Genomic DNA, 57428 nt, shown 5'->3' with positions numbered 1-57428 from the left:
CCATAGACGCAGGGCTCCGTTTCCTCCTCTTCGGCATAGGTGCCGAACAAGCGGTCGAAGATGATGAGCACGCCGCCATAGTTCTTGTCGAGATAAGGCAGGTTGGAGGCATGGTGAACGCGGTGCGCCGATGGCGTGTTGAACACGTATTCAAACCAGCCGAGCTTGGGAATCCATGTCGTGTGCAGCCAGAACTGGTAAAGCAGGTTCAGCGTGAGGGCGGCCAGCACGACGGTCGGCTTGAAGCCGAGCCAGGCAAGCGGCACGAAGAACAGTCCGGTCCCGGTCAGCTTGCCGGTCCAGCCGAGGCGGAAGGAAGTCGAGAGCGTAAGCTGGTTCGGGCTGTGGTGCACGCGATGCGTGGCCCAGAAAAAGCGCACGCGGTGCGCGGCGCGGTGATACCAGTAATAGCAGAATTCCTGGCCGATGAAGAGCGCCACGAAGGCGGCGACGCCATCGAGAGGCACGGTATAGATCCGGTGTTCCCATGCAAACCCGAAGACCGGCGCGGCAAGGCTGAACGGCAGCAGCGCAACGATGCGGCGGCCGATCAGGTCGAGGATGGACAGCCGCGCTTCGTTCCAGTCGAAATCAGGGCGGCGGCGTTGCAGCACCACGGCCTCGATCATGGAAATCAGTACGACGGCGATGGACGCCAGCAGCTCGAACTTGTGCAGGGAAGTCATTGTGAATTCATCCTTGGAAGTGCAGGTGGAAGGTATGATATGAGCAATGCTCATGTTTTGGTACTCGCCTTTCACACCTGGAAAGACTTCGTCGGAAATGCAGAAAAATCAGTCACTTAAGCGCCGCGCGCCGCAGCAGGACCGGGCGCGCGCCAAGGTCGAGCTCATGTTGGAGGCGGCCACCCGCCTGATCGACCGCGATGGTCTCGATGCGCTGACGACGAACCGCATCGCCGAGCTGGCCGGCGTCAGCATCGGCTCTCTCTACCAGTACTTTCCGGACAAGCAGTCGCTGCTGGCGGCGCTCGCCAGGCGCGAATTGAACGGGGTCATGCAGCAGATCCTGGCGGCACTGACCAGCCCGCCGCCCGACACGCCTGGCGGCCGCGTAAGGCAGATCGTACGGGCCGTGTTCGGTGCCTTCGGCGGCCGGACCGGAGTGCAGAAGCAATTGCTCGAGCGCGCGCTCACGCCCGGGCGCCAGCTGCCGGCAGACCTCGCGCATGGCATCGTGGCCGGTTTGCTGACCGATATCGGCGTGACGACGCATGGCGGCCAGCATCGCCAGCTCACGCCCACCGAAGCATTCGTGCTGACGCATGCGTTCGCGGGCGTGGTGCGGGCCGCATTGACGCAGGCCTCCGGTCCCGCGGAACGGCAGGCCATTGAAGACGCTCTGGTACGGCTCGTTGCCGGCTTCATTTTCCAGGCAGGAACGACCATTGGAGAGACAAGCCCATAGCTATGCCTTCTCTCAATGCCTATAAGGTGATGCGCTGCCTGAAGGGCAAAGCGGTGCATGAACTTTCTATGCGGCAAAGCAGGCAACAACGCTATTCACCACCGAAATACCCAATATAGGTAATGGCAATTGGCATTATGCTGCGACGCAGCATAGGATGACCTGTCGACGGCAAACGCTTTACGGACTCAGTTCCTGCCGGCAATCCGGCGGAGCTGTTCCTGAAGCTGCCTTTATCAGGAAGAGTTCAACATGCATATCGTCTATATTCACGGCAACCGGGCAACGCCCAATTGCTTCAACTTCATCCGTTCCCAACTGTCCCGCCAGCACGAAATCGTCCTGGAATATGACAGCGAGCAAGGGTTTTACAACAACCACGAAAGGATGCTTCAGCAACTGCAGGGAATCGATGAGATCTTCTTCATCGCCCACTCCCTCGGCGGCATCCACGCCCTGCACCTGGCGAATGCGCTCGCCGACAAAACACGCGGCGGAGTCACGGTAAGCACGCCCTACGGCGGCAGCGAGGCTGCCGTGCTCGCCAGGCTCGTGCTGCCTTTCACCCAGGTCCTCAAGGACATTCATCCGCTGAGCGCGCCGGTTCTGCAAAGCAAGGAATTCAAGATCGAGCGTCCCTGGACGAACGTCGTGAGCATTCATGGAGGATCGCCTTTCATGGCCAAGCCGAACGACGGAGTGGTGACCCGGGACTCGATGCGTGACCGAAGCGACATCGATCTGGTGGATGTGGAAAGCAACCACTATGAGGTGCTCCAGAGTCCGGAGACGGTAAAGATCATCAAGGACATGCTGGCGGCACTCGACGCCGAGCCCGCGCAGACGGTTCCGTATGGATCGCTGGACGGGCGACGGTTTGCGTCTTGACATCGCCACGATGTGAATTCCCTACTTCGTCACGCGCTTTACCTGCTCCGCATTCATGGCGACGTTGCAGTTGCCACGCACATCAGGCACGAGCCCGCAGGCAGTTTTTGCGGGATTTCGTGCCTGATACCGTTCACCCGACCGCTAGAATTGCCTCCCGTCATGGAATCCGGATCGTCAACCTAACGAAGCTTGTGCCGTTTTCCAAAGGCAGGCCGACGGGCCGTTTGCGCGACCGACACTCAACGACGAGATCCAACGCCATGCCGGCAGAAATGAATTTCTCACAAGATTCCACCGCCTTCGGTCGGTACATGAAGACCTTGCATCGACGAATGAAAACGGGACTCCACGTCCAGCGAATGCCGTGGCTCTCGCTGCCGATCGCACTGGCCGCGCTCGCCGGCTGTGCATCGCAGCCCTCCCGCCCCGCTGGCGGCACGCCGCCGGATTTCGCCATTCCCGCCGCCTCGCTGCTGCCTGCCCTCAACCGCGTGACCTGGGGAGCCAGCACGTCCACCTACAAGGAAGCGCAGGCCGTCTCTTTCAACCGCTACCTGCAGCAACAGCTGCATCCCGCCAACGCCAGGCTACCCGCGGCGATCGATGCCCAGATCCGGAGCATGACCATCACGCAGCGCCCGATGGACCAGCTGGTGATGGAGCTGGAGCAGCGGCGCAAACAGGTCGATGCGATCGCCAACGACGACGACAAGAAGGCCGCCCAGCAGGCCTACCAGGACGAGCTCAACCGCCTGGCCCGGGAAGCCGCCGCGCGCTCGTTGCTGCGCGACGCCTATTCGTCCAACCAGCTGCAGGAGCAGCTGACCTGGTTCTGGATGAACCATTTCAATATCCATCAGGGCAAGCACAACCTGCGCGCCATGGTGGGCGACTACGAAGAGCACGCGATCCGTCCCCATGCGCTCGGCAAGTTCCGCGACCTGCTGCGGGCCACCGTGTACCACCCGGCGATGCTGCGCTACCTCGACAACGAGCAGAACGCCGCCGGGCACCTCAACGAGAATTACGCGCGCGAGCTGATGGAACTGCATACGCTCGGCGTCAACAGCGGGTACACGCAGAACGACGTGCAGGAGCTCGCCCGCATCCTCACCGGCCTCGGTGTCAACCTTGGCAACCAGGCGCCGAATGTCAGGGCTGGCTTGCAGGGCCAATACGTGCGCCGCGGTTTGTTCGAATTCAATCCCAACCGGCACGACTATGGCGACAAGGTGTTCCTCGGCCAGCCGCTGAAAGGCCGGGGCCTGGGCGAGGTGGACGAGGCCCTGGACCGGCTATGCCGCAGTCCGGCCACGGCCCTCTACCTCAGCCGCAAGCTTGCCGTGTATTTCACCGGAAACGAACCGCCGCAACCGCTCACCCGGCGCATGGCCGACACGTTCCTGCGGGCGGACGGCGACATTGCCGCGACACTGGCGGTCTTGTTCGCATCCGCCGAGTTCAGGCAGTCGCTTGGCCGCGCATTCAAGGATCCGGTCCACTACGTCGTCTCAGCGGTGCGCATGGCCTACGACGACAAACCCATCCTGAATGCCAACCCGATGGCGGGCTGGCTATATCGCATGGGCGAACCGCTGTATGGCCGCCAGACGCCGGACGGTTACCCGCTCTCGTCCGCCGACTGGCAGAGCTCGGGGCAGATGACGACGCGCTTCGAGATCGCCAAGTCCATCGGCTCCGGCAGCGCCGGCCTGTTCAAGAGCGAAGGCCCGCAAGGGCAGGACCATCCAGCCTTCCCGCAGCTCGCAACGCCGTTGTATTACGACGCTTTCCAGAAGGTGATCGGCCCGGCGACGCGCCATGCGCTCGAGCAGGCGGTCTCGCCGCAGGAATGGAACAGCTTCCTGCTGGCCTCGCCCGAATTCATGTTCCGTTGATGTGGAGCCGCCATGCAAAGACGCGCATTGTTGAAATGGCTGGGCACCCTGCCCCTGACCGGTACGGCAGTCGGATATGCGAGCCGCGTGCTGGCGGCACCCGCCGCGCCGGCGAAGCTGCTGGTGGTATTCCTGCGCGGCGGCTACGACGCCGCCAGCCTGCTGGTACCGTTTGGGAGCGATTTCTATTACCAGTCGCGTCCGAACATCGCCATCCCCAAACCCTCGGACGCGCCCGGCGCCAGCCTGCCGCTCTCCTCCGACTGGGCGCTGCATCCCGCGCTCAAGGACAGCATCTATCCGCTGTTCCAGGCGCGGCAGGCCATCTTCGTTCCCTTCGCCGGCACGGATGATCTCACGCGCAGCCATTTCGAAACCCAGGACACGATCGAGCTGGGCCAGGCCCAAGGCCGCCGCGACTACCGCTCCGGTTTCATGAATCGCCTTGCCGCCGTGCTCGGCGGCACGCAGCGTTCCATGCCCATCTCCTTCACGGACCAGCTGCCGCGGATTTTCCAGGGCAGTGTCGATGTACCGAACGTTGCGCTGCGCACGATCGGCAAGCCCGGCCTCGACGAACGCCAGAGCAAGATCATCGCCGCCATGTATGCCAACCAGCCGCTTGGCAGGCAGGTCGAGGAAGGCTTTGCCACCCGCGGCGAAGTGATGCGGGAAATGGCCGGCGAAATGGAAGCGGCCAACCGCAACGCAATCAATACCAAGGGCTTCGAAATGGAAGCCCGCCGCGTTGCTTCGCTGATGAAGGACAAGTACCAGATCGGCTTCATCGACGTTGGCGGCTGGGACACGCACGTCGGGCAGGGCGCCTCCAGCGGCTATCTTGCCGGACGCCTCGATGAACTCGGGCGCGGGCTCTCGACGTTTGCCCATGCAATGGGGCCGGACTGGCGCAAGACCGTGGTAGTGGTGGTCAGTGAATTCGGCCGCACCTTCCGCGAAAACGGCAATCGCGGCACCGACCACGGCCACGGCACCGTGTTCTGGATCCTGGGCGGCGCGGTCAGCGGAGGCAGGATCGCCGGAGAGCAAATCGACCTGCGCGCGGAAACCCTGTTCCAGAACCGCGATTACCCGGTCCTCAACGAGTATCGCGCGATACTGGCCGGCTTGTTCGCAAGAATGTATGGCCTGAGTGGCCAGCAACTCGAGAGCGTGTTTCCCGGCGTGACGCCCAAGGCGCTCGGGCTGGTGTAGACACTGCGTGCTTGCAGTGCTTGCAGTGCTTGCAGCCGCAGGGGCATGGCGCACGCCGGGTCCATGTCTGGCGAGAGGAGACGCATCAGCGATGGGACAATGCCTGCGCGGCACGGCTTGCCCCCTGAAAATTCCTGTTACAGCGCTTACAGAAAGTCCGTCGTCGTCACCGCAGCCCGGTCGTTATGGGCAGTAACGGCGCCGCCTTCCCGCGCCGAACCACTGAAAGGACACCCTCATGAACGCTCGCTCCATCGCCCTCACCGCCCTGCTGTCTTCCATTGGCATGACCGCCTTCGCCCAGGCACCGGCCTCCAATCCCGTAGGCCAGGTGAAGGCCGACAACGCTGCCATCCGCCAGGACAACCGCACTCTGCGCGCCGAGACGCGCGACATCCGCTACGACCGGCAGGATATTCGCCAGGACAAGCGCGACATCGCCCGCGACGGCAAGGAACTGCGGGCCGACGTGGTTGCCGCGCGCGCCGACCAGCGCCGCGAGGATGCCGACGTGGCCAGGGGCGATTTCAAGGATGCGCGCAAGATGGAAAGGGCACGCGAGAATGCACTGCGGGAAGCCGGCGCCGAACGCCGCGACCTGAAGAAGGACCGGGCAGACCTCTCCAGGGACCGCGGCGACATGCGGAAAGACCTGGTCGCCCGCAACGGTGAATACCACAAGCGCGGCGCCGACATCGCCCGCCGCAACAACGACGCCGGCAAGATCAACTAAGCCGGCCAGTCGAGACGGATGCATCGGCGCATGACGCCGATGCGCTCGCATCCCCGCGGCGTCCCTGTCATACTCTCCCCATCGCAACGGACGCAGATCAGTCAACCACATGGCAATCACAGACGCCGAGTTCGGGACTGCCCTTGGCGCCGCACTCCAGCATTTCAACCATGGCCACCTGGCGGACGCGGAAGCCATCTGCGTCCGCTTGGTGCACCAGGCGCCGGCCCATCCCGCCGCACGTCAGCTTGCAGCGGTCATTGCCCTGGCCAGGAACGATCTGCAGTCTGCAAGCAATCACGTCATCGAAAGCCTGAGAGGGCGTCCGCAGCATGCGCCTACGCTCGTTCTGGCCGGGAAAATCGCCCGGGCGGAAGCGCAGTCCCAGCTGGCGATCGCGTATTTCGAGCAGGCGGCGAAATTCGATCCCGCATCCGTTGAAGCGGTTTATCAACTCGGCCTGACACTCTACGCCGTGCGGCGCATACAGGACGCCGCCACGGCGCTGGACCGTACCGTCGCATTGGCGCCGTCCTACGCTCCAGCCTGGTTCTCGCTCGGACTCGCGCGGCAGGACCTGCAGGATCTGGACGGCGCGGCGGCCGCCTTCCGGTCGGCCTTGCAGCACCAGCCGGACTACGTCGAAGCGGCCGTCAATCTTGGCCTGGTGCTGCAGGAGGCGCGCCGGCTCGAGGAGGCCATCCAGGCTTACCGCCTCGCCGTGCGACTGCGCCCGGAAACCTACGCTCGCGTCGCACATGCGCTGACCGCAGGCAGCGCGGGCCGCCTGTGGCTCAATCCCGAGCACCTGCGGGCAGCCCTCGTTTGCTGAGATGCCTACTTGCGCTGCCGGAATCGCTTTCGATACACATTCGGCGCCGCCAGGATTTCCGCAACCGTCGCGGAATAAGCGATCGCATTCTCGCCTTCCAATGTTTCGAACACGAGTTCCGGGCGAGCGCGCGGGACGGCAAAGCATTGGGCGACCGGCATTCCCTTGGGGAGGACTCCCTGGAACTCCGGATCCAGCCATGTCGCCGGGAAGTTGATGCCGCCATCATGAAAGTGATCGGCATCCACCAACCCTGACAACAGCCGAAACGGCAGATCAGGCCGGTTTACAGGATGGGTGGCGAACAGGGACCAGCCCGTTTCGAGCTCGATGGTCCAGAAACTGTTGAACTTGATGAGTACCGCATCCGGTCGATGCAACGGCGTGCCCAGGACTTGCGCCGGCGGATGGAAGCTGAGTGGCGAAGCCGGGTGCTGGTCTACCGTAATGGGCGGCGCCGGCCAATCCCATTCAAACACGCCGCCTTCCACGCGGACATCGCAGGGCAGCGAAATCATGAACCCGTGTGCCATGGCGTCGACGAATGGCGGACACTGCTTGACGGTCCGGACATCCCGCCCATGCAGGTCTGAAAACGCTTTCGCAGGCATGCTCTTTAACCAGTCGGGGATCGCTTCCCTCGCCAGCTTCGGGCGGGGCAGGATATCGATCAGCGCGGGATCGCAGCGGAAGGTAACTCGCATGGCAGTCAGATGAATTGGTTGATGCAAATATAACCGTTTTGAAGAGTTCCGGGTCGTGCGCTGAAGAAGGACAGTTTTCGGGATCCTGTTCTCGTATCGACGCTCATGCAAAGGGCTGCCGCCTCCGATACCAACGCCGCACCTGCGAACCCGCACGACGGCCTGTCATTCCTGTCGCTCGATCACGCGGCCGATCATGCTGCCGATGCGCTCGGCGAGCGGCCGCTTTTCCCACTCGGCCAGCTTCACCTCGGGACTGCGCGAGAGATCCAGCTGGAAGTCGTCGCCCAGCCGGGCGGCAAGGGCGGGATCGCGGACCGCCAGGTTCACTTCGTCATTGAGCTCGAATGAACGGCTGTCGAAGTTGGTCGATCCGACGACTGACCATATGCGGTCGACTACCATGATCTTTGCGTGAATCATCCCGGGCTGGTATTCGAAAAGACGAATCCCTCCCCGCAGCAGCTCGCCGTACAGCCGCCGGCTGGCCAGCCGAGCAAACAGGTGATTGTTGTGCGTCCCCGGCATGATGACCCGGATTTCGACGCCGCGCGCGGCGGCTGCCAGCAGGCACCGGCGCAATGCACGGTCAGGCAGGAAGTAAGGCGAATTGATGAGGACCTCTTGACCTGCCGCCGCGATCAGCAACTGGAAAAGAGTGCGCGAACGGGTGCTCCGCCCGGCTGTAGGATTGCTCCCCAGCGCGAGCGCAATGCCATGATGATCGCGTGGATGCGGCACCCTATTGTCTTGCGGAAAAACTTCTTCGGCAGCCAGGATCTCGCCGCTGCCTTCCAGCCAGTTATCGATGAACACCGTCTGCAATGCGACGACCGCCGGACCTTCCACCTTGACTACCGTATCGCGCCAGGGAGGCAAGCCATCCTGCGTTTCGTTCCAGTGCCCGGCAATGCCTGCCCCGCCGATGAAACCGGTCGTACCGTCGACGATCAGCAACTCACGATGAGTACGATTGTTATAGCGCTTCAAGGTGTACCAGCGCAGCGGCTGGTACCACACCACCTGGCCGCCAGCCTCGCGCAGCGGGGCAAAAAACCGGGACGGGGTAAGGATGCTGCCGAAGGCATCGACGATGATACGCACCGTCACGCCGGCCGCTGCGCGCTCGCTGAGCGCATTGATGAATCGTTTTCCGATCGGGCCTTCGTGGAAGATGAAGGCCTCGATGTGAATGGAGGTCCTTGCCGCCGCGATCGCCCGTAGTTCGGCTTCATAGAAATCCGCACCCCGGGTATGCACCTCCCAGTGCGTCACGACGGTCGGCGACTCATCGATGACCGCGCACAGCAGCGATTCGAACTCGTCCGAAGCGCTCGCCGGCAACGGCGTGCCGATCCGGTAGTCCAGGCCAGGCTCAAACAGAACGAGGAAAATCAGCGCGCTGACAATGCCAATCGAAACGACCGATATCACGGCAAAGTAGTCAATCGTCATAGGCGCGTTTGTTGAGGGTGTTGAACGTCCATTGAGGCCGGAGGCAAAAGACGGGCGCTTCGCATCATTCGATCGTTCATCATACCTACCGCCGAATACGGCTTCTTGCGATCGCTGAAGATCGCATCACGCTGCACTGAATGAAAGGATCCGGCGCCAGATGCCTGCCAGGAAGCGTTCCACGAGGTAACAAGACACCTGCCAAGCAGTGATGGAAGGATATGCATTGGGGAAGCGTATGATGATAATGACTTGTCCACAGCATAATGAGCCCATGACGCCATGAATTACCAGGAAATCCTTTTTCGTCTCCTGTCGGCGGTCCTTATCGGCTGCATCATCGGCCTCGACCGCAACCTCCACGGCAAACCCACCGGCATGAAGACGATGGGATTGGTGGCGCTTGGCGCGTCCTTGCTGACGATGGCCAGCATGGATTTCACGATGCGGCAGGATGCGGCCGACATGGCCGCCGTCAGCCGCGTGATTCAAGGAATCATTACCGGAATCGGATTCCTCGGGGCCGGCGTCATCATCCACGAATCGACCGGATCGCGCGTGCACGGCTTGACCACGGCGGCTTCCATCTGGATCACGGCGGCGCTAGGTATCGTCTGCGGGATGGGATCGTGGCAGATTTCCGGCATCGCGTTGCTGCTCGTGATGCTGCTTTTCTTCATTGGCCGCCCGCTTGAGCGCCAGCTGCATCAGCGTTGGCTGCAAAAACCGGCTGCCGAGAAGGATGCGATTGCGCAGCACGAAGAATGAGCCCGGCTGTCTGCGCCTCCGGCCTCGCATCCATCATTTCCTTTGCCCGGACGACTTCCGCCACCGCCTCCGCCTTCAGCGTCAGCGGTATGTGGCCGACGCCGGGAACCAGGGTGACCGGTACCGGACGCCCGGCGGATTTGAACAAGCCGTCGAATTGATCAGCAAAGAACAGTTCATCCTCCTGACCGGCCACAATTCGCATCGGCTGCGCCGCAGCGCGAATGTTTTTCCGATAGTCCCTCAAGGGTTCGAAATTTTCAATTAACGCATACGAATACGTTGGGGTCAGAAGGCGTTCGGCCGCATCGTCGATGGCGAAGCGAATCACGGGAAGATCGTCGAACGAATGAAGATGGATTCGATTCAGGAGCGAAATCGCGACATAGCGGGGAACCCCTACGCTGACCCATCCGCCGCTGGCCTTTCGCCGTGTCGGCGCATCGTAGCCGATATAGGGCGACAGCAGCAGATAGCTCGCAAAAAGCTTCTGCCGCCTGTCGCCGGCGAATCTGAGGGCAAAGCCTCCTCCCGACGAAAAACCTCCAAGCGTCGCCGGGCTGGCCGGCTTGACCGCATGTACGAAGTCTTCGAGGTCGTCCTCAAGCTGGCCGACATAGCCGATTTCGCCTCGTATGCCTGAGTCGCCATGTCCCCGGATGTCGAGGGCGTACACGGCAAAGCCGGCCTTTGACAGCGCCTTCGCCAGCACATGCATGCTGGTGCTGGAGCCGGCTGAACCGTGGACGAGCACGACGCTGCCTCTCGGATTGCTTGCAGGCAGATAGGCACGATAAGCCAGCCGTGTGTTGTCCCTCGCGACAAAGCCCCTGGCAGCTGGCAGGTCGGAAAAGTCGACCGTGCGAAATGGATCGCTGACGCTATGAAGCGTAGGAGGAATGACAGGTCCCCCGAAGGCAATTGCTGCCGCCAGCGCAACCAGCAAGACAACAAGCGGAATGGATACCCTGACGATCGTTTTCATGGCGGAACCCCGTGGGAATTGAATGGCGCCACTGTAAGCGACCGGGGACCAACAGGAAAAAGGAAATGCGACGAAACGCAGGTGTTGCGGAGCAAACGGTGCCGGATGCCGATAAGCGGTTTGGATTCCCGCACTGCTGCGCGAACGAGGGCACGGGATTTTCTGATCGGCGTTTCCGTTACCCGGCGTCAAGCGATCTATAATTGAAAATTCGATAACGCTTTTCCTAGGTCATGAGTACCCTTCAAAGTCCCATGCTGGTCCTGGCCGGCACATTCTCGTTCGCAGCGGCCGCAGCACATCTGGCTTGCATCGTCGGCGGGCCTGGCTGGTACCGCGCCATGGGGGCCGGCGAACGGATGGCACTCGCTGCCGCGCGCGGCCAATGGCGCCCCACCATCGTCACTCTGCTGATCTCCGCAATCCTTGTGACCTGGGGCCTGTACGCCTTGTCCGGAGCCGGTGTGCTCGCGGAATTGCCTTTACAGCGCTGGATCCTGCCGGTCATTACGGCGGTCTACCTGCTTCGGGGCTTATTCTTCATGCCGCTGCGGGCTCATTTCCCCGGCAATAGCGCTGCGTTCTGGTACTGGAGTTCCGGCATTTGCGCAGCAATCGGCGTCGTTCATCTCGTCGGACTCTGGCAGGCCTGGGGTTAGCCGAACGCCTGCCTGACGGCTGGGCAAATTTGCTCGCGGTACGGCAATGCCGCTGCACCGGCCTGAAGTCATTCAGGAATGCGGCAAAAAATAGGCAAATCAACAGCGCCTGTGGCGATGGCGACACCGTTGCCCGAATACCGGTGTCGCCGACCTACCTCAACTTCAGCGGAAGCCAGCACTCAGCCGGTCAACCATGGCCTTGATGGCCGAAAGCTGGACGCCACTTTTCTGCGCGTAGTTGAATCCATAGAAGCCGACCGTGTCCCAGCATGCGTTGGAATTGGATTGCGTTCCGCTCGCGACGGTGGCATAGGAATTCGCGTCTGCGAGGGCCTGCGGGAACAGAACGATCATGTTGTTGGTGTCCGCCCACCGGGTATAGCCTGTGTTCTTGATGAACTTGTCGCCGATGGTCGCATAGTTCTGGGTACAGCCATGCATCGCCACGTGCAGCTTGCATTGGGCGCCGGCGGCACAGGTTGCGGGTACGTACACCCATCCTGTATCCGCCATTCCCAGGTTGGCAGTAAATTCACGCTGGTTGAATTCGCGGTAGTTTGCCGCTGCAGGCGCATTGTTGCGAGCTTGCAGCGTGCCGTAGAACTGGGTGAGCACCGCTTTTGCGCCGTCATAGGAACAATTGGAGATATAAGGCGTGAACGAGGTGCTGCAGGGATTGTTTCCGGCGGATGTGAAATCCGTCGGGAACACATGGCCTGTATTCGCCGCCTGGATCAGGTTGACCGAGGGAACGCCATTGTTGGCATACTGCTGCTGCACGGCCAGCATCGGGTTGACGCCAACCGTGTTGTCCTTGGTTCCGGTAAAGAGATAGATCTTCTGTTTCGCGACATTGGCCTTGTCGTCGATTGCTCCGCCGCTCCAGTTATCGATCGTGTTCTGCATCGTCGCCAGCATGGAGGATGTGATGACATTATTGTTCTGGCAGGACCCATAAGGAAAGCTGTACTGGCAGGTGTAAGGCGTCGCCGCGAAGATGCCGACGCCCTTGAACGTCGCGGAATACGCATAGCCGAGGTTGATCGCCATCACGCCGCCGGACGAGAGGCCTGACACCGTGATATTGGTCGTGTCGACGTTCAGGCTCGGCAGCGAGACGACAGCCGAAGCCGAGAACGCGGCCATGCTGAGGGTCGCGGCCATGAGATGTGATGCGATTCGCTTCATTATTGTCTCCGGTAACTTGTTGAAATTGTGGTGCAGGCAGCTTACAAGCCCGCATATTTCATTTTAGGAGCCGGAAATTCATGCACCAATATCGCCGGAGCACATGTATCGACATCTGCGCATGTCATTGTCTGCCATTGACGGCGCATTGATGGCGGCACGGCTCGACGCCGCATCGCATTCAAGTCACGGTAGAATTTCCGGAAATGCTCCCGGCGTCGCGGGCATGAACAAGGAAAGGCGGACATGGACATTGACCCTCTGGACGCGGCTGAGCGTGCGAGCGCACAAGCCGAGCAAGACCGGAAAACATCGCGTCTCAACACTCTTGTGGCCATCACGGTTGCTGTTCTTGCGACCTTCATGGGCATCTGCAAGGTCAAGGATGACAACATCGTCCAGGCGATGCAACAGGCGCAAGCGAACAAGATAGATCATTGGGCGTTCTATCAGGCCCGTAATATCCGCGAGGAACTAGCCAAGGCAACCGTCGTTCAGCTGGAGCTGGCCGCTGCAGGAGTGGCACCGCAGGAACGCGAGCGTTACGCCGAAAGCATAGCCCGCTACAAGAAGCTGGCCGAAGAACAAAACCGGAAGAAAGACGAGCTCAGGGTGCAGTCCGACCAGGACCAGAAAGACTATGACGCGGCAAATTTCCGTGACGATCAGTTCGACCTGTCCGACGCCCTGCTGGCCATTGCAATATCCTTGCTCGCGGTAACTTCTCTCACCCGCAAGCCCTGGTTATATGCCATTGCGATGGTGCCGACGACATTTGGTTTGTTGATGGGTTTGTCCGGGCTCCTGGGCTGGTCGATTCATCCAACCGGGTTGATTCGCCTGCTCTCCTAGCGCAGCGGCGAACCATCTCTGCTGGAGATTGGCTTGGCTCCAGCGACAAGGTGTGGCGGCGTTCGGTTTCCATTAATGTTTCCTACTACGTAAGGGCCCCATTCCATGCGCACATGCCTGTTTTTCCTTGGTCGCTTCGCCGCAGCCTGCCTGGCCCTTTCCCTGGCCACCGGTGCGGCTGCCGACGCCATCCCCGCCGAAGCCTTCTTCAACCATCCGGCGATCGACAATGCCGCCCTGTCGCCGAACGGCCGCTACCTTGCGATCCAGATGGCGCGCAAGGACGGGCGGGTGATGCTGGCGACCATGGAGATCGCCACGCGCAAGCTGCAGCCGGTGGCGAACTACAAGGACGTCGATGTCGCCGAATTCCATTGGATCAACGACGACCAGCTCGTCTATAGCGGCACCGATTTCCAGAGCGCCCAGGGAGAGTACCGCTTCACCAATGGCAATCTGATGACGGTCCAGCGTGACGGCTCGGGTTTCAAGGCGCTGAAAGGCGGGAGGTTCTACCGTGCCAGCGCCCTGCAGGACTCTAGCGACATCTACGTCAACTGGGCCGAATTCACTACCAAGTGGGACGTGGACAGGATCAACCTGGCCAGGCTGAATACGGCGAATGGAGAATTGAAGACCTTCACGCGTCCGGGCAAGACCATCGGCTGGTGGATGGATGGGCAGAACGTTCCGCGCGTCAGCCGGACCCTAGATCAGGCGCGAATTTCCTTGTACTACAAGGACGACGCCGCGGCCGATTCTGCCTGGCGCAAGATCAGCGAGGGCGAACAATACTCGGGCGAAGTGGTACTTCCCCAGTTCATCGGACCCGATGGCACCCTGTACGTCACCGCGCGCAAGGGCAAGGACAAGTCGTCGCTTTATACCTTCGACGTCAAGACATCGCGCCTGGGCAGCGAGCCGGTCATTACCCTGGCGGATTATGACTTTCATGGACAGTTCGTCGCCGACGGCAAGACGCTGCTCGGCGTGCATGTCGAGACCGACGCGCCTGCAACGGTCTGGTTCGACGAACGCATGAAACGGGTGCAAAAGGAAGTGGACGAGCGCCTGCCCGGGACGGTAAACCGGCTTTCGTCCAGCGTGCGCAACGAGACTTCCTGGATCCTGGTCAGGGCTTTTTCCGACGTACAACCCGCCAGCTTCTACCTCTACGATACGGAAGCACGCAAGCTCGACCTGATCGGGAAAGCCCATCCAGCGATCGACCCGGCAAGGATGTCCACCATGGACATGATTCGCTATCCGGCGCGGGATGGCTTGCCCATTCCAGCCTATCTGACGCTGCCAGCGTCGAAGGACGCGAAGAACCTGCCGCTCGTGGTGCTGGTGCATGGCGGCCCCTGGGTTCGTGGCGGGCACTGGCAATGGAATCCGGAAGTCCAGTTCCTCGCGTCCCGGGGCTATGCGGTGATCCAACCGGAGTTCCGCGGCAGCACCGGCTATGGCTTCCGGCATTTCCAGGCAGGCTGGAAACAATGGGGGCAAGCCATGCAGGACGACCTTGCCGATGCCGCGAAGTGGGCAATCGAAAAAGGAATTGCAGATCCGAAGCGCATTTGCATCGCCGGAGCCAGTTACGGCGGTTATGCAACGCTCATGGGCTTGATCAAGGACCCAGAGTTGTTCCGCTGCGGCGTGAACTGGGTCGGGGTAACCGATATCGACCTGATGTATTCGGCGACATGGAGCGACTCTTCCGAAGATTGGCGGCGCTACGGCATTCCCTTCCTGATTGGCGACCGGGAGAAGGACGCCGAGATGCTCAAGAATTTTTCCCCGGTACGGCAGGCAAGCCGGCTGAAACGCCCCTTGCTGATGGCCTATGGCGTCAATGACCGCCGGGTGCCGATCGAACATGGCGTGGCCATGCGCGATGCCCTGAAGGCAAGCAACCCGGACCTCGAATGGATCGAGTTCCAAGGAGAGGGGCACGGATGGAAGCTGGAAAAGAACCAGGTCGAGTTCTGGACCCGGGTGGAAACTTTCTTGGATAAGCATATCGGCCACTGACTCGTTTGGGCGGCATTGATATTAGCGACTGTTGAACTTAACCTGGCAACATCAACGCTTGTCCGATTCATTTGGACGATCAACAGGAGGCGTGATGGGCAAGGTATTGATTGCGGGGGCGGGGCCGACAGGGCTGACGCTGGCGTTGTGGCTGACCGCTCAGGGCATTCCGGTGCGCATCATTGACGAGCACGGCGGGCCGGGCACGGAATCGCGCGCCATGGTCGTCCATGCGCGCACGCTGGAACTGTATCGGCAACTGGGATTGGCGGAAGGTGTCGTCGCGGCCGGACACGCCGCCACCCGGATGCAGTTCTGGGCCGAGGGCAAGCCGCGGGCGGCGTTGTCGTTCGGGGATGCCGGCGCGGCGTCGACGCCCTATCCGTTCGTGCTCGTCTTCCCGCAAGACCGCCACGAACGGCTGCTGGTCCAGCGCCTGGACGAACTCGGCGTCACGGTCGAGCGCGACACGGCGCTGACCGGATTCACCGATACCGGCAACCACGTGATCGCACAATTGCGGAAAGCCGATGGCAGCGAAGAGAGCGTGACCACGCCTTACCTCGTCGGCTGCGACGGCGCCCGCTCGGTTGTGCGTCACCGGCTTGGAACGGATTTCGAGGGAAGCACCTATGCGCATCTCTTCTACGTGGCGGACGTGGAAGCCAAGCTCCCCGGTCCGCCCGGCGAAGCCCAGTTCGCGCTGGACCACGGCGACTTCGTTGCGGTGTTCCCGTACGACGACCGCGGGCTGGTCCGGCTGATCGGCACGGTGCGGGATGAGCGCGCCGGCCGCGCTGACAGCCTGCGCTTCGACGACATCCACCAGGACGCGATCCGCAGCCTGGGGATCAGTGTCTCGACGGTCAACTGGTTCTCGACCTATCACGTGCACCATCGCATCTCTTCCCGTTTCCGCGTCGGCCGCTGCTTTCTCGCGGGTGACGCGGCGCACGTGCACAGCCCAGCCGGCGGCCAGGGCATGAACACCGGTATTGCCGACGCCGCCAACCTGGCATGGAAACTTGCGGCAGTTCTGCACGGCCAGGCCGGCGCGGGAATCCTTGACAGCTATGAAGCCGAGCGCCGGGCCTTCGCGCGCCAACTCGTGGACACGACTGATCGCGTGTTCACCTTCATTACGAAAGGTGGCGGGTTCGCGGAATTCGTCAAGGCGCATGTCGCGCCGACGCTGTTGAGTGCGGCCTCCCACAGCGATCATGTGCGCGCATTCATGTTCCGGCTGGTGTCGCAAATCATGGTCGGCTATCAGGATAGTCCGCTCAGCCAGGGAAAGGTGGGGCAGGTTGCGGGCGGAGACCGTCTCCCCTGGGTGCAAGCCGATGGCATGGACAATTTCGCGCCGGCGGATGCTATCGGCTGGCAACTGCATGTGTACGGAAACGTGGCGACCGACGTGACGGCTTATTGTTCGAGCCGCGGCATCGCTGTACGCACTTTTCCGTGGACGGCGGCGCACGAACGGGCCGGACTGGAACGGGATGCGTTGTATCTGCTGAGGCCCGACACCTATGTGGGGCTGGCGACGAAAGATGCGACGGCGGACACGCTTGCGCGCTATCTCGCCGCGCTTGCGGGTTGACGCACCGGTACCCATTCCATCAAGGCTCCGCTATCTAACTTGACCGGCGGCGATGGAAAGTCTTTCAGTCATTTACGGGCCTGGAGCAGGAGCGTGCTATCGGACCGTTGCGAAAATCCATGTCTCCAGGAAGCGGACATCGAGCATCCAGTCTGGAGGCCGGCTCTACTGGGCCGAAGTGCTTGTCCTTCGCACAGCCTGCAGGTCACCGACCAGGGCTAGGGCCCTGCCCGTCTATTTACCCTGGGGTTTTTTGGGGTTAAGGACTTCCAGAAGTCGCAGAACCAGTTGCACGTTCAGACCATGATAATCACGATGTTCAGTATTCAGTTGGCTCTTCGCGGACTCGGTACGAAGGTCTCTCCTTAGCGAAGACAATAGTGCTTCGCGTTCATGGGGAAATAGCGATTTAATTGCTTGATGCATTCCTGGCACTCCAATCGATAGCTGGCAGATCTGTGATTGCTGAGAATTTCTTTTTGGGGGATTGAAATTAAAAAAGTGTCCTGGAAGCTGGGGATAGTAACCTCCAGGACAAAAGGCAAGACCAATGATGAGAGACCGGCTATTGGCCTTGAGGAGACACTCTGTCTAAAAGAGTTTTCATGCTCGGATTCGGCATTCTGGGTTACGGTGTTCTTGCACAATTAAATGCCGATTCCTCACACTAATTTGAGCTGGAACTCATCACTTATCGCTTCTGCATCCCCTGCGATGCGATGACCTGCTCCATTCCAACCAGCCAGATAGTTTCAATCCGCTCCAGAATTTCTTGCTTCATCAAGCTTGTCGATCTGGCGGATGAAACGCGACGATTCGTGGACAGTTTCCCCAAGTAGCAACCAAATTCCTATGTGCGATTGACCACTGGATTGGTCTTTTGGATGTCCCCGAATGACCATGCTGTGTGTCGAAAATATTGGCTTTGGGCAGCGAAGTAATGCACCGGACCACGGCAACATCCTCGACAGTGGAAGTTGAATACATGAACCGACGCTGACAAATGCCAACCTCGCACATTTGATTCGAAGGGTCCACAGCCTGACACTGCGGCAGTTGCAACTTCATGTGCGTATTCCGATCCTCGCACGCATCAGGTTCGACAGCGACTTCGGTCGCGACGGCAAAGACCTACACCGTTCCGGCGGCGTACCCAGGTGGACAGAATCAAAACGGTTTGGCAAGAAGGAATAGTCCGCAATGCCGCAATTAGCGGCCGCGGGCGCTCTCAAGCTGAATATCGACAACGGATCCGAAGCCGCCTGTCGCCAATGCAGAAAGTACAGTCAGTTCCCGAGGAACTCCTCGCATAGCTTGGCCGCCGTCTCTTGAGCTTCACATATCTTTCTCTGCCCATTCGGACGAAGACAAACGCACCTTACCCCATCCGCGCCAAGGCGACGTGCAATCAGTCCAATTTTCTCGAGGGGCATCAGCTGAAGCAGAAGTCGCGAGCGAGGAACACTGAGTTTCTTTGCGAGATCCGCTGTTGACAGGGCACCTTCCGCCGCGTCCAGCGCATCAAGCAGCACAAAATCCGCCCAGGAGATGCCATGCAAAATGCCGAGTTCATCATCGAGTTTGAAACTCAACGCAGCCTGGCGATGATGCCGGTCAAGACAAATCCGTAATGGTGAAGTGCTCATCGGGCGGCTCCGGCTTGTTGCTCATATTGCTCCCGATAGATCTGCTCAAGTGTGCGTAATTCTTCGAGGTAGTCAAAGTTGGAATCTTCCCTCTCCTTCAGAAGCTCGACGATCTCAAAATCGAACCGGCCTGGGCCGCTGCGATTCCATTCCGCTTGAAGTGCCTTGTTGGCATGTGACCGCAGCCGCAGCTCGAATTGAGCGCGATTCATTGCGCCATGCACGTTGCGGCTCGATGCGACAAGCACGTCGCCCGTTTCCTTGTCGCGAATGATGTATATCCCCATCGGTGGAAAGGCGTCCCGGGCCTGACGGGAAATGGCGCGCCGGCTAAGCGTGGTGGTATCGGTTGTCATTGGCAGTCTTTCGCGATTTGATTTGAATCGACATCAGTGATTTCAAATTCATTGGGTATCCGTGATGCTGGGCATCGTTGTGCCTGGTTACTTCCCGCTCTTAGCCGGTGCGGTCTCCGGACTGGCGAGGCGCATGAGGTAACGACCGATATCGTCTGGCCATTCCGTTGCCAATCGTTCCAGACGGTCTAACTCTCCCGCGAACAGGGCCCGGCTCGCTTCTTCAAAATTCGGGAGATCCCCCGCCAGGACAAGCATCGCGTTATAGACGCGTTCATCCCGGCGCCGCTGCAGGTCACGCGTGGAGTTTGCCTGCCTGGCTTCGTGCACCAGCTTACGCAATACGACCGACGCGCCTCCGGGCTGCGACGCAAGCCATTCCCAGTGCTCGGGGAGCAAGGTCACTTCCCGTGCAACCACGCCTAGCCGAGGCCTTCCCCGGCCTTTAGCGGGCGCGTCCTGTTCGCTCGATGCGGGCTGGGTGGAAGGCTGCTTGTCCGCGTAGCGCGCTTCCACCTCCGCTACAGTGCCCCGCAGGTCGAGTTCGACCTGCTTTCCAGTGTCATCGTCGAAAACGAGAGGAAGAACGTGCGGGTCCTCTTTCAGTTTGCGACAGAGGGCAACCGCAACCTGGCTCAGCGCTCCTGATGCGACCGATTGCGCGCCGCAAAAGGCGGTGTAGGTTTTTTGTACTTGAGATTCCATGGCAGGCATGACGATTCACACTTGAATGGAATAAATATTACCCGGGTAAATTTAATCCGTCAATATTACCCGGGTAAATTTATGCCTGCGAATCGCCATCGGAGCCCCGTTTCCATTTCCCAAAGGTTTCCAGGGAGTCCGGCATTAACCGCGTGCGGTTTCTCACAGCACGAGTTCGTATTCCAGTTTGCGGATGTCGCCTCGCCAATATGGTTTGATGCCGTCGGCAGGAACCCACGAAACCTCGCCCGACAATGGCACAAGCATTCCATCGCGTACTTCGTAGTTCCAGAAGCGGCCTTGCCACGGCGTTGGAATGATCCGGTCGCCGACCGTCCGGCCTCTTGCCGGCGCACTGACGGTATCGATCAAGCCTTGTTCGTTGAAGGTGAACAGCAAGCTCACCATGATGTCGCCGTCGACGAGGGTAGCGCGTGCGGAATGATGGTCGACCGATGTCCATTGCACGCCCTGGCCCGGCAGAAGCGCCGTCGGATACCAGGCCGCTTCCGCAAGGAAACGCATCAATTCACCTTCCGCGGCGGCTTTCGTGCCGCGCATGTCGGCCACGGTGAACAAACCCAGTAGCGCGGCATGCAGAATGCCCTCGCCGCCGACATAGGCGTCATGAACATGGACCGGCACTCCGGGCAGCATATTGACGCGGGCGTTCCAGTCGAAGCCAGGACGGCGCAAGATGACACGCTGGTCCGAGGAAAATGGCTTCCACATTTCCCGTTCGTCGCCCATGTTGAAAGTCCCGTGGTGTTCGACGCGCGCCGCGGAAATCAGGTTTTGGCCGTCCTTCAAAACCGTCCTGAAGTAGGCTTGTACGGGGGCAGGCAAGCCGTCCAGCTCCCTCGGGCTGTAACGATGCGGCTTGCCTGTGGCGCGTGCCGCCTCAAGCTGCGCCCGCAGGTCCTGCGTTTCCTGATCCCATCGAAATGCGCCGTAGCGCTTCAATGCGACCATGACCGCCATGAGCGCGAGGATGGATAGCAGAAGCAGTCTCACCACCGTCGTCATTCGCGAGCAAAGGAAATCTGGCGCCTGTTCGGCCGGCAAACAGCGCTGTCCCGTGGACAGACGTGTTTCAGAACCGAGAACGGAGGAGTCGCCGCAGGGAAGACAATCAGGCGGCGCGACGGCGGCGCTTCAGCTTCGCGACGATCGCGGTGATCACAGAGCGTTTGGTTTTGATGCGAGTGTGCAGTGAGCGTCCCATGGCTTTCTCCAGTTCGATTCCTCCATTTTCCGGATCCAGCGCGCGACCGCTGTGACGCAGCGCACAAAAATTGAAAAACAACATCCAAAACTTGCTCGCAAACAGGCGAAAAAAGCGCTATAAGATCCAGGCAAAATCGTCGCACGCCGTTGCCTCGCAATCGAACATCGAATTCCGGAGATGCATTTGAAATTCATACACGCCGCCGATCTGCACATCGACAGCCCGCTGCGCGGCCTCGACGCCCACGCCGGCGCACCGGTCGACCGGTTGCGCGGTGCGACCCGCCGAGCGTTCGTGGCCCTGATCGACCTCGCGCTCGCGCAGAAAGTCGACTTCGTGATTCTTGCCGGGGACATTTTCGACGGCAACTGGCCGGATTTCCACACCGGCCTGTTCTTTCGCGAACAGCTCGTGCGCCTGCGCCAGCATGACATCGCCGTGGTGATCGCCCGCGGCAACCATGACGCGGAAAGCCAGATCACGAAGCAGCTGCCGGCGGTGGACGGCGTGCACGTGTTCTCGACCGACGCGCCGGAAACCGTCATCCGCGAAGACCTCGGTGTCGCATTGCACGGCTACAGCTTCCCTCAACGGTCCGTTACACATGACGTCGTTCCCGACTTCCCGCGCGCCATTCCGGGCATGTTCAACATCGGCGTGCTGCATACCAGCCTGACCGGGCGCGAGGGCCACGACGACTATGCGCCGACGTCGGTCGAAATGATGGCGACCCGCGGCTACGATTATTTCGCCCTGGGGCACGTCCATGCCCGCGAGGTCGTGCGCGAGGCCCAGCCGCGCATCGTTTTCCCCGGCAACCTGCAGGGCCGCAAATCCAACGAAACCGGTCCCAAGGGTTGCGAGCTGGTCACGGTGCTCGACGGCCGGATCGCCAGCGCGGAGTTCGTGCCGCTGGACGTGGTGCGCTGGCATCGCCTCGAGCTGGACGTCGCCGGCGTCGCGACGCTCGAGGATCTGGCGCGGACATTTCACCGGGCCGTCTCGCAGCTGACCGATGGCGCGGCCGACCGCATGCATGCCATCCGGGTCATCGTCCAGGGCGAATCGCCGCTCAACCGGGTCGAAGCCGAACAGCCCGGCACGGTCGAGGCCGCGATCATCGCCGCCCTGCAGGACATGGAAGGCCCAGAGATCTGGCTCGAACGCGTCAAGACCACCTTACGCACGCCGATCGACCGCGATCAGGCAGCGCTGCGTACCGACGCCGTGGGCGAAGTGGTGGCGCTCGTGAATGAATTGATGGCCGACGAAGACCGGCTGGCAGGCTGGATTGCGCGCGAGCTGGGCGGCCTGACCTTGCCGCCACCCCTCCAGGAACTGGATCCGACAGCCGCCGACGCGCAGGCCATGCGAGCCATGCTCAACGATGCCGAAGCCACCGTCCTGGCCCACCTGGGCGCCATCGAGGCTGATGGAGAACAAGCATGAGAATCCGGGAGCTGCACCTGACCGCCTTCGGTCCCTTCACCGAGCGCGTTCTCGATTTCGGCAAGGACGGCCAGGAACTGGTTTTCATCCACGGGCGCAACGAAGCCGGCAAGTCTTCCACGCTCAGGGCCATCACGGATCTGCGCTACGGCATCCACCCGCAAAGCAAGGATAACTTCGTCCACCAGCACCGCGACATGCGCATCGGCGCCCTGCTGCTCGACCATGCCGATGTCGCCCACACCGTGGTTCGCCGCAAGGGCAACAAGGCAACCCTGACATTCGCCAACGGCGATCCGGTGCCCCCGGACGTCGAAGCGCGCATCACCTGCGGCCTGTCGAAGGAAGAATACGAAAGCATGTTCGGCCTGGACCACGAGCGCCTGCGGGCCGGCGGTGAGGCGCTGCTCGCTGGAGAAGGCGATATCGGCGCGGCCCTCTTCGAAGCGAGCGCCGGCGTGCGCAGCATCGCCGCGGTGCTGGAGCGCCTGGACCAGACCGCGCGCGAGTTCTACATCCCCAAGGGGCGCGTTTCCAGGCTCAACGAGGCCATCCGCGATTACAGCCAGCATCGCAGTGCCTACACCAATGCACAGGTGAAGCCGGCGCAGTGGGGCGACCTGTTCAAGCGCCAGCAGCACGCGCAGGAAAAGGTCGCCGCGCTGGAATCCCGGCAGCAGCAATTGCACGCCAGCCTGCGCCGCGTCACCGAGCTGCGCGCGGTGGCGCCGCTGCTGCGCACGATTGACATCGCCCAGGCGACGCTCGACGAGTTAGGCGGCCATTCATTGCTGGATGAAAATGCGCCGACGGAGCGCGCAGGTGCGCAGGCGGGACTGGCCGCCGCCGAGCATAACGCGGCAACCGCCGCCGCACAGATGGAAGAAGCGCGCCGGAAGCTGGATACCCTGCTGCCGGAAAGGCCGGTGCTGGCGGCAGCTGCCGGCATCGACCGCTTGTCCGCGTCCGTGGAAAACCTGGATCGCTATCGCAGGGAACGCGATGACGCCAATGGAGACCTGATACACGCGCAAGCCACACTCGCGGCGCAAGCCAAAGCGATTGCACCCGGGGAGACGGTCGAACGACTGCAGCAGCTCGCGCCAAAGGCGGGTGCCCGTGCGGAGATCGTCAAGATGCTGCATTCGGCGGAGACGGCACGGCAGCGGCTGGAGGATCACCAGCTATCCGCCAGCAGCACCCATGACGACGATCGCCCGCAGGAGCGCGCGCTCCTGCCCGATGCGGCGGTCCGCCAGGCATTGCAACTGGCGCGGGAGGCCGTCGTCCGCCAGGAAGGTACGCTCAAGCGCGCCGCCAGATTGCCGGGCGAGATCAACTCGGCCCGTCGCACGCTGGACGCGACATTGAAACTGCTCGGCATTGCGGCCATCGACGACCTGCTCGCCATTCGTCCCTTGTTCGATGGCGAAATCGACGATGCGAAAGCCGCATTCGACCAGGGAGAGACACGCAAGGCCGACCTGGAAAAGCGCATCGCCGAGATCGCGGTCGCGCTGCGAACCAACCAGGACATGCGCGAGCAATTGCTGACCGACGGGGCCGTTCCCACGGCCGACGACGTCGCCGCCGCGCGGGCGCAGCGCGACCAGACCGTCGCCCGGATGCGGATCGCCGGGACCGCCGCAAGCCATGACGCAGAAGGCACCGAGCCGCTCGATGTCACATCCTGGCAGACGCTCGCGGACGAGATTCGTCACGCAGACACCCTGGTCGATTCCCTGGCGCGCGATGCGAAGCGCGCCACGCAACTGCAAGCTTGCCTGCGCAAGATCGCCGACCTGGAGCGTGACCGCGACATGCTGGTCAAGGAACGCCAGGCGATCGAGGCGCGCCAGCAGCAGGAGCAACAAGCCTGGCAAGGCCTCCTGGCGCAACGCCAGCTGGCCCAATTGCCGCCGGCCGCGCTGCGCGAATGGCAGAACCTGCTCAACCAGGCGCGCACGCAAAAGGAAGCGCTCGATCTCCTGGACGACGAGCAGCGGCAAGTGGCCGACACGGAAAAGCTGCTCGCGAACGGACTGCGCAAGGCGCTGGGCGAGGTAAGCGAGGTGCATGGCGGGATCGACGCCGATGGCGGCCTGGACGAACTGCTTGCTCATGTCGACGCCATGGAGAAGGAATTCGCCCGGCTGGAAAAAGCTTCGGCGACGGCCGCGGGCAAGCGTGCCGAGCGGCAAGAGCAGCGCGCCCAGTTTGCGTCGCGGGAGAAGCAATTGACCGAGGCGCTGGAACGCGCCCGCACGGACCTTGCCGCCGCCTGTACCCAGCTGCTCCAGCCAGCCAATGCCAGCGTCGCCGAGGCGATGGCCCGCCTTGACGACTTCGATGCATTGAACGACGCGGTCGCCCGTCGGGATGCCGCGCAGCTCAAGCTTGACCGGGCGAGCCACGCGATCGCTGCGCTGGAACAGCAGGCCAATGCCCTGGCTCATGCCATCGGCGACGCGGAGCCCGCCGATATCCGGCTCTATGCCGAGCAACTACACACCCGGCTGGAGCAAGCGCGGTCGGTCGCCACGGCGCGCACGGTCGTCGAAAAGGCGATTGAACAACATGTGGCCGCGCTGCGCGAACATCAGGAATCGATCGCCGCTCACCAGCGCAAGCTGGCCGCCTTGTGCGCCGCCGCCAACGTGCAATTGGCCGACGCCCTTCCTCATGCCGAGGAACTGTCCCGCCGAAAACGCGATGCCCAAGGCATGATCGACCGGGCAAGGGCCAATCTTGCCCTGGCCTCGTCCCGCACGGAACAAACGCTGCGGGAGCTGCTGGCCAGCTGCGACGTCGACTGCCTGGATGCCGACGAACAATCCTATCAGCAAGAGCTGGCCCAATTGGAGGCGCAGGTTCGTGCCGCGCGTACTGTCGAGGAAACGGCACGGCGCGAACTGGAAGCGGTGGACGCCTCCGACGTCGTCATTGCGGAGCGTCAGCAGATGGAGCGGGCATCGGCGGCGATCGCATCCGCGCTGCCGTCCTGGGTACGCGCGCGCCTCGCGCACAGCCTGCTCGACGAGGCCCTACGGCGCTTTCGGGAAAAGGCGCAAGGTCCGATGCTCCTGGCGGCAAGCCATTATTTCCAATGCATGACCGACGGCCAGTTCGTGCGGCTGGTAAGCGATGACAACACGGAAGGCCGCCCTACCCTGCTCGCTCAGCGCGGCGGCGGCGCACTCGTCGGCGTGGAGGGCATGAGCGAAGGGACGCGCGACCAGCTTTATCTCGCCTTGCGCCTGGCGGCACTCGACCTGCGGCGCGAAGCGGGCCTGGCCTTGCCGGTCGTCCTGGACGACGTGCTGATCACCTCCGACGATGCCCGGGCGCGCCACGTGCTGGGCGCCCTGTCGCAGTTCGCCAAGGGGCACCAGGTCATCCTGTTCACTCACCATGCGCATCTGCTGGGCGTCGCCGAGAGCTGCCTGCCGCCGCGCCAGCTCGCGGTCGTTGCCTTGTAGCGATGAAGACCGGCGTTCGCCTGGCCTGGGGACCGCTTTCTATTGGCGCACGACGCCCAGCTTGAGCCCGACGACGCCGAACAGGCGATTCATGGTCTGGACGGTCCCTTCGCTTCGTTCGCCCTCGATGTCCTGCAACGTGCGAAACCCGACGCCGGCCAGCGTCGCCAGTTCGGCGGTCGTGAGCCGCATGGTCGTCTTCAGATGGCGTATTGCCTGCGGCAGGGACCATTCAGGATGGGCTAGCACATCTTCCACAGCCTGCTTTCGCAACGCCAGTTGCTCGCTCAGGGACATCGCGTTGTAACGTTTATCCACCTATTTGCCTCCGGGTCTGCATCAACGCAAGTTTTCCAGTCTCATCGCTTGCTTCTCGATGGACGGCAAAAGATAAGCATGGACATCGTCGTCCATGCCCATCGATACCCCTTCGGCCGCAATGCGACGCAGCGCTGGCGCCATCGCTTTCAAACCCTGCACCAGGCTGTCCCTGCTTGGAGCGGGCGTGGATGTCGAAGGGGCGCGCTTGCCACGCTTCGGCGGCGCGACGACTTGTCGTGCCAGCTCGCCTATCCGGTCGATGACACGGCCCCAGTCAGGATCCCCGTCGTCATTTCCCTCCCAGCGGATGCGACGCGCAATGCCGTCCGGATGCAGGTACATCGGCGCGAAATCGTAGAGCGGCGTCAGGCCGATGTTGCCTCGGAAATCGCGCTGGATCGCCGTATTGCGCGCGTGGTTATCCTTGTTGCCCAAAGCCAGGTTGGCGATGTCACGCTTGATGTATTCAAGCACGTCTTTCTCGGGATGGGTACAGCGCAGAAGCAGCTGCGAGCACACTTCGTCATGACTGGGCACGGCCCCGAAGCCCGGGATCCCGGTGAGTGTCGCTACGCTTTCCTGCGCCAGGCGCGTCACGCCGTCTGTCTCCACGACCCGGTCGAATCGAGGAATGAAGAGCGCCCGGCCCCGTAAGTGCAGCGGTCCGTGCACGCGCAGTCCAAGCATCCGGGCCAACTCCATGTATGGCGCTTCATGCCGCATGATGGCCGCCAACTGGCGGTCCGCACCGCGACCGAACTTGACGATATAGTGCTGACGGGCCTGTTCGTCCGGCAAGGTATGGTCCAGATAAAGCAAGCCGTCATCGGCGCGCGTCAACAGCAGCTTTGGCCATTCTCCTTGCACGCCTGAAGAACCGGCAACGAACAGTCCATGCCGTGCAAGGTACTCCGTGAAGTGCTCACCGCGCGTGGCAACCTCTTCGTCGGTGAAGCCGCGCAGTTCTCCTGCGTGCGTATCAAGCCATTGCGCCGCTTCCTTGACGCGCAAGTTGCCGATCGGGTTGCCCGCCCCCGCGAGCAAGAGTCGCCAATCGGCCTCGATGCCGGCGGTAGGTGACAGATCGAGGCGCCGCAGGAGTTCCTCGCGACCAAAGCCTTGCGGCAGCATGTCGATCAGGAATACCGGCCAGTGCGCTTGCTCGGCTGGCGCGAGACCAACCGGGTATTGGCAGGAGAACGCGTGGGCATCACGTGCGCCGCGATGCGCCACGGCCCAGTCGACGGCGTAGCCCGTGTAAGTGCGGGCTTTCCAGCCGAGGTTCTGTTCACCGAACATGCTGACACTGCCAACGTCGTGCCAGCGATGCTCGGCGAATAATTGGATTGTGCATTCTGCGGTCATATGCACGGAATAATATCATTAAAGCCTATTTAATCTTTTTAAATAGTGATATTTTTCCGTGTATTTACGAAGGATATGGCGCTGTGCCATGAAGTTATGAAGCCCAGCAACTTCGCGCCAACTCGCGAAGCCAAGCTACAAAATCAAAAGGCCGGCGATTGCCGGCCCTTGTTCCGCTTGGTGCAGGCGGCTCAACAGCACCAGGCTTCTATCAGTTCGTGATAAATCGTCACTGCCTCTTCGATGCGCGAGACTTCACAGTATTCGTTTGTCTGGTGGGCCATCTGCGGTTCACCCGGCCCAAGGATGACGGTGGGTGGATTGCCGAGCGGGCCGAGCAGCGCGGCCGCATCGGTGAAATACGACACGGTCTTTGGCTGCAGCGGCTCCTCGAAATGTTTCTGGCAGACCGCGAACACTTGCCGCATCCAGGGATCGTCCGGCGGCGTGTAGACGCTTGCGGCATCGATCAGGGTCTTGAACCGCAGGTCCTTGCCCAGCCGTCCGCACAAACAGCTGTAGACATGGCCATGATCCTGCCCGGCCACCGTTCGGATGTCGATCTTCACCTCCGCCGCGTCGGGCACCGAATTGATGTTGAGGCCACCGCGCACCGTGCCGACGTTCAAGGTCGGCTTGCCCATCAGCGGATGCGGCCCTTCCTCGAACTCGAAGGTTTCCAGGGAAGAGATGGCGCGGGCGATCTTGTAGATCGCATTGTCGCCCTGATCAGGCATCGATCCGTGGGCCGTGACGCCCGCCGCGCTCGCCTCCAGCCACAGGACGCCCTTGTGGCCGACCAGCGGCTGGTTGGACGTGGGTTCGCCGACCACCAGCGCGCCCACCTGGCCGAGGATGGCTTGCGCATCCGGCTGTTGCACCAGGTGGAAGGCGCCTTCGCAGCCGGTTTCCTCGCCGGCGGTAATGATCAGGGTAAGACCGGGTCCGGACTTGATTCGCCCGGCCAGAGCGACCGCGGCGACGACGAAGGCGGCGACGCCGCTCTTCATGTCGCTGGTGCCGCGCCCGTACATGCGGCCCTCCACGATCTCGGCACCGAAGGGGTCATGCGCCCAGGGCGCGGCGCCCAGCGGCACCACGTCGACGTGGCCGGTGAATCCCAGGGCCGCCTTGCTGGCCTGGCCGCCGATCCGCGCAACCAATGTGCTGCGGCGGGGACCGAATTCGACGAAGCGGCAGGTAAAGCCGGCCTGCTCCAGCAGGCGGGACAAATGCACCGTGCACTGGTCTTCGTTGCCCGGCGGATTCACGGTATCCATCCGCACCAGCGTCTGTGTCAGGGCGATCGCTTCGCTTGTCAGTGACATGCTGAACCTCGTTGAATGCTCGTGAGGCCAGTGTAACCGGAATGCCAATTTTCGGCTGGCTATGCCCCTTGGCTATGCCGTCTGACTGAGACCTCTAACTACGCCGCCTGACCTGCCAGGTTGGAGTAACGGTCGCGCAATTCCCGCTTGAGCACCTTGCCGATCGCGCTGCGCGGCAGCGATTCGACGACTTCCACCGCTGCCAGGCGCTGCATCTTCCCAAGCCGCTCGTTCGCCCAGGCCAGCACCGCCGGCGCGTCCAGCGTCACGCCGGCACGCGCGACCACGAAGGCGACGGGCGTTTCGCCCCAGCGCTCCGACGGCACGCCGACGACCGAGGCGTCTTCGAGGTCCGGGTGCCCGAGCAGTACGGCCTCCAGGTCGCTGGGGTAGATGTTGAAGCCGCCGGAAATGATCATGTCTTTCTTGCGGTCCATCAGCACGAGGAAGCCGTCGGCATCGAAGCGCCCGACGTCGCCGGTGCGGATGAAGCGGCGCCCTTCGGCGTCATGCCATTCCGCTTCGGCGGTCTTGCCCGGCTGCTTGTGATAACCGGTCATCATGGAGCCGGAACGGCCGACGATTTCCCCCGTTTCCCCGGCGGACACTTCCCTGCCCTCCTCGTCGACGAGGCGGAACTCGCTGCCCGGCGCGGGCCGGCCGACGGTGTGCAGCTTGTCCGGAAACTCATGCGCCGCCAGCACGCAGCTGCCGCCGCCTTCGGTCATGCCATAGAACTCCGTCAGCCCGCCCGGCCAGCGCCCGAGCACTTCCTTCTTCAGCGCCGCCGAGAACGGCGCGCTGGTGCAGAACTTGGCGCGGAACGACGACAGGTCGTAGCGGCCGAAATCCGGCATCGCCAGCAGGCGCTGGTACTGCACGGGGACCAGCATGGTATGCGTCACGCGATGCTTCTCCGCCAGCGCCAGGTAGCTGGCCGCGTCGAACTTTTTCATCAGCACGGTGGTGCCGCCCAGCGCCACCGTCGCGAAGAAACTGACCAGCGTGGTGTTGGAATAGAGCGGGGTCGACAGCAGCGTCACCGCATCGGTGCCGTAGCCGTTCATCACGCCGCGCTGTACCTGGCCCCAGCGCATCGAGTGGGGCTGGACGATGCCTTTCGGAGCGCCGGTGGTGCCCGACGAATAGATGATGTTGAACGGCGAATCCGGCCTGACGTCCACCGGTATCGGCGGGATGTGTGGTCCGGCCAGCCATGCGTCGAAAGCCTTGCCGCCAGCGACGCCATCGAGGGACACGCGACCAATGTCGATGCGGCTGCCTGCCGGAGCCAGCGCGGCATCGGCCATCTCGTCGAGGAACAACATGCGCGCGCCGCAATCTTCCAGCATCACCGCCAGTCCTTCCGCCGCGGTCGATGGCGCCAGCGGCGCCACGGCGACCCCTGCGCGCAGGCTGCCCAGGAACAGGACCGCGTACTCGATCGAGTTGGCGGCGCAAATCGCGATGCTTTCGCCCGGCATCACGCCATCGCGCTGGAGCGAAGCCGCCACGCGATCCATGATGGCATCGAGGGATCGATAGGTGACGGTGATGCCATCCTGCACGAGGGCGGGATGCTGCGGGCGCTGCGCCGCCTGCAAGCCGATCAGTTCCGCAATCGTGCCGAAGGATTGCGCGAGGAGATCGGCCGCGGTGGTATCGGGAATCTTCATGGTGGACCCGCCTTCGCAAAAATCAGAACGACGGACGTTTCATCTGGCAGGTCGACGGCTGCGTCGCCACGTAGGAATCGACCTTCTGCAGGGTCTTCCAGCCATATCCGGTGCTCTCCAGGTCGTATTTCACGTCCTTGCCGTTCGTCTTTACCCAGCCGATGATATAGAGCGGCTGCTGCAACTGGTGGTCGGATGCGCGCATCGCGAGTTCGCCGTTGAGGCCCTGTACCTTCATGCCTTCAAGCGCCATGGCCACCTTGACCGGGTCGCCGCCCTTGGCGACCTTGACCGCCTCGCTCATCATCGCGATCATGTTGTAGGGGCCGATGGAAGAGAAATCCTCGTTGTACTTCTTCTTGTAGTCCTCGACGATCTTGCTTCCGGAAAAGGTCTCGTTGTTGGCATGCCAGCCGACGGACGTGCTGACGTGGCCGACGCCGCTGGCGCCCATCGTCGTGGCGACGCCGGCGCCCGACGCCTGCACGCCATAGAAGTCGACGTTGACGCCCATTTCCTTCGCCGCCTTGACCAGGAACGCGAAGTCGTTACCCCAGTTGCCGGTCAGGACGGTATCCGCGCCGGAGGCCTTGATCTTGGCTGCATAGGGCGAGAAGTCCTTCACCTGGCCGATGGGATGCAGGTCGTCGCCGACGATCTGGATGTCTGGCCGCTTGCGCTTCAGGTATTCCTTGGCCGCGTCCCTGACCTGCTGGCCGTAGGCATAGTTCTGGTTGATCAGGTACACCTTCTTGATCTTCGGGTCCTTCGCCATGACGGTGGTCAGGGCTTCCACGCGCATGTCGGAATTGGCGTCGAAGCGGAAATGCCAGAAGCTGCACTTGCTGTTGGTCATGTCCGGGTCGAGCGCATAGTAGTTGAGCAGGACCACTTCCTTGCCCGGGTTGCGCGCATTGTGCTTGTTGATCGCGTCGAGCAGGGCCAGCGCGGCGCCGGACCCGATGCCCTGCGCCACGTAGCGGTAGCCCTGGTCGATGGCGGACTTGAGCAGGGCCAGCGACTCCTGCGGGCTTCCCTTGTTGTCGAAGGGGACGATCTCGAAGGAGTTGTTGCCGGCCCATTTCTGCTCGTTCGCCACGGCGGCGACCGCCATCATGTGCTTGGACACCACCTGTCCGGCCGCAGCCAGCGGCCCGGACATCGGCTCGATCTGCGCGATCTTGATCACCTCCGCGGAGGCGGCATGCATGCTCGCCGCCGCAAGGGCAAAGACCGCGAGCGCGCAAGCCCGCCTCGGTGTGAACATCGGCGGATTGGATGTGACGGGAACGGCGGGCAGCATGGGTTTCATCGATATCTCCATTTTCGGGGGTGAACCGGTGTTGTTCCCGGTATCGGCCGGCACATGCTGCCGGCCGCTCATCTATCGCACGCCTGGACGTCCGGAAGCGGCGCGCATTGTCTCACTCTCTGGCTCTCTTGCTATTTGCATCTTTCACTCGGCGTGCGCCGGCGCGGCCGGCGTCGCGGGTGTGTGCGACTTCCTGCGGTACTTGAAGCTGCCGATCGCCTTGGCGACGAGTTTGCCGGCATCGTCGAGAATCTCGCCCTCGCAGAAGCAGACCGAGGAACCGCCGCCCGTGGCGTGGCCGTGCACGTGAAGCCGGCCCGCGCCCGGGCCGATGAAATTGATCGACATGTCCAGCGTGACGATGCCGGTCGTGAAGTTGTTCCGGGACAGCGCGGCGCTGGCCAGCGCCACGTCGAACAGGGTCATGATGACGCCGCCGTGGGCCACGCCATAGATGTTCATGAGATCGGACTTCTCTTTCTGGACGAAGTGCGAATGCCCGCCGGCGGCTTCGACCAGCTCCATGCCGAACAAGCGGAGGAACGGATTCCGGTTGACCGGATCGTGCAGGACTTCAAGCGTATTGGGGTCGATGATACGTTTCATGGTTGACTCGCTATCCAGACGGGGCGCGGCATCATAGACCCCGCGCGACGATTTCCTTCATGATTTCATTGGTGCCGCCGTAGATCCTCCCTACCCGGGCGTCGATCCAGGCACCGCCGATCTCGCATTCCGACATGAATCCATACCCGCCGTGCAGTTGGAGGAATTCATCGAGCAGCCGGTTCTGCATGTCCGAGCCATTAAGCTTGGCCATCGCCGCGCGTTCGGCGCTTAGCTCACGGCGCAGATGCAACGCCAGGCAGTCGTCGACGAAGACCCGCAGCATGGTGAGCTGGGCCTTGGCTTCGGCCAGCTTGAAACGGGTGTTCTGGTAATCGAACACCGTCTGGCCGAACGCCTTCCTGCCTCGCGTGTAGTCGATGGTCCGCGCGAGGAAGGCCTCGATCGACGCGGCGGCGCGCACCGCAATGATCAGGCGTTCCTGCGAGAGTTCATGCATGAGGTACTTGAAGCCCTGGCCTTCCTCGCCGAGCAGGTTGGCGGCCGGAACGCGCGCATTTTCAAAGAACAATTCGGCGGTGTCCTGCCCGCGCAGCCCGATCTTCTTCAGGCGCTTGCCGCGCGTGAAGCCGGGCGTGCCCTCTTCCACGCAGAGCAGGGAAATGCCCTTTGCGCCGGGCTCCGTGCCGGTCCTGGCGACGACGATGACGATCCCCGCATTGTGGCCGTTGGAGATGAAGGTCTTCTGTCCATTCAGGATGAAGTGGTCGCCATCCCGCCGCGCGCTCGTCCGGATCGCCTTGACGTCGCTGCCCGCCCCGGGCTCGGTCATGGCGATGGCGCCGATCAGTTCGCCGCGCGCCATCGCCGGCAGCCAGCGGCGCTTCTGGTCCTCGCTTCCATACGCATGCAGATAGGGAGCAACCACCTCGGAATGGACGCTGAACCCGAGGGCGCTCGCATTGACGCGCGCCAGTTCCTCGATCAATACCGCCGAATGGCCGAAGTCGCCGCCCTGGCCGTAAGGCACGGGCAGCATGCAGTTCAGCAAACCCTCTTCCCCCGCCTTGCGCCACAAGGAAACGGGAACGATGCCCTGCTCTTCCCATCCGGCGTGGAAGGGCTTGATTTCCCGCTCGACGAAGCGCCGGACCTGGACCCGGAACTGTTCGTGATCGTCGCGGAAAACCGGCCGCGTCATGCCATCCATGCTGACATTTCCATTTCCGTCTCCCGCAGAGTCTCGTCCATCCTGATTTGTCCAGTGACGCGGGCAGCGTTCACGCCGCCATCATGCGCATTCTCTGCTTCGCCTCTTCGTACTCCGCCTTCATCCGCGCGATCACCTCGGCCGCCGGTTCGACCGTGTCGATGTTGCCCACGCCCTGGCCCGCGCCCCAGATTTCCTTCCAGGTCTTGGGCTTGTTGTGTCCGGTGTCGAAGTTCATCTTCGACGGGTCCGCCGACGGGAGGTTGTCCGGGTCGAGTCCGCTGCGCGCGATGCTGGGCTTGAGGTAGTTGCCGGGCACGCCGGTGAAGTAAGGCGTGTACACGATGTCGGATGCGGCCGAGCCGACGACCATGTTCTTGTACTCCTCGCTCGCATTGGCCTCGCGCGTGGCGATGAACCGGGTGCCGATGTAGGCCAGGTCGCAGCCCATCGCCTGCGCGGCATAGATCGCGCTGCCGTTGGTGATCGAACCGGACAGCGCCAGCGTGCCCTTGTAGAAGGAACGGATCTCGTTGACCAGCGCGAAGGGGCTGAGCGTGCCGGCATGGCCGCCCGCGCCCGCGCATACCAGGATCAGTCCGTCCACGCCAGCCTCGATCGCCTTCTTCGCATGCCTGACGTTGGTCACGTCGTGCAGTACGATGCCGCCGTAGCCGTGCACCTTGTCCACCAGCGATGCCGGCGAGCGCAACGAGGTGATGATGACCGGGACCTTGTGCTCGACGCAGACTTCCATGTCGGCGTCGACGCGGCTGTTGGAATGGTGAACGATCTGGTTGACGGCGAACGGCGCGACCTTCTTGCCGGGATTTGCCGCCTGGTAGTCGGCAATGCCGTTCTTGATGCGGGTGATCCACTTGCCGAGTTCTTCCTGCGGCCGCGCGTTCAGCGCGGGAAAGGAGCCGACGATGCCGGCGCAGCATTGCGCGATGACGAGGTCGGGATTGGAAATGATGAACAGCGGCGAAGCGATCACCGGCAGGTCGAGCTTTCCTTCGAGATTCTTGGGCAATGGCACGGCGTCTCCTCGTTCCTCAATGTTGTCTGTATCCTTGCGAAAGAGATTAGCCGCTTGTACCGCCGCGGCTCAATGGCCTTGTCCTTCAATTCGATTGGCAAAATGTGCCAAACGCGGTTTTGTTTGCCCGCCGCGCAAAAGTCGAGGCAAAGCGCTTTTCATTGTCGCCGCGCTTCTCTAATATGCAGAAAAGCCGGAATACAACCGAGGAGACGAGACATGACGGGACCGCTGTCGGGAGTGAAGGTAATCGATCTGTCGGCGGTGGTGTCGGGGCCCATGGCCGCGGGCATGCTGGCCGAACAAGGCGCGGACGTGATCAAGATCGAACCGCCCGGCGGCGACATGAGCCGGCGCGTCGGTCCGGCCAAGGGCGACATTTCCGCCATGTTCATGGCGATCAACCGGGGCAAGCGCTCCATCGCGCTGGACCTGAAACTGGCGCAGGCCCGCGAACTGCTGCACGAATTCATCCGCGGCGCCGACATCCTGATCGAGAATTTCCGCCCGGGGACGATGGCGCGGCTCGGCCTGTCGTACGAGGAGGTGCGGAAGTCGAATCCGGGGCTGATCTATCTCTCCATTTCCGGTTTCGGGCAGAGCGGCCCTTATTCCCATGCCCGGGTCTACGATTACGTCATCCAGGCGGCATCGGGCTTCGCCGACGCGCACGGCAACGCCGAGACCGGCACGCCGGGCTTGCTGCCGACGCTGATGTGCGACAAGCTGACGGCGCTGCATGCGGCCCAGGCCCTGTGCGCCGCGCTGCATGCGCGGCATGTGTCCGGCGAAGGCCAAAAGATCGAACTCGCGATGCTGGACGCGAGCATCGCCTTTCTCTGGCCGGAAGCCATGTACAACCAGAGTTTCCTGGAAGATCCGCCGCCGCGCGCACCGGAATTCGGTGCCAACCAGAAACCCTGGCAATGCCGCAATGGCTGGTTCACCAGCATGACGCCGCAACCTGACGAATTCGCCGCATTCTGCCGCGGCTTCGGGCGACCCGAGCTCACCCAGGATCCGCGCTTCGCGACCATGGAGGCGAGGCGGCGGAATTACCAGGCGCTGCGCGAGATCCTCGATCCGATCGCGCTCGAGCAGGATGTCGATGTGTTCGTCGAGCGGCTGGTGAAGGAAGGCGCGCCGGTCGGGCGGGTCAACGTCAAGTCCGGGCTGGGGAATGATCCGCAGGTGCGGCATAACGGGACGATTTCACGGTATGCGATGGGGGATGTGGGGTTGGTGCAATTGCCCCGGGCGGCGGCGGTATTCGGTGGTACTCCCGGACCAGACGGCCTGCACGCGCCGCATGTGGGACAGCATGGGCGGGAGTTGTTGGAGGAGCTCGGGAAGGAACCAGGGGAGATTGAGGCGTTGATTGGGGCGGGGGTGGTTTGTGGGGTTGTTCCGTTGGATTGAAAAGCTCCCTCCCTTTCAAGGGGAGGGGACATGGCGGGAATCCCATTTCCCACGCCCGGCGTAACTCGCATTGAACCGTCGACGCCCCCTACCTGAGATACTTCATCGTCGCGACCGCCGTCGCAACCAGCAGCCCGCCGTCCAGCCACGCCTCGCCGCGGGAGAAGAAAATCGATTTCCCCCGCCGTTCGACCACGCCCACCGCGGTGAGCATCTCCCCCACCCCATTGGCCAGGAAGTTGGTGGTGAGCGACAAGGTGACCGCGTGCCGCTTCGTCGCGGGATCGGACGAATACAGGCCGGAATAGCCGGTCGCCGCATCGAGCAGCGAGCATATGGTGCCACCATGCACCACGCCGCTGCGGTTCAGCATGTCCGGCGTGATCTTCAACGCCAGTTCCACCCGGTCTTCCGACCAGGCGGTGATGCGCACGCCCATGCTTTCCAGCGCGGGATTGTCGAGCGGATAAAGGCTGGAAGACGCCGGCGTCATGCGCACTCTTTGATCATGTTGCGCGCGATGACGATCTGCTGGATCTGGGTCGAGCCCTCGTAGATGCGGAACAGGCGCACGTCGCGATAGAAGCGCTCGATGCCGTATTCGGCCATGTAGCCGGCGCCGCCGAAGATCTGCACCGCGCGGTCGGCGACGCGGCCGCACATTTCGGTGGCGAACATCTTGCAGCAGGAGGCTTCGGTCGCGACGTTCTCGCCGCGGTCGCGGCGCTGGGCGGCATCGATCACCATGCACTTCGCCGCGTACACTTCCGCCTTGCTGTCAGCCAGCAACGCCTGGATGAGCTGGAAGTCGGCGATGCGCTGGCCGAACTGCTTGCGCTCCACCGCATAGCGCAAGGCATCGTCGAGCATGCGCTCGGCCACGCCTACGGCGATGGCGGCGATGTGGATGCGCCCTTTTTCCAGGACCTTCATCGCCGTCTTGAAGCCCTTGCCTTCGACGCCGCCGATGATGTTCTTCGCGGGAACGCGGCAATTCTCGAAAATCACGTCGGCGGTGTGCGCGCCCCGGTGGCCCATCTTCTTGTCGTACTTGCCGATGGTGATGCCCGGCGTGTTCGCCTCGACAATGAAGGCGGTCACCCCGCCGGCGCCTTTGTCCTCGGGGTTGGTGCGGGCCATGAGGGTGAAGATGCCGGCGTGCGGGGCATTGGTGATGTAGCGCTTGGTGCCGTTGACGACGTACTCGTCGCCGTCGCGGACGGCCGTGGTGCGCAGCGAGGCGGCGTCGGATCCGGCTTCGGGTTCGGTCAGCGCGAAGGAAGCGATGATCTCGCCGGTGGCCAGGCGGGGCAGATAGGTTTCCTTCTGTTCCGGGGTGCCGTCCATCAGGATGCCTTGCGAACCGATGCCGACCGTGGTGCCGAACAGCGAGCGGAAGGAGGGAGAGGTCTTTCCCATCTCGAACATGACCAGGCTCTCTTCCTCCATGGTCAGGGCGAATCCGCCGTACTGTTCCGGGATGGTCAGGCCGAACAGTCCGAGTTCCTTCATGTCGCGCACGATGTCTTCCGGAATCTCGTCGGTTTCCTCGACGATGGCCTCGGCCGGCACCAGCCGTTCGCGAACGAACCGGCTCACGGTGGCCAGCAGCGCATTCATGGTTTCCTGGTCGCGGATCATGTTCCTATCCTCCTTGTTGTTGTGTGTTGCCGTTCAAGTTTAACCCCTTACTGGCGCCGATGACTCGTCAAAGGACGTCCGCCGTGCCGAGGATGGCCGTCGACTGGCTGGACAGCGTTCCGCCGTTGCCATGCGCCAGGGCGGTTGCGGCGCGCGGCACCTGTCTCTCCCCGGCCTCGCCGCGCAGTTGCCGCACCGCCTCGATGATGGTGAAGATGCCGTACATGCCGGGATGCACGCAGGAAAGCCCGCCGCCGTTGGTATTGACCGGCAGCTTGCCGCCCGGCGCGATGCCGCCGTTCGCCACCAGCGCCGCCGCCTCGCCCTTCCTGCAAAAGCCCAGGTCTTCGAGAAACAGCAGCGTGTTGATGGTGAAGGCGTCGTACAGTTCAACCACGTCGATGTCCCGCGCCGACAGCCCTGCCATGTCGTAGGCCGCCTTGCCGGATGCGGTGGCGGCGGTGACGGTCAGGTTTTCCATCGAGGACACCTGCCGGTTCCATACCGCGGTGCCGTTGCCCAGCACATAGACCGGCTTCTTCGGCAGGTCCTTCGCGCGGTCGGCGCGCACCAGTACATAAGCGCCGGCGCCGTCGCTGACCATGCAGCAGTCGCGCACGGACAAGGGGTCGGACACCATGCGCGCGTCGAGCACCTGCTCGATCGTCAGCGGATCGCGCAGGAAGGCTTCCGGATTCAGCCTGGCCCAGGCACGGGCGGCGACCGCCACTTCCGCCAGGTCGCGCCGGGTGGCGCCGAATTCATGCATGTAGCGGGAGGCCACGAGCGCGTAGGCGGACAGCGGCAGCAAGGGCTCGTAGGGCATTTCATAGGGTTGCGGGTCGAGGAAGCGGCGGCTGGCCACGATTTCCTTGCGCCCGAAGGTGGCGCTGCGCTGGGCGCTGCCGTAACACACCAGCACCGCATTGCACTGGCCGAAATGCAGGGCCTGCATCGCGGGCAGCAGGTGGGCCACGAAGCTCGAGCCGCCAAGCATGGTGCCGTCGATGTAGCTCGGGCGGATGCCGAGATACTCCACGACAGGCATGGTCCACATGGTCGCGCTGGCGCTGGCCGTGCACAGGCCGTCGATATCCTGCATCGTCAGGCCGGCATCGGCGACCGCCGCCCGCGCCGCGCCCGCGAGGAGTTCCATGTCGGTAAAACCCTTGGCCTCGCCGCAGCCGAAGGTGGCGACGCCGGCCACGGCAACCGAGCCGCGCAGGTCCCGCAGCGTTGCGCTCATTGCCGCTCTCCTTCACCGGAGGCCGGCACGAAAAGAACCATGCCCTTGCCGCCGGAAACGCGCACGCTTGCCCGCACGCGGTCGCCTATTGCCACGGCGCCCGACCTTTCCACGCGGCTCATCATCCGCACGCCTTCATCAAGGTCGATCAGCGATACGTTGTAGTCGCCGCCGGCATCCGGCTTGCGCCTTACCGTCGTCACGGCATGCACGGTCCCCATGCCGGACGGCGCGACCCACTCCAGCGCCGCGGAGCCGCAATGCGGACAGAGCTGGCGCGGATAGAAGACGTGCGCCGTGCAGCCTCCGCAGCGCTGGATCATGAAATGCCCGGCATCGAGCTGCTGCTGGTAGACCAGTTCCACGCCTGTTTTTTCCGCCGTGTTGTTTTCCATGTTTTACCGGTATGTCTTGATATAGGTGTTTGATGCTTCAAGCGCATTTTTCCTGCTGTCGTCGCCTGGCTCTGTCATCCCCGCGAAGGCGGAGATCTCATTTTGCGTTCCTCCGGACGAGCGAAATGGGATTCCCGCCTTCGCGGGAATGACATGGGTAGACGGTAATGCCCGCGAAAATCATCTCCCGTCCACGCCGCTGACGCTTCCCTTTTCCTTCTCCTGCAGCTCGCGCCAGAGTATCTTCCCCGTGCTCGATTTCGGCAGCGCATCGACGAATTCCACCGCGCGCGGCACCTTGTAGGTCGCCATCTGCCCGCGGCACCAGGCGATGACGTCGCCTTCGCTCAGGTTCCCCTTGCTTTCCGGCTTGACGACGAGAATCGCCTTGACCGACTCGCCCCGGCGTTCATCCTGCATGCCGACCACGCAGGCTTCGTGGATGGAGGGATGCGAATACATCATGTTCTCGACTTCCGCCGGCCAGACCTTGTAGCCGGAGACGTTGATCATGCGCTTGAGCCGGTCGCACATGAAGAAGTAGCCGTCCTCGTCGACGTAGCCAAGGTCGCCGGTACGAATGAATCGCTTGCCGTCGCGTTCGAAGAAAACTTCCCGGTTCGCCGGCTCGTTGTTCCAGTAACCCTTCATGACCTGCGGGCCGTGGGTCACGATTTCACCGACTTGTCCCTGCGGCAATTCGTCCAGCGTCGTCGGATCGACCACGCGCGAATCCACGCCGAACACCGGCATGCCTAGGCACTGGCGCTTGGGGCGCCACAGCGGATTGGCATGCGTGCCGGAGGCAGTCTCGGTCATGCCGTAGGCTTCGATGTATTCGAGCCCGTACTTTTCGCGCAGCATGAGGGCAACCGCTTCCGGCATTGCCGCGCCGCCGCCGGTGATCAGGGTCAGGCTGGACAGGTCGTAGCGGTCGAGGTCGGGACGGGCGAAGAAGTCGAGCACCATGGCGGGCGGAGCGGCCCAGGCGGTCGCGCCATAGCGGCTCATCAGCGAGGCGGCGTTGTCGCGGTCCCAGCGCGTGAGCAGCAGCGCGGTTGCGCCTAGCAGGATGGGAATGTTCATGCCGTTCTGCATCCCCAGCAGATGGAAAGCCGGGGCGCTGGCGAAGAACACCGAACTCGGGAACAGCTGCCGCCACGCCTGGCTGTTGGCCGCCACCGCCATGAGTGTGCCATGGGTATGGATGCAGCCCTTCGGCAAACCGGTGGTGCCCGAGGTGTAGGGCAAGAGGCAGATGTCGTCTTTACCGGCCAGGTGCGGCGCCGGAACGCAGGCCGCGGCGAGCGCCGCGTTCCAGGAAACCGCCCTGTCGTGCGCGATGGCGGCGGGCGCTTCCCGCACCACATCGGGAACGTTCAATTCGGTGGGCGCGCGCAGGTAGTCGCCATACCGGAGCACGAGCGCGTGGTCGATCGCTTCCTTGCCGTCACGTCCGAGCAGCGGCGTGACCGCCGGCCAGAGTTCCTGGGCGACGATCGCGGTCCGCGCGCCGGAATCGGCAGCATAATGCGCGAGCTCGCGCGTGGTGCTCATCGCATTGACCGGGACCACTACCGCATCGGCGCGCATGACGGCATAGTAGGCCACCACGAACTGCGGACAATTCTGGCTCATCAGCAGGACGCGGTCGCCCTTGCGGATGCCGAAGCGCTGCTGCAGGAACCCGGCCAGCGCGTCGACTTCCCGCTTCAGCTCGGCATAGCTGAGGACCGTATCGTAGAACACCAGGGCCGGCTTGTCCGGGTAGCGGCGCGCCGCCACCTCGAGGTTGTAGACGAGGCTGGTATCGGGAACGTGCAGGGTTTTCGGGAACCCCTTGGGCCAGTAGCGATGGTGCAGGGTCGACACGGTGCAGTCTCCAGTCCCGGTGATGGCGCGTCATTCGCGCTCGATGGCGCGCGCGATGACTTCCTTCATGATTTCGTTCGATCCGCCGTAAATCTTTCCGACCCGCGCGTCGGCGTACATGCGCGCGATGGGGTATTCGAGCATGTAGCCATAGCCGCCATGCAGCTGCAGGCATTCGTCGATCACCTGGCAATTCATTTGCGTGGTCCACCATTTGGCCATCGCCGCGGTCTGCATGTCGAGCTTTCCGGCCATCAGCTGCATCACGCACTGGTCGACGAAGGTCTGGGCGATGGTCGCCGTGGTCTTGCATTCGGCGAGCTTGAAGCGGGTGTTCTGCAGCGCCATCAGCGGCTGCCCGAAGGCCTCGCGCTGGCGCACGTAGGCGGAAGTCTCCTCCACCGCGCGCTGCATCACCGCGACCGCGCCGATGGCAATCAGCAGGCGTTCCTGCGGCAACTGTTCCATCAGCTGCGCGAAGCCCCGCCCTTCTTCCCCGCCGAGCAGGTTTTCCGCCGGCACCCGGACGTCATCGAAGAACAGTTCCACCGTGTCCTGGCCGCGCTGGCCGATCTTTTCCAGGAACCGGCCCTGGCGATAGCCCTTGAGGTCCCGGGTCTCCAGCATGACCAGCGACACGCCCCGGCCTCTCGCGGACGGATCGGTCTTGACCGCCACGCAGACCAGGTCGGCATGGTAGCCGTTGGTGATGAAGGTTTTCGAGCCGTTGATGACATACTCGCCGCCCTCGCGCACCGCCGTCGTCTTGATGCCTTGCAGGTCGGAGCCGGCCGACGGTTCGGTCATGGCGATGGCGCCCACCATCTCCCCCGTCGTCATCCGCGGCAGCCAGTGGCGCTTCTGCTGCTCGGTGCCGTAGCGCAGGATGTAATGCGCCAGGATGCCGCTATGGACGTTCAGGCTGAAGCTGTTGGACAAGGCCCGGTTCTGCTCGATGCAGATCACCGCTTCGTGCAGGAAGTCCCCGCCGCCGCCGCCGTACTCCTCGGGGATGCTGGCGCACAGCATGCCGATCTCACCCGCCTTGCGCCAGATGTCGCGGTCGGGATGATGCTGGGCGCGCCACTTGTCCTCGTACGGCGCGACCTCGTTGTCGAAGAACCTGCGGATCGAATCCCGGAACAGTTCCAGGTCCGGAGTCATCCAGGGAGGGGAAGAAGCGCTCATGTCGGTGCAGATAGCATGCAAAAAAAGGGAAACATCCGGAGACGCTCAGCCGCCCTAGGGTCGGCCGCCGCCGCAGACCAGCACCTGGCCGCTGATGTAGTTGGATTCCGGCAAGCAGAACAGGTAGACCGCGCCCGCCGCTTCCTCCGGCGTGCCGGCGCGGCCGACCGGAATAAGCGCTTCGGCGTTCTTGAGCACCTGCGGATTGACGCCGACCTTGATCTTGCGTCCTTCGATGTCGATGCTGGCGTCGGCATCGGCGGCCGCTTCCGTCAGGCGGGTCTTGATCAGGCCGAAGGCGACGCTGTTGACGTTGACCTTGTAGCGTCCCCATTCCTTGGCCAGCGCCTTGGTCAGGCCATTGATGCCGGCCTTGGCCGCGGCGTAGTTGGCTTGTCCGGCGTTACCCATGACGCCCGAGGTGGACGAGATGTTGACCACCTTGCGGAATACTTCCTGCCCGGCTTCCGCCTCTTTCCTCGCCGCGGCGCGGATGAACTCGGAAGCGGCGCGCAGGATGCGGAAGGGCGCGGTCAGGTGGACCTGCAGGATGGCGTCCCATTGCTCGTCGCTCATCTTCTGGATCACGTTGTCCCAGGTGTAGCCGGCGTTGTTGACGATGATGTCCAGTCCGCCGAAGCCGTCGACGGCGGCGGCGACGAAGCGCTCGGCGAAGCCGGCTTCGGTCACGCTGCCGGCGCAGGCCAGCGCCTTGCCGCCGGCGGCGCGGATCACTTCCACGGTGTCGTTCGCGGTGCCCGGATCGAGGTCGTTGACCACGACGCTCGCGCCCTCGCTGGCCAGCTTGAGGGCGATCTCACGCCCGATGCCGCGGCCGGAGCCGGATACGATTGCCACCTTGCCTTCGAGTTTCTTCATGTCTCTCTCCTGTGTCCGTCATGCCATGGCGATGATTGCGTCGCCCTTGAGTTTGATGTCGCCGTCCTGGTTGGTTGTCGTCAGCTCGACCCTGACGCGCCGCTCGCCGTTTTCCTCAAACTTTTCCACCACCTTGCCGGTGCAGGTGATGGCGTCCCCCACGTGGGTGATCGCGGCGAAGCGCACGCCGAAGCTGCGCAGCCTGTCCTGGGGCACCCAGTTCGTCAGCACCCGGGCGAGGTAGGCCATGGACAGCATGCCGTGGGCAAACACGTCCGGCATGCCGGCGCGGCGGGCGAAATCAATGTCCACGTGGATGGGATTGTGGTCGCCCGAGGCGCCGCAATACAGCGCCAGCGTATGCCGGGTGATCGGCTCGGTTGTCAGGGAAGCGATTTCGTCGCCCACCTGCACCGCGTCGTATGCGAATGTCATTCTTTCCATGCGTCTTCCTGTGTTGCTGTGTGGGACGGGTTCAAGCGTTGCGCACCACCGTCACGCCGCGCAGTTCGGCGACCAAGTCGCCGCGCTGGTTGGTGACGCGGGTTTCGCGCACCACGAACTCGAGCGCGCCGTTCTTCTTGTCGTAGATGTCGGCGATGCGCTGCTCGAAGCTCAGCGTGTCGCCCGCATACGCCATCGCGTGGTAGGTGAAATGCTGCTCGCCGTGCAGGATCCGGCCGATGTCGATGCCCAGCAGGTCCCGCACCGCGGACGGGTTGGGAGAATCCATCTCGAGGCAGAACAGATAGGTCGGGGGCACGGGCAGGGATGGCATGCCGGCGCCGCGGGCCGCGTCCTCGGAGTTGAAGACGGGGTCGGCCTGGCCGGTGGCCTTCGCGAAAAAGCGCAGGCGACCTTTCTCGACTTCCACCGAGTAGCGCGGCAGCACATGGCCGATATGGCGTTTGTCGATCATGATGTTGACCTTTCCGGTGCTGGTTGGTGCCGATCAAGCCGACTGGTACATGGTAACGACGCATGCGCCGCCAAGCCCGAGGTTGTGCTGCAGGGCCACCCGCGCGCCTTCCACCTGGCGCTGGTCGGCCTGTCCGCGCAGCTGCCATACGAGTTCGGCGCATTGCGCCAGTCCGGTCGCGCCCAGCGGATGTCCCTTCGAGAGCAGCCCGCCCGAGGGGTTGACGACGACCTTGCCGCCGTAGGTGTTGTCGCCGTCCAGGATGAAGCGCTCGGCGGTGCCTTCCGCCGTCAGGCCCAGTCCCTCGTAGGTGATGAGTTCGTTGGCGGTGAAGCAATCGTGCAGCTCGACCACGTCGACGTCCTCCGGGCCGACGCCGCTCGCCTCATACACGCGCCTGGCGGCGGTGCCCGTCATGTCATAGCCCACCACGCGCCGCATGTCGCCGGAATCGAAGGTGCTGGCGGTGTCGGTGGTCATGGCCTGGGCGGCGATGAAGACGCGGGTATCGAGGCCATGCTTCCTGGCGAAGTCTTCCGATGCCAGCACCGCGGCGGCGGCGCCGCAGGTCGGCGGGCAGCACTGCAGGCGGGTAAGCGGGTTGAAGACCTGGGGCGCGGCCATCACTTCGTCCAGCGTGACGGTCTGGCGGAAGATCGCCAGCGGATTGCGGGCCGCATGCTGCCGCGCCTTTACCGAGATGCGAGCGAAGGTTTCCGGCTTCGTGCCGAAACGCTCCATGTGCGCGCGCCCGGCGCCGCCGAAGAATTGCGCGGCGCGCGGCACGCCATCCTCGAAACCTTGCACGGCGACCATGGATTCCTGGAAGCGCGCCAGCGGCGAGGGACGATCGTCATAGGCGCCCTTCAGCGCGCCCGGGCTCATCTGGTCGAAGCCCAGCACGAGCACGCATTCGGCTGCGCCGCTGTCGATCGCCTGGCGCGCCAGGAACAGCGCGGTGGAGCCGCTGGAACAGTTGTTGTTGACGTTGAACACCGGGATGCCGGTCACGCCCACGCCGTAGACGGCGGCCTGGCCCGAAGTCGAGTCGCCATAGACGTAGCCGACGTAGGCCTGTTCGATGAGTTTGTAGTCGACGCGGGCATCTTCGAGCGCCTGCTTCGCCGCGCGCGCGCCCATCACGGAATAGGGCTCGCTCGCGCCCGGCTTGGTGAAGGGGATCATGCCTACGCCCACCACTTGTACTTTTCGGCTCACTGTCGATTCTCCTCTCGAGGTATGTTCATGCAAGTGCTGCGGACTCGCCTCGCTTTGCAATGAGGGTAGATTGCCTGCGCGGGCACGGCCGAACAATGGCGGAGGGCGACAAAAAGCATTGGCCAAAACGACCAGGACCGGCGGCGATGCCTGTCCCGCGGTTTGGTTGGCCGAATTGGTTTGCCAGGGGGAAATTGATCGGCGCCGGATGGATCTGGCGCCGCGAAGCGTTATGCCGGCGTCGCGCCGGCGCCGTTCGCGTGCAGCCGCGTGTGGCGGTATTCGCCGGGGGCAACCCCGGTCCATTTCTTGAACGCGCGATGGAAGGTGCTCGGCTCGGAAAACCCGACCAGCACGGCGATTTCGATCAAGGTGAGATCCGGCCGCGCCAGGTATTCGATGGCAACGTCGCGCCGGAGGTCGTCCTTGATGGCCTGGTAGCCCTGCCCTTCTTCCTGCAGGCGCCGCCTGAGGGTTTGCGGCGTCACCGCGATCGATTTGCTGACTTCCTCGAGCGAGGGCATTTCACCGGCCAGGTGGCGGCGCAGGATGCGCCGGATGCGTTCCGTCACGTTGGCATGGTCGCGGTACTTGATCAGCAGGCTGGCCGGCGCCTGGTGCAGGAACTCTTCCACGCTCTGCACGTTCTGCACCACCGGCAGGTCGAGCCAGCGTTTCTCGAAGCGGAAGCCGACCTGGCCATCCTGGTAGCGCACCGGCGCCTGGAATACGCGGAAGGCGTCGGACGACAGGTTCTTGTCGAGGTTGCAGTAATCGACGTCGATCAGCGGAATGCGCCTGGCCACCAGCCAGCAGGCAAGGCCGAAGGCGAAGAACATGAAGGTCCGCTCGACGTAGCGCAGGCGCGCGTCGCGCTCGGCACGGGCCTGGAGCACGACATGCGCGATGTCGCCCTCGATGCGCAGGCGCGGCACGAAGTCTTCGAGCGCGAGATGATAGTAGCGGAACCCCTGGACCAGGGCTTCGCGCAGCGAACGGCAATGCACCAGGGCGCGGCAGTTGCGCGAGAAGGTCCCGATCTTGACCGGGCGCGAGCACAGGCCCCAGAGTTCGTCGCGCGTGACGCGGGTAAGCGTGCGGATGAGGGCCGCGTATTGCGCCTGCGAGACGCGCGACAGCGGCGAATCGAGCAGCGCCGGGGAAATGCCGGAACGAAGCAGGATCGCGGATATGTCTCTGCCCTGTTTGCGCACGCCCTGCAGGATCTGCTCGACCTGGAGGATCGCGATGGTGTTGTGGGTGACCGTCATGGTTGAAAGCTCGGGCAATCGCTTCTGCTGGCGTAAGCATAGCGTATTAGATTGCCCGCTGCATGCGCCCGCTACAGCGCGGCGCGGCATTCCCGAAGCGCGGTGATGTCTTCCTCCGCGTATCCGAGTTCGCGCAGCACCTCGACGGTGTGCTCACCCGGCGCGGGCGCCTGGCGCGCGACGGAAAACGCGAACCGGCTCATCTTCACCGGGAAGCCCACATGGGTCAGCGACCCGAGCCGCGGGTGGACGGTGTCGTGGACCATGCCGCGTTCCCGGAAATGCGGATGCCGCAGCGTCTCTTCCAGCTTCAGTACCGGGCTGACGCAGCAGTCGACGCCGGCCAGTTTTTCTTCCCACTCGGAGAGCGTCATCGATGCCACGACCCGTGCGACTTCTTCCTGGATGCGGCGCAGGACCTCCGGCGGCGCATTGCGGTCGCAGGCCTTCAGGTCGGGCCGCGCTATCGTGTCGCAGAACGTTTCCCAGAACTTGGGTTCGAGCGCCGCGACCGCGAGCACGCGGCCGTCGCGCGTGCGATACGGACGATAGTTGGGCAGCCCGCCAGAGATGCTGTCGCCGCCCGCGGGCCGCGCCTTGCCCTCCGCATTCACGCGCGCCAGCGGCAGCACCGCATGGGCGAGCGTGCCGTCGCTGATGGCGACGTCGAGGTAACGGCCGCGGCCGGTCCGCGAGGCATCGAACAGCGCCGCCAGGATGCCCATCGCCGCCGTCAGCGATCCGCCCATCAGGTCGGCCACCGGCAGGTTGGACAAGGCAAGCGTGGAGGCGTCGCTGCCGACCTGGTCGAGTGCGCCGGCATAGCCTCCATAGTTCATGTCATGTCCGGCCAAATCGCGGAAAGGACCGGACTGTCCATAGCCGGTGATGCTGCAGTAGACCACCCGGGGATTGACGCCGGCTACCTTCTCGTAGCCGATGCCGAGACGGTCCACGATTCCGGGACGAAATCCCTCGACCACGATGTCGGCGTCACGCGCCAGGTCGAGAAAGGCTTGCACGCCGGCCGCCTGCTTCAGGTCGAGGCGGATGCCGCGCTTGTTGCGGTTCACCAGCGCCTTCACCGGCGCCGCGGCATAGTCGCCCGCGCCGGTGTCTTCGATCTTGATCACGTCGGCGCCCATGTCGGCCAGGTGCTGGGTGCAGACCGGCCCCGGCAGCAGGCGGGTCAAGTCGAGTACCTTCACGCCTTGCAGCGGGGGCTGGCTTGTCATGGCTTTCTCTCCTGTTGTCTCATGGGAATGGCGATGCGAAAAATTCTAGCGGCCGGACCTTGACGGGCCAATGGCAGGATCGCTGTTTCGGCGATGGCAGAAATGCTCAGGCAGCGCCGGACCAGCGAAGAATGGCAGCTTTTGCCAACGCGTTTTGGAAAGAATCGCCATTGCCGCGATGCCGCGGAAAACGCGAATATCGGGTAATGAACCGGCGCTCGGGCAGCCGGCGCGGGCACCGCCTTCAAGGAGACAACGGGAATGAACCTGACACAAGGATTGCATCGTGCGCGGCAAAATCATCCGGACCGGATGGCGACCATCTTCGGCGAGAGGCAGCAGAGCTTCCAGCAGATGGCCGAGCGCGTGGCGCGCCTGGCCGGCGCCCTCCGGTCGCTGGGCTTGGGCGCCAACGACCGGATTGCGATGCTCGCGCTCAACTCCGACCGTTATGTCGAATACTTCCAGGCGGCATGGTGGGCGGGCGCCGTCGCCAACCCCGTCAACACGCGCTGGAGCCTGTCGGAGATCGCATATTCCCTCAACGACTGCGACAGCCAGGTGCTCATCGTCGACGACCAGTTTGCCGGCATGGTGGACGCCATCCGCGAACAGGCCCCCTGCGTCCGCACCATCATCCACGCCGGCGAGCAGGCGACGCCGCCGGGCATGCTCGGCTACGAGGAATTGATCGCCGCCGCGGCGCCCGTCGAGGATGCGATGCGCGGGGGCGACGACCTCGCCGCCATTCTCTATACCGGCGGCACCACCGGCTTCCCCAAGGGCGTGATGCTCAGCCACGCCAATTTCTGGATCGCCTCGATTGCCCGGATGGCGGAGATGGGCGGACAGCCAGGCAGCATCTCTCTGATCGCCACACCGCTGTTCCATGTCGGCGGCGCTGGCAGGCTGGTCGGCCAGTCGATAGGCGGCAATACGGTGGTGATCGTGCCGTCCTTCACGGCGGAGGGCGTGCTCGACGCCGTGGAACGGCATGCCGTCACCGACCTGATGCTGGTGCCCACCATGCTGCAGATGCTGCTCGACCATCCGCGCTTCGAGCGCAGGAAGATGGCCACCATCAGGCGCATCAGCTACGGGGCTTCGCCGATCTCGTTGCCGCTGCTGGAACGCACGCTGGACCTGTTTCCCGGCGTCGAGTTCGCCAGCGCCTACGGCATGACCGAGACGGCCGCCGCCGTGTGCGGCAATCCTCCCGCCAACCATGGGCCGGAAGCGCGGGCGAGCGGCCTGGTCAAGTCGGTTGGCCGCGCCGGGTATGGCTGCGAGATCCGCGTCGTCGATGCCGATGGGGAAGAGGTTCCGCGAGGCGCGGTGGGCGAAGTCATCATCCGCGGCGGATGCGTCATGCTCGGCTACTGGAAGAAGCCGGAAGAGACGGCGGCCGCGCTGCGCGGCGGCTGGCTGCACACCGGCGACGGCGGCTACCTCGATGCGGACGGCCACCTCTACATCGTGGACCGCATCAAGGACATGATCGTGACCGGCGGCGAGAACGTGTATTCCGCCGAGGTGGAAAACGTGCTGGCGCGCCACCCGGCCGTCGCCATGTGCGCCGTCATCGGCATTCCCAGCGCGCAGTGGGGCGAGAGCGTGCACGCGGTCGTGGTGCTCCGGACCGGCGCCCAGGCCAGGGAGGACGACTTGCGCAGCCACTGCAAGACCGCGCTCGCGGGATACAAGTGCCCGAAATCCTTTGATTTTCCGGAGGCGATGCCGCTGTCCGCAGCAGGCAAGGTCGTCAAGACGCAGTTGCGCGAACCGTACTGGCGCGGACAATCCCGCAAGGTGAACTGAACGGCGCAGCCGCCTGAACGAGACGGCTGGCTTGCCTGCGCGCCGCTCCGCGGCGCGCATGGCTTCATTACTTGGGCCAGGAGTAAGGCGGCGCTTCCTTGTTCAGGAAAGCGGCGACCGCATTGCGGTGATATTCCGACGAGCGCGCGACGCCCTGTCCCGCCGCTTCCATTTCCAGCAAGGCGCCGAGCGTGCTCGTCGGCGCGGCATTGAAGACCCGCTTGCTGATGCTCAGCGCGGTCAGCGAGGCGGCGGTGAAGCTGAGCGCGATCTCGCGCGCGCGCCCGGCGATGGCGTCCGGCTCGTGGATCTCGGCGACGATGCCCAGCTGCCTGGCTTCCTCGGCGCCAAGCTCGCGCGCGGAAAACGCCAGTTCCTTCGCCCGCTGCAGGCCGACCACGCGCGGCAAGGTGTAGAACACGCCGCAGTCGGGAATGAGGCCAAGCTTCAGGAAAGACAGGCAGAAGCGGGCGCGCGGCGTGGCAAGCACGAAGTCCGCCGCCAGGGCCAGGCCGAAGCCGGCGCCGAATGCGGGACCATCGACCGCGGCGATCACGGGACGGTCGAAGTTGATCAGTTCCTCCACCCACAAGTGCAGGTCGAGCATCCGGTCCCTGCCCTCTTCCGCCGTGCCGGCTCCGCTTTGCATGCCCCGGATGTCGCCGCCGGCACAGAACGCGCCGCCCGCGCCGGTCAGCACGAGCGCGTGGATGCTGCGGTCGCGACGCACCTCGGCCACCGCCTCGGCCAGTTCGGCTCGCATCACCTTGTCGAGCGCGTTCTTCTGCGCCGGACGATTGAGCGTGATCGTCGCCACGCCGTCTCCGACGTCGTAGCGTATGGTTTGAAACGCTTCTGCTTTCATGCTGTCTCCTGTATTCATGCGTGTCGCGCGGCGTTCAGATCGGGTCCCAGCTGAAGACGTCGGCGGACCGGTCAAGATCGTAGAACGAGGCTTTCAGCGCGGGCATGCCATGGCTGGCGATGGACTCCGGCGTCCATCCCTCGGAACGGTGAACCGACCGCAGGGGGCGCGGCTGGCTCATCAGGAACATCTCGTTGTTGCGCACCGCGAAGACCTGGCCGTTGACTTCTGCGGCCGCATCGCTCGCCAGGTACACGGCGAGCGGCGCAATCTTGTCCGGGGTCATCTGCTTCAGCCTTTCCACGCGCGCCTGCTCCTCCGGCGTGTCTGCCGGAATCGAGCTCGTCATCCGGCTCCAGGCGAACGGGCAGATGCAATTGGAGCGGACGTTGTAGCGCTGCATGTCGAGCGCGATCGACTTCGACAACGCGGTAATGCCGAGCTTGGCGGCGGAATAGTTTGCCTGCCCCATGTTGCCGACCAGGCCTGACGCGGACGTCATGTGGACCAGGCTGCCCGACTCTTGCTCCTTGAAGTAAGGCGCCGCTGCCTTGCTGGTGAAGTAGGCGCCATAGAGGTGGACTTTCACCACCGCGTCCCAGTCTTCGACGCTCATCTTGTGAAAGATGCGGTCCCGCAGGATGCCGGCATTGTTCACGACGCAATCGATGCGCCCGAAGGCCGCGACCGCGGCTTCGATGATGCGCTGCGCGGACCCGGCCTCCGCGACGCTGTCGCCATTGGCGATGGCCTGTCCGCCGAATGCCTTGATTTCCTGCACGACCTGCTGGCCGGGATTGAGTCCGGTGGCGTCGCCGGTAAGCGATGCGCCGATGTCATTGACGACGACCCTTGCGCCGCTGCGCGCCATTGCCAGGGCGATCTCCCGTCCGATGCCATTGCCGGCGCCGGTGACCACCACCACCTTGTCCTGCACCATGTTCTGATTCGTCATTCGTCTCTTCCTTCGTGTTCTCTTGTGTTTTCCGTTGAACCGCGGAGTGATATCAGGACAGCATGCAGCAACCCGCACACAAGTACAATTCGGTTTTGACAAACGGGGGATTCGGGTTAGCCGAAGCGAAGCGAATCGCCGGCTAACTCCTGCACGAAGTACTTGCCGCCGGCATCCTTGATGTCATGCAGGTTCTTGCAACCATTGAGGTCGATCACTTCGAAGGCGCCGCGATCCATCCGAGTCTTGCCATCCATGGCGCCGAGGTCTACGCATTTACGTTCGGCCAGGCGCCTGGCGTATCGATCCTGGATAGCCCAACCTACCCTGTAGAATGCGGCTTGAACGGGACGACAAGCGAGTGTGAATGGCGATGCAAACCACGGCATTGGAAAAGCAGCTGCATTTTCTGAGGGAAATTGACCGGCTGAAGACCGTCGTAAGGCAGTCCCCGCTGCTGGACAAAAGCCGAAAGGAAAATTCCGCAGAACATTCCTGGCACCTGGCGATGTATGCCCTGCTGCTGAACCAGTATGCCAGCGGGACTGTAGATACCAATCGCGTCATACAGATGCTCCTGTTGCATGACATCGTCGAGATAGACGTCGGCGATTTTCCGATTCATGGCGGGCTTTCAAGCGAGTTGCAAGCCGAGCAGGAATGGAAAGCGGCGGATCGATTGTTTGGCTTGTTGCCATCGCCACAGGGAAAGGAACTACTGGCTTTATGGCAGGAATTCGAGCGTGCCGAGACAGAGGACGCGAAGTTTGCGAAGGCGCTGGATCGATTCCAGCCGCTCCTCATCAATGTATTTACCGGGGGAGGAACATGGACGGAGAACGGCGTTTCGCTTGAACAAGTGTTTTCCCGGTACGGTCCCGTGATCAAGAGAGGCGCCCCGCTGCTGTGGTCGGTATGTGAACGGTGGGTAGTGCAACACTTTGCCAGACAGGCGTCGGAAAAGTCCCCAGGCACAAGTTGATCCCATGCCCTGGACACAACAGACGATGATGATTCAAAAGAGGCGCACCCCGGATCACTTGTGGACACTGCCGGCCGCTAATTTTCTCCGGAGCGTAACATCCGGATTTCGTCCGCCAGCCAGTCGCGCAGGGCACGAACCTTAGGGTTCTCGTCATTGCCGATACGGTATACCAGGTCATAGCCCTTTTCCGCCTTGAGCTTGATGTGCGCAAATGGCGCAACAAGACGTCCGGCAGCAATGTCGTCGAATACCAGCACGCTGCGCCCCAGAGCCACGCCCTCTCCCCGGATTGCGGCTTCTATCGCCATGCTGCCGTGGCTGTATGCCGGGCCGCGCATGGTGCGTCCCGAAGCAATGCCCGCCGCACCGAACCACTGTTCCCAGTTGGCCTTCATGCGGTCCTCATGCAGCAGCGTGCACTTCGCCAGGTTCGCGGGAGTGTTCAGGCCTCCCATTTCGGCCTGGTACGCAGGGCTGCACACGGGTGTCACGGTTTCGTTCATGATCCGTTCCGCCTGGGCCTGCGGGTAACGCCCTTTCCCGTAACGCACCGCCACATCCACTTGCCCATTGTTCAGGTCCACGTTGGTGTCCGTGACATCAAGATGGACATCGAGTTCGGGATGACGTGCTTTCAGGCGATGCAGGCGCGGAGCAAGCCACTTGCTTGCAAAGGATACGCTCGTGCTGATGGTCAGGCGCGCCACCGGGTCCTGGATGCGCAGCCGTACGGCCTCCCTCGTCAGCTCGCCAAGAAGGCGCGTGACGGCGACATGGAACTCGGCCCCGGCTTCCGTGAGAACGATCTGGCGGGTCAGCCGCTGGAAGAGTGGTACGCCAAGATGATTTTCGAGCGCCTTGATCTGACGGCTCACCGCGCCGTGGGTCACGTGCAGTTCGTTGGCGGCAAGCGTCATGCTCAATAGCCTGCCAGCGGCTTCGAACGCGCGCAGCGTCTGCAATGGAGGCAGGCGATCAAACATGGGCAATCTGCATGCGTGAGTTATATTCACGCATTATGTGACGATAAATGGTTTGTCAGCAAGCGTGTTGAACGCCAATATGGGTGGCGAAGCGGCAGATCCAGTCTTTGCCGAGAATGAAGGAGCAACGATGCAGTCCGATACCTGGCTTATTTTTCTTGTTACCTGCATCGGCCTGTCGCTTTCGCCCGGCCCGAACAGCTTGCTCGTCATTACCCATGGCGCGCTGCATGGCAGCCGCAAGACCTTGTTCACCATCGTCGGTGGCGTGATCGGCTTTATCGTCATCATCGCCCTGTGCATGTTCGGCATCGGCGCGCTGATCAAGACGTCCGTCGTCTGGCTTACCGTGCTGAAGTGGATGGGCGGTGCCTATCTTGTCTGGCTGGGCATCCAGACCTGGCGTTCCCCGCCCATTGCGGTCGAAGCAGGCCCCAGGCCGGTCAGGGCCGGCCGCTGGCTGCTCTTTCGCCAGGGCTTCCTGTCGGCGGCAACCAATCCCAAGGGCTTGCTGTTCTTCAGTGCCTTCCTCAGCCAGTTCATTGACCCGCATCGGAGCCTGCTACCCCAGTTTGCCGTGGTGGCCGCAACTTACTCGGCCACGGAATTCCTTGCCGAGTATGCGATGGCGAGCGCGGCAAATCGTGTCCGTCCCTGGCTGGCACGTGTCGGGCAGCGCTTCAACCGTGTTTGCGGCGGGATCTTCGTTGCGATCGGCGCGGCGCTGCCGCTACATGCCTGAAGCCACTGCATGAAACCGTATTTCCACCAGGGCTGGTCAGCCAGCCATGCTTCTTCGCCATGGATCTCCTTGTTTTCAAACTGATTGTCACCCCGTTGTTGCTTCTGGCCGCCAGCATGGCTGTGCGCCGCTGGGGCGAAGCGATTGGGGGTTTCCTCGTTGGGCTGCCGTTGACTTCCGGGCCGATCTCCGTGTTCCTGGCACTGGAGCACGGCCCTGTTTTCGCAACGCAGGCAACATCGGGATCGCTTACCGCCACGGTTGCCCAAACCGGCTTTTGTCTGGCCTACTGCCGCCTTGCGCACCTGGGTTGGCCGACCGCGCTGGGCGGTGCTTGCGCGGCATTCGCGCTGGTGGCAAGTACGCTGCAATCGAGCGGGATCGCTCAAACCGGGTTGTTTGTCGCTGCCCTTCTGGCAATGTCGCTGGTCCTGCACCTGACGCCCAGGGAAGCGGTTGTCGGCAGCAAGCTGGCGTCACCGTGGTGGGACCTGCCGGCACGCATGGTCCTGATTACCGCCCTGGTCGTTGGCGTAACGCTCATTGCGCCGCATATCGGGCCGGGCGTGAGCGGCGTACTGGCGTCCTTTCCCTTCATCGCGACGATCCTCGCCGTATTTGCCCACCGCATGATCGGTGGCATTGCCGCAAAACAGGTACTGCGCGGGATGGTTTCGGGGCTGCTGGGGTTTGCCGTCTTCTTTTACGTGTTGAGCCTGACATTGACGCGCACCACCCTGCTTCTCGCCTACGGCACCGCGGTCGCCTGTGCCTTGACGATACAAGCATGCGCTTTCTACCGGATGCGGCGACTTCATATCCAGCGGGCGAAATAGGCCGGTCACTCCGGTTGAGTCATCGGATCGCCGCCGGGGGCCGCCTTTGGCCAATTTCCACCTTTCAACCTCGCCTCCGACACGTCGGCTGATTGACGCAAATCAAACTGCCGCGGGAAGAACTTGACTAACGGAAATGCTCTCATGGCCAACGCGTGCGGACTCAGCAAGCCCTTCGACGGCTCGCCGGCTGATACACGATGTTTTTGATCGGTGCAGTATTTCAGCGATGACCTTGCTGTACTTGCAAATCCTTATTTGGTATCGTTGGCTGGTGACCGGGACCGGCAAGCGACAGGGCAGGACGCTGTCCCGCAAGCCGGTCAGCGGGCAACCGGGGTCGAGTTTTATTCTTTGTCCCGAAAAATTCGACTTTACCCGACCAACCTCTGCGAACCGGCCTTGCGCCGCCGCCATATCGAGCCATACCGATGATAGACCCCTCCGACCAGCCGCACTTGCGCAGCGGCGGCGCCATGGGCGCCCTGATGCGTTGCCACGACTGGTCGACGACCCCCCTTGGCCCAATGGAGTCATGGCCCCAGTCCCTGAAGACGGCCGTGAGCCTGATCCTGCGCGCCCAGCAGCCCATGTTCATCGGATGGGGTCCGCGCTGCATCTCGCTTTACAACGACAGCTACATCTCCATCCTCGGCAACAAGCATCCTCAAGCGCTCGGCCAGCCGATGGCCGACGTCTGGAGCGAGATCTGGGACGAGCTGCGGCAGTTGAACGAGGCGGTCATGCGCGGCGAGTCGCTGTCGTTCGAGAACAAGCCATTCCAGCTGACCGGTCGCGAGACGCCCGGTCCGCACTATTTCAGCTTCACCTACACGCCCTTGCTGGATGACGACGGACAGATCGCAGGCATCTTTTGCGCGGCGATCGAGACCACCTCGGCGGTGAGGCTAGGGCAAGAGTCCCGCGCCGGGCGCGCGGCGCAGCAGGCCCTGGCCGAAAGCGAGGAACGCCTGCGCCTGGCCACTGACGCCGCCGAGATCGCGTTCTGGGACGTGAACGTGACCGACGGCAGCCTGATCTGGCAGCCGCGGCTGCGAACCATGTTCGGCATCACGACCGACGAACCGCTTTCACTCGACGACTTCTTCAGGGGGCTGCATCCGGACGACCGGCCGATGGTCGCCAGCGCATTCGCTGCGGCGTGCGACCCGGAGCGCCGGGAGTTCTACAACATCGAGTACCGCACGATCGGTCGCGACGACGGCGAGGTGCGCTGGGTCGCCGCCAAGGGACGCGGACTGTTCGACGCCACCGGCCGCTGCGTGCGCGCCAACGGCACGGCAATGGACATCACCAGCCGCAAGACCGCCGAGCTCGCCATGGAAGTGGCCCTCGAGGCAAGCCGCACCGGCACTTTCCACTGGGACATCCGGGATAACCGGCTCACCTGGGACACCGCGCTCGACCGCCTGTTCGGCCTGCGCCCGGGCGAGGTGGTACGCAGCCTCGATCAGTTCATCGCGCTGGTCCATCCGGACGACCGCGACGAGGTTATCCGATGCTGCGGCCGCTGCCGCGATGCCGGCGACGATTTCGAAATGGAGTTCCGGGTGGTTTACCCGGATGGTTCGGTGCACTGGCTGTACGACCGTGGCCGCACGTTTCTGGACCCGACGGGCCGCGCCAAGACGATGACCGGCGCCTGCGTCGACATCACCGACCTCGTACGCGCCCGCGAGGCGCTCAAGCTCGCCGATCGCCAGAAAGACGACTTCCTGGCCACGCTTGCGCATGAGCTTCGCAACCCGCTTGCTCCCTTGCGCACCGGGCTGGACCTGCTGCAGAACGTCAGCGCCGGCCTGCCGGACCAGGGGCGGCAGGTGCTGGGCATCATGCAGCGCCAGCTCGACCACATGGTGCACCTGGTCGACGACCTGCTCGACATCGCGCGCATCCGGCAAGGCAAGATCCTGCTGCGGCGGGAATCGATTTCGCTGCACGCCGTCCTCGAACAGGCGCTGGAGGGCGTGCAGGCCTTGCTCGACGCGCAGGGACAGGTGGTCGTGTGGGA

At 63.1% G+C, this 57428-nt stretch carries 53 protein-coding genes (2 of these 53 only partly in view); 19 read left to right on the top strand and 34 right to left on the bottom strand.

Annotation, left to right across the window (positions count from 1 at the left end; all coding sequences use genetic code 11):
• Positions 1-686 carry the 5' portion of a sterol desaturase family protein gene (locus G3574_RS27650; protein WP_163968783.1) on the bottom strand. 202 nt of this gene lie to the left of the window's left edge, so the window shows 686 of its 888 coding nt (coding positions 1-686); the start codon lies at positions 684-686; the stop codon falls past the left edge of the window.
• A gap of 97 nt (positions 687-783) precedes the next feature.
• Here G3574_RS27650 and G3574_RS27645 point away from each other — a divergent pair, with 97 nt between their 5' ends.
• The 6 genes from G3574_RS27645 to G3574_RS27620 all read left to right on the top strand — a co-directional run bounded on the left by G3574_RS27645 (position 784) and on the right by G3574_RS27620 (position 6997).
• Entirely contained in the window at positions 784-1428 is a 645-nt protein-coding gene (locus tag G3574_RS27645) for a TetR/AcrR family transcriptional regulator (RefSeq protein ID WP_163968782.1), read from the top strand.
• A 252-nt stretch (positions 1429-1680) separates the two neighbouring features.
• Complete coding sequence (locus tag G3574_RS27640) at positions 1681-2316, top strand: lipase family protein (protein WP_163968781.1); 636 nt, start codon at positions 1681-1683, stop codon at positions 2314-2316.
• Positions 2317-2651: 335 nt separating this feature from the next.
• Entirely contained in the window at positions 2652-4217 is a 1566-nt protein-coding gene (locus G3574_RS27635) for a DUF1800 domain-containing protein (RefSeq protein ID WP_163968780.1), read from the top strand.
• Between the two features lie 12 nt (positions 4218-4229).
• The gene (locus G3574_RS27630) at positions 4230-5432 is read left to right on the top strand and encodes a DUF1501 domain-containing protein (RefSeq protein ID WP_163968779.1); all 1203 of its coding nucleotides are present in this window, start codon (positions 4230-4232) and stop codon (positions 5430-5432) included.
• A gap of 238 nt (positions 5433-5670) precedes the next feature.
• The gene (locus G3574_RS27625; protein WP_163968778.1) at positions 5671-6165 is read left to right on the top strand and encodes a hypothetical protein; all 495 of its coding nucleotides are present in this window, start codon (positions 5671-5673) and stop codon (positions 6163-6165) included.
• A 109-nt stretch (positions 6166-6274) separates the two neighbouring features.
• Complete coding sequence (locus tag G3574_RS27620) at positions 6275-6997, top strand: tetratricopeptide repeat protein (protein WP_163968777.1); 723 nt, start codon at positions 6275-6277, stop codon at positions 6995-6997.
• A 5-nt stretch (positions 6998-7002) separates the two neighbouring features.
• Here G3574_RS27620 and G3574_RS27615 read toward each other — a convergent pair whose 3' ends face one another.
• Together G3574_RS27615 and G3574_RS27610 are read right to left on the bottom strand one after the other, a co-directional pair.
• On the bottom strand, positions 7003-7701 hold the full coding sequence (locus G3574_RS27615; RefSeq protein WP_163968776.1) for a hypothetical protein: 699 nt from the start codon (positions 7699-7701) through the stop codon (positions 7003-7005).
• Between the two features lie 165 nt (positions 7702-7866).
• A complete protein-coding gene (locus G3574_RS27610) occupies positions 7867-9156 on the bottom strand; it encodes a phospholipase D-like domain-containing protein (protein WP_163968775.1) in 1290 nt (429 codons plus the stop codon).
• 282 nt (positions 9157-9438) lie between these two features.
• On the opposite strand from G3574_RS27610, the gene G3574_RS27605 reads away from it, so the two are divergent.
• The gene (locus G3574_RS27605) at positions 9439-9924 is read left to right on the top strand and encodes an MgtC/SapB family protein (protein WP_163968774.1); all 486 of its coding nucleotides are present in this window, start codon (positions 9439-9441) and stop codon (positions 9922-9924) included.
• Here the strand turns inward: G3574_RS27605 and G3574_RS27600 are convergent.
• A complete protein-coding gene (locus tag G3574_RS27600; protein ID WP_163968773.1) occupies positions 9833-10909 on the bottom strand; it encodes an alpha/beta hydrolase in 1077 nt (358 codons plus the stop codon). The genes G3574_RS27605 and G3574_RS27600 overlap by 92 nt on opposite strands.
• 254 nt (positions 10910-11163) lie before the next feature.
• On the opposite strand from G3574_RS27600, the gene G3574_RS27595 reads away from it, so the two are divergent.
• Positions 11164-11568 carry a hypothetical protein gene (locus G3574_RS27595; RefSeq protein WP_205609951.1) on the top strand — a complete coding sequence of 135 codons (405 nt, stop codon included), beginning with the start codon at positions 11164-11166 and terminating at the stop codon, positions 11566-11568.
• Between the two features lie 165 nt (positions 11569-11733).
• Here G3574_RS27595 and G3574_RS27590 read toward each other — a convergent pair whose 3' ends face one another.
• Positions 11734-12759 (bottom strand): extracellular catalytic domain type 2 short-chain-length polyhydroxyalkanoate depolymerase, encoded by a 1026-nt coding sequence (locus G3574_RS27590; protein WP_163968771.1) that lies wholly within the window; start codon positions 12757-12759, stop codon positions 11734-11736.
• A gap of 246 nt (positions 12760-13005) precedes the next feature.
• On the opposite strand from G3574_RS27590, the gene G3574_RS27585 reads away from it, so the two are divergent.
• From G3574_RS27585 to G3574_RS27575, 3 genes are all read left to right on the top strand, one after another.
• On the top strand, positions 13006-13611 hold the full coding sequence (locus G3574_RS27585; protein WP_163968770.1) for a DUF4337 domain-containing protein: 606 nt from the start codon (positions 13006-13008) through the stop codon (positions 13609-13611).
• Between the two features lie 105 nt (positions 13612-13716).
• A complete protein-coding gene (locus G3574_RS27580) occupies positions 13717-15645 on the top strand; it encodes an alpha/beta hydrolase family protein (RefSeq protein ID WP_163968769.1) in 1929 nt (642 codons plus the stop codon).
• A 94-nt stretch (positions 15646-15739) separates the two neighbouring features.
• Positions 15740-17248 carry an FAD-dependent monooxygenase gene (locus G3574_RS27575; RefSeq protein ID WP_163968768.1) on the top strand — a complete coding sequence of 503 codons (1509 nt, stop codon included), beginning with the start codon at positions 15740-15742 and terminating at the stop codon, positions 17246-17248.
• 1286 nt (positions 17249-18534) lie between these two features.
• Here G3574_RS27575 and G3574_RS27570 read toward each other — a convergent pair.
• The 5 genes from G3574_RS27570 to G3574_RS27550 all read right to left on the bottom strand — a co-directional run bounded on the left by G3574_RS27570 (position 18535) and on the right by G3574_RS27550 (position 21264).
• A complete protein-coding gene (locus G3574_RS27570) occupies positions 18535-18894 on the bottom strand; it encodes a MarR family transcriptional regulator (RefSeq protein WP_163968767.1) in 360 nt (119 codons plus the stop codon).
• Positions 18891-19250: a GIY-YIG nuclease family protein gene (locus G3574_RS27565; RefSeq protein ID WP_163968766.1), complete on the bottom strand. Its 360-nt coding sequence runs from the start codon at positions 19248-19250 to the stop codon at positions 18891-18893. Before G3574_RS27565 ends, G3574_RS27570 begins: the two co-directional genes overlap by 4 nt.
• Before the next feature lie 87 nt (positions 19251-19337).
• Positions 19338-19964, bottom strand: coding sequence for a DUF2239 family protein (locus tag G3574_RS27560; RefSeq protein ID WP_235953655.1), 627 nt, complete (start codon positions 19962-19964; stop codon positions 19338-19340).
• Positions 19965-20117: 153 nt separating this feature from the next.
• A complete protein-coding gene (locus G3574_RS27555; protein WP_163968765.1) occupies positions 20118-20981 on the bottom strand; it encodes a DUF6920 family protein in 864 nt (287 codons plus the stop codon).
• A 106-nt stretch (positions 20982-21087) separates the two neighbouring features.
• Positions 21088-21264 carry a hypothetical protein gene (locus G3574_RS27550; RefSeq protein WP_163968764.1) on the bottom strand — a complete coding sequence of 59 codons (177 nt, stop codon included), beginning with the start codon at positions 21262-21264 and terminating at the stop codon, positions 21088-21090.
• A gap of 102 nt (positions 21265-21366) precedes the next feature.
• On the opposite strand from G3574_RS27550, the gene G3574_RS27545 reads away from it, so the two are divergent.
• Both G3574_RS27545 and G3574_RS27540 read left to right on the top strand, forming a co-directional pair.
• Positions 21367-22632 (top strand): metallophosphoesterase family protein, encoded by a 1266-nt coding sequence (locus G3574_RS27545; protein WP_163968763.1) that lies wholly within the window; start codon positions 21367-21369, stop codon positions 22630-22632.
• Positions 22629-26111 (top strand): ATP-binding protein, encoded by a 3483-nt coding sequence (locus G3574_RS27540; RefSeq protein WP_163968762.1) that lies wholly within the window; start codon positions 22629-22631, stop codon positions 26109-26111. Before G3574_RS27545 ends, G3574_RS27540 begins: the two co-directional genes overlap by 4 nt.
• 39 nt (positions 26112-26150) lie before the next feature.
• Here G3574_RS27540 and G3574_RS27535 read toward each other — a convergent pair whose 3' ends face one another.
• From G3574_RS27535 to G3574_RS27500, 8 genes are all read right to left on the bottom strand, one after another.
• Positions 26151-26429, bottom strand: coding sequence for a helix-turn-helix domain-containing protein (locus G3574_RS27535; RefSeq protein WP_163968761.1), 279 nt, complete (start codon positions 26427-26429; stop codon positions 26151-26153).
• 21 nt (positions 26430-26450) lie between these two features.
• Complete coding sequence (locus G3574_RS27530; protein ID WP_163968841.1) at positions 26451-27797, bottom strand: type II toxin-antitoxin system HipA family toxin; 1347 nt, start codon at positions 27795-27797, stop codon at positions 26451-26453.
• Positions 27798-27988: 191 nt separating this feature from the next.
• The gene (locus G3574_RS27525; protein WP_205609950.1) at positions 27989-29125 is read right to left on the bottom strand and encodes a M20 family metallopeptidase; all 1137 of its coding nucleotides are present in this window, start codon (positions 29123-29125) and stop codon (positions 27989-27991) included.
• Positions 29126-29223: 98 nt separating this feature from the next.
• Entirely contained in the window at positions 29224-30801 is a 1578-nt protein-coding gene (locus G3574_RS27520; protein ID WP_163968760.1) for a class I adenylate-forming enzyme family protein, read from the bottom strand.
• A 22-nt stretch (positions 30802-30823) separates the two neighbouring features.
• Positions 30824-32068, bottom strand: coding sequence for a branched-chain amino acid ABC transporter substrate-binding protein (locus tag G3574_RS27515; RefSeq protein ID WP_163968839.1), 1245 nt, complete (start codon positions 32066-32068; stop codon positions 30824-30826).
• 189 nt (positions 32069-32257) lie between these two features.
• Complete coding sequence (locus tag G3574_RS27510; RefSeq protein ID WP_163968759.1) at positions 32258-32719, bottom strand: PaaI family thioesterase; 462 nt, start codon at positions 32717-32719, stop codon at positions 32258-32260.
• A 31-nt stretch (positions 32720-32750) separates the two neighbouring features.
• On the bottom strand, positions 32751-33890 hold the full coding sequence (locus G3574_RS27505; protein WP_163968758.1) for an acyl-CoA dehydrogenase family protein: 1140 nt from the start codon (positions 33888-33890) through the stop codon (positions 32751-32753).
• 70 nt (positions 33891-33960) lie between these two features.
• Positions 33961-34923, bottom strand: coding sequence for an NAD(P)H-dependent flavin oxidoreductase (locus G3574_RS27500; RefSeq protein ID WP_205609964.1), 963 nt, complete (start codon positions 34921-34923; stop codon positions 33961-33963).
• Between the two features lie 225 nt (positions 34924-35148).
• Here G3574_RS27500 and G3574_RS27495 point away from each other — a divergent pair, with 225 nt between their 5' ends.
• Positions 35149-36348, top strand: a complete 1200-nt coding sequence (locus G3574_RS27495; protein ID WP_163968756.1) for a CaiB/BaiF CoA transferase family protein — start codon at positions 35149-35151, stop codon at positions 36346-36348.
• Positions 36349-36436: 88 nt separating this feature from the next.
• On the opposite strand, the gene G3574_RS27490 is transcribed toward G3574_RS27495, so the two are convergent.
• The 12 genes from G3574_RS27490 to G3574_RS27435 all read right to left on the bottom strand — a co-directional run bounded on the left by G3574_RS27490 (position 36437) and on the right by G3574_RS27435 (position 48212).
• On the bottom strand, positions 36437-36841 hold the full coding sequence (locus G3574_RS27490) for a PaaI family thioesterase (protein ID WP_163968755.1): 405 nt from the start codon (positions 36839-36841) through the stop codon (positions 36437-36439).
• Positions 36838-37989: an acyl-CoA dehydrogenase family protein gene (locus G3574_RS27485; RefSeq protein WP_163968754.1), complete on the bottom strand. Its 1152-nt coding sequence runs from the start codon at positions 37987-37989 to the stop codon at positions 36838-36840. Before G3574_RS27485 ends, G3574_RS27490 begins: the two co-directional genes overlap by 4 nt.
• A gap of 67 nt (positions 37990-38056) precedes the next feature.
• Positions 38057-39235 (bottom strand): acetyl-CoA acetyltransferase, encoded by a 1179-nt coding sequence (locus tag G3574_RS27480; RefSeq protein ID WP_163968753.1) that lies wholly within the window; start codon positions 39233-39235, stop codon positions 38057-38059.
• Positions 39232-39630, bottom strand: coding sequence for a Zn-ribbon domain-containing OB-fold protein (locus tag G3574_RS27475; protein ID WP_163968752.1), 399 nt, complete (start codon positions 39628-39630; stop codon positions 39232-39234). The genes G3574_RS27480 and G3574_RS27475 overlap by 4 nt, the downstream gene beginning before the upstream one ends.
• 180 nt (positions 39631-39810) lie before the next feature.
• The gene (locus G3574_RS27470; RefSeq protein ID WP_163968751.1) at positions 39811-41502 is read right to left on the bottom strand and encodes a long-chain fatty acid--CoA ligase; all 1692 of its coding nucleotides are present in this window, start codon (positions 41500-41502) and stop codon (positions 39811-39813) included.
• 30 nt (positions 41503-41532) lie between these two features.
• Positions 41533-42690 carry an acyl-CoA dehydrogenase family protein gene (locus G3574_RS27465; RefSeq protein WP_163968750.1) on the bottom strand — a complete coding sequence of 386 codons (1158 nt, stop codon included), beginning with the start codon at positions 42688-42690 and terminating at the stop codon, positions 41533-41535.
• Positions 42691-42744: 54 nt separating this feature from the next.
• Positions 42745-43569, bottom strand: coding sequence for an SDR family NAD(P)-dependent oxidoreductase (locus G3574_RS27460; RefSeq protein ID WP_163968749.1), 825 nt, complete (start codon positions 43567-43569; stop codon positions 42745-42747).
• 18 nt (positions 43570-43587) lie between these two features.
• Complete coding sequence (locus G3574_RS27455) at positions 43588-44013, bottom strand: MaoC family dehydratase (RefSeq protein WP_163968748.1); 426 nt, start codon at positions 44011-44013, stop codon at positions 43588-43590.
• 31 nt (positions 44014-44044) lie between these two features.
• Entirely contained in the window at positions 44045-44488 is a 444-nt protein-coding gene (locus tag G3574_RS27450) for a MaoC family dehydratase N-terminal domain-containing protein (RefSeq protein WP_163968747.1), read from the bottom strand.
• A 33-nt stretch (positions 44489-44521) separates the two neighbouring features.
• On the bottom strand, positions 44522-45706 hold the full coding sequence (locus tag G3574_RS27445; RefSeq protein WP_328804867.1) for a lipid-transfer protein: 1185 nt from the start codon (positions 45704-45706) through the stop codon (positions 44522-44524).
• Between the two features lie 230 nt (positions 45707-45936).
• On the bottom strand, positions 45937-46977 hold the full coding sequence (locus G3574_RS27440) for an AraC family transcriptional regulator (protein ID WP_163968838.1): 1041 nt from the start codon (positions 46975-46977) through the stop codon (positions 45937-45939).
• Positions 46978-47048: 71 nt separating this feature from the next.
• Positions 47049-48212: a CaiB/BaiF CoA transferase family protein gene (locus G3574_RS27435; protein WP_163968745.1), complete on the bottom strand. Its 1164-nt coding sequence runs from the start codon at positions 48210-48212 to the stop codon at positions 47049-47051.
• 261 nt (positions 48213-48473) lie between these two features.
• Between G3574_RS27435 and G3574_RS27430 the strand changes: the two genes are divergently transcribed.
• Positions 48474-50030, top strand: coding sequence for a long-chain-fatty-acid--CoA ligase (locus tag G3574_RS27430; protein ID WP_163968744.1), 1557 nt, complete (start codon positions 48474-48476; stop codon positions 50028-50030).
• Between the two features lie 67 nt (positions 50031-50097).
• Here G3574_RS27430 and G3574_RS27425 read toward each other — a convergent pair whose 3' ends face one another.
• From G3574_RS27425 to G3574_RS27415, 3 genes are all read right to left on the bottom strand, one after another.
• Positions 50098-50895 carry an enoyl-CoA hydratase/isomerase family protein gene (locus tag G3574_RS27425; protein ID WP_235953654.1) on the bottom strand — a complete coding sequence of 266 codons (798 nt, stop codon included), beginning with the start codon at positions 50893-50895 and terminating at the stop codon, positions 50098-50100.
• Positions 50896-50929: 34 nt separating this feature from the next.
• A complete protein-coding gene (locus G3574_RS27420; protein ID WP_163968837.1) occupies positions 50930-51835 on the bottom strand; it encodes an SDR family oxidoreductase in 906 nt (301 codons plus the stop codon).
• Between the two features lie 131 nt (positions 51836-51966).
• A complete protein-coding gene (locus tag G3574_RS27415) occupies positions 51967-52107 on the bottom strand; it encodes a hypothetical protein (protein WP_163968742.1) in 141 nt (46 codons plus the stop codon).
• A gap of 116 nt (positions 52108-52223) precedes the next feature.
• Between G3574_RS27415 and G3574_RS27410 the strand changes: the two genes are divergently transcribed.
• Complete coding sequence (locus G3574_RS27410; RefSeq protein WP_163968836.1) at positions 52224-52832, top strand: HD domain-containing protein; 609 nt, start codon at positions 52224-52226, stop codon at positions 52830-52832.
• A gap of 77 nt (positions 52833-52909) precedes the next feature.
• Here G3574_RS27410 and gcvA read toward each other — a convergent pair whose 3' ends face one another.
• Positions 52910-53818: a transcriptional regulator GcvA gene (gcvA, locus tag G3574_RS27405; protein WP_163968741.1), complete on the bottom strand. Its 909-nt coding sequence runs from the start codon at positions 53816-53818 to the stop codon at positions 52910-52912.
• A gap of 130 nt (positions 53819-53948) precedes the next feature.
• Here gcvA and G3574_RS27400 point away from each other — a divergent pair, with 130 nt between their 5' ends.
• From G3574_RS27400 to G3574_RS27390, 3 genes are all read left to right on the top strand, one after another.
• Positions 53949-54560, top strand: coding sequence for a LysE family translocator (locus G3574_RS27400; RefSeq protein ID WP_163968740.1), 612 nt, complete (start codon positions 53949-53951; stop codon positions 54558-54560).
• A gap of 59 nt (positions 54561-54619) precedes the next feature.
• On the top strand, positions 54620-55396 hold the full coding sequence (locus G3574_RS27395) for a hypothetical protein (protein WP_163968739.1): 777 nt from the start codon (positions 54620-54622) through the stop codon (positions 55394-55396).
• 431 nt (positions 55397-55827) lie between these two features.
• Positions 55828-57428, top strand: partial view of a hybrid sensor histidine kinase/response regulator gene (locus tag G3574_RS27390; RefSeq protein ID WP_163968738.1) — the 5' portion only. 823 nt of this gene lie beyond the right edge of the window; only the first 1601 of its 2424 coding nucleotides appear in the window; it begins with the start codon at positions 55828-55830; the stop codon falls past the right edge of the window.

Origin of the sequence: Noviherbaspirillum galbum, assembly GCF_010974945.1 — a bacterium.
GTDB lineage: Bacteria > Pseudomonadota > Gammaproteobacteria > Burkholderiales > Burkholderiaceae_D > Noviherbaspirillum > Noviherbaspirillum galbum.
The sequence above is the reverse complement of the archived record's forward strand: the minus strand, read 5'-3'. Positions and strand labels throughout refer to the sequence as shown.

Coding starts and splice junctions, on each gene's coding strand:
- G3574_RS27560 (WP_235953655.1), bottom strand. CDS start 19,964: ATGCCTGCCATGGAATCTCAAGTACAAAAAACCTACACCGCCTTTTGC.
- G3574_RS27540 (WP_163968762.1), top strand. CDS start 22,629: ATGAGAATCCGGGAGCTGCACCTGACCGCCTTCGGTCCCTTCACCGAG.
- G3574_RS27565 (WP_163968766.1), bottom strand. CDS start 19,250: ATGACAACCGATACCACCACGCTTAGCCGGCGCGCCATTTCCCGTCAG.
- G3574_RS27435 (WP_163968745.1), bottom strand. CDS start 48,212: ATGACAAGCCAGCCCCCGCTGCAAGGCGTGAAGGTACTCGACTTGACC.
- G3574_RS27530 (WP_163968841.1), bottom strand. CDS start 27,797: ATGACCGCAGAATGCACAATCCAATTATTCGCCGAGCATCGCTGGCAC.
- G3574_RS27480 (WP_163968753.1), bottom strand. CDS start 39,235: ATGAGCGCAACGCTGCGGGACCTGCGCGGCTCGGTTGCCGTGGCCGGC.
- G3574_RS27490 (WP_163968755.1), bottom strand. CDS start 36,841: ATGACGCCGGCGTCTTCCAGCCTTTATCCGCTCGACAATCCCGCGCTG.
- G3574_RS27630 (WP_163968779.1), top strand. CDS start 4,230: ATGCAAAGACGCGCATTGTTGAAATGGCTGGGCACCCTGCCCCTGACC.
- G3574_RS27550 (WP_163968764.1), bottom strand. CDS start 21,264: ATGTTGTTTTTCAATTTTTGTGCGCTGCGTCACAGCGGTCGCGCGCTG.
- G3574_RS27475 (WP_163968752.1), bottom strand. CDS start 39,630: ATGGAAAACAACACGGCGGAAAAAACAGGCGTGGAACTGGTCTACCAG.
- G3574_RS27585 (WP_163968770.1), top strand. CDS start 13,006: ATGGACATTGACCCTCTGGACGCGGCTGAGCGTGCGAGCGCACAAGCC.
- G3574_RS27575 (WP_163968768.1), top strand. CDS start 15,740: ATGGGCAAGGTATTGATTGCGGGGGCGGGGCCGACAGGGCTGACGCTG.
- G3574_RS27450 (WP_163968747.1), bottom strand. CDS start 44,488: ATGATCGACAAACGCCATATCGGCCATGTGCTGCCGCGCTACTCGGTG.
- G3574_RS27485 (WP_163968754.1), bottom strand. CDS start 37,989: ATGATCCGCGACCAGGAAACCATGAATGCGCTGCTGGCCACCGTGAGC.
- G3574_RS27610 (WP_163968775.1), bottom strand. CDS start 9,156: ATGACGATTGACTACTTTGCCGTGATATCGGTCGTTTCGATTGGCATT.
- G3574_RS27460 (WP_163968749.1), bottom strand. CDS start 43,569: ATGAAGAAACTCGAAGGCAAGGTGGCAATCGTATCCGGCTCCGGCCGC.
- G3574_RS27420 (WP_163968837.1), bottom strand. CDS start 51,835: ATGGTGCAGGACAAGGTGGTGGTGGTCACCGGCGCCGGCAATGGCATC.
- G3574_RS27505 (WP_163968758.1), bottom strand. CDS start 33,890: ATGGATGGCATGACGCGGCCGGTTTTCCGCGACGATCACGAACAGTTC.
- G3574_RS27520 (WP_163968760.1), bottom strand. CDS start 30,801: ATGAAGATTCCCGATACCACCGCGGCCGATCTCCTCGCGCAATCCTTC.
- gcvA (WP_163968741.1), bottom strand. CDS start 53,818: ATGTTTGATCGCCTGCCTCCATTGCAGACGCTGCGCGCGTTCGAAGCC.
- G3574_RS27620 (WP_163968777.1), top strand. CDS start 6,275: ATGGCAATCACAGACGCCGAGTTCGGGACTGCCCTTGGCGCCGCACTC.
- G3574_RS27580 (WP_163968769.1), top strand. CDS start 13,717: ATGCGCACATGCCTGTTTTTCCTTGGTCGCTTCGCCGCAGCCTGCCTG.
- G3574_RS27425 (WP_235953654.1), bottom strand. CDS start 50,895: ATGAAAGCAGAAGCGTTTCAAACCATACGCTACGACGTCGGAGACGGC.
- G3574_RS27410 (WP_163968836.1), top strand. CDS start 52,224: ATGCAAACCACGGCATTGGAAAAGCAGCTGCATTTTCTGAGGGAAATT.
- G3574_RS27525 (WP_205609950.1), bottom strand. CDS start 29,125: ATGTCACTGACAAGCGAAGCGATCGCCCTGACACAGACGCTGGTGCGG.
- G3574_RS27555 (WP_163968765.1), bottom strand. CDS start 20,981: ATGACGACGGTGGTGAGACTGCTTCTGCTATCCATCCTCGCGCTCATG.
- G3574_RS27615 (WP_163968776.1), bottom strand. CDS start 7,701: ATGCGAGTTACCTTCCGCTGCGATCCCGCGCTGATCGATATCCTGCCC.
- G3574_RS27430 (WP_163968744.1), top strand. CDS start 48,474: ATGAACCTGACACAAGGATTGCATCGTGCGCGGCAAAATCATCCGGAC.
- G3574_RS27625 (WP_163968778.1), top strand. CDS start 5,671: ATGAACGCTCGCTCCATCGCCCTCACCGCCCTGCTGTCTTCCATTGGC.
- G3574_RS27440 (WP_163968838.1), bottom strand. CDS start 46,977: ATGACGGTCACCCACAACACCATCGCGATCCTCCAGGTCGAGCAGATC.
- G3574_RS27600 (WP_163968773.1), bottom strand. CDS start 10,909: ATGAAAACGATCGTCAGGGTATCCATTCCGCTTGTTGTCTTGCTGGTT.
- G3574_RS27415 (WP_163968742.1), bottom strand. CDS start 52,107: ATGGATGGCAAGACTCGGATGGATCGCGGCGCCTTCGAAGTGATCGAC.
- G3574_RS27605 (WP_163968774.1), top strand. CDS start 9,439: ATGAATTACCAGGAAATCCTTTTTCGTCTCCTGTCGGCGGTCCTTATC.
- G3574_RS27515 (WP_163968839.1), bottom strand. CDS start 32,068: ATGTTCACACCGAGGCGGGCTTGCGCGCTCGCGGTCTTTGCCCTTGCG.
- G3574_RS27595 (WP_205609951.1), top strand. CDS start 11,164: ATGCTGGTCCTGGCCGGCACATTCTCGTTCGCAGCGGCCGCAGCACAT.
- G3574_RS27455 (WP_163968748.1), bottom strand. CDS start 44,013: ATGGAAAGAATGACATTCGCATACGACGCGGTGCAGGTGGGCGACGAA.
- G3574_RS27570 (WP_163968767.1), bottom strand. CDS start 18,894: ATGAGCACTTCACCATTACGGATTTGTCTTGACCGGCATCATCGCCAG.
- G3574_RS27640 (WP_163968781.1), top strand. CDS start 1,681: ATGCATATCGTCTATATTCACGGCAACCGGGCAACGCCCAATTGCTTC.
- G3574_RS27395 (WP_163968739.1), top strand. CDS start 54,620: ATGGATCTCCTTGTTTTCAAACTGATTGTCACCCCGTTGTTGCTTCTG.
- G3574_RS27635 (WP_163968780.1), top strand. CDS start 2,652: ATGAAAACGGGACTCCACGTCCAGCGAATGCCGTGGCTCTCGCTGCCG.
- G3574_RS27495 (WP_163968756.1), top strand. CDS start 35,149: ATGACGGGACCGCTGTCGGGAGTGAAGGTAATCGATCTGTCGGCGGTG.
- G3574_RS27590 (WP_163968771.1), bottom strand. CDS start 12,759: ATGAAGCGAATCGCATCACATCTCATGGCCGCGACCCTCAGCATGGCC.
- G3574_RS27645 (WP_163968782.1), top strand. CDS start 784: ATGCAGAAAAATCAGTCACTTAAGCGCCGCGCGCCGCAGCAGGACCGG.
- G3574_RS27465 (WP_163968750.1), bottom strand. CDS start 42,690: ATGAGCGCTTCTTCCCCTCCCTGGATGACTCCGGACCTGGAACTGTTC.
- G3574_RS27510 (WP_163968759.1), bottom strand. CDS start 32,719: ATGAAACGTATCATCGACCCCAATACGCTTGAAGTCCTGCACGATCCG.
- G3574_RS27400 (WP_163968740.1), top strand. CDS start 53,949: ATGCAGTCCGATACCTGGCTTATTTTTCTTGTTACCTGCATCGGCCTG.